The organism is Actinoallomurus sp. NBC_01490 (genome assembly GCF_036227085.1).
Lineage (GTDB): Bacteria > Actinomycetota > Actinomycetes > Streptosporangiales > Streptosporangiaceae > Actinoallomurus > Actinoallomurus oryzae.
The window spans coordinates 3,268,969-3,326,499 of record NZ_CP109433.1; the positions used below are offsets into that span (position 1 = coordinate 3,268,969).

Genomic DNA, 57,531 nt, shown 5'->3' on the forward strand with positions numbered 1-57,531 from the left:
CGCTGACCATGGCCGTGACGTTCGGGGCGCTGGCCTGGCGCTTCGCCGGGCGGGCCGAGCTGCCCGCCTTCCTCTACCTCGCCGCCGTCGGGTCGCTCCTGGCCTTCGTCGACGTCGCGGTCAAACGCCTCCCCGACCCGTACACCCTGCCGTCCTACCTCATCGGACCGGCGCTGCTGTGCGTCGCCGTGCTCACCGGCGGCCGTCCCGTACGCCTCGGGCACGCCGCGATCGGACTGGCGGTGCTGTGGGTCCTGTACGCCGTGCAGCACCTGGTCGCGCCGGGAGCGATCGGCTGGGGCGACGTCAAGCTGTCCGGCGTGCTCGGCCTCTACCTCGGCTGGCTCGGCGCGGCGGCGTGGTGGCTCGGCGTGCTCGCCGGATTCGTGCTCGGCGGCCTGTACGCCGCGGGGCTGCTGATCACGCGCCGGGGATCGCGGAAGACCGAGATCCCGTTCGGGCCGTTCATGCTCGCCGGAGCCCTGGCGGGCATCCTGCTGACCGGATGAGTCCGCCGGTCTCCGCGGGGGAGGCGCTCCGTACGGCACCGGATTCCGCCCTGGCCGGTGCCCTGCGCTATCGTTGCGTCACTCAGAGTCATCACGTGATCGGGGGCGTTCCATGAAAACCGCACCGGCGGCCGAAGACGCCGAGGTCGTGCTGCGCGCCCCGTCGCCGGGCGACCTCGGCTGGGTGGTCCAGCGACACGGAGCCCTGTACGCCGCCGAGTACGGATGGGACGAGACCTTCGAGGCCCTGGTCGCCCGCATCGTCGCCGACTACGTCGAGGGCCGCGGCCCCGGCGACGCCGCCTGGATCGCCGAGGTGAACGGCGAGCCGGTGGGGTGCGTGTTCTGCGTACGCGATACCGACCAGGTCGCCAAGCTGCGCCTGCTGCTGGTCGAGCCCACCGCGCGCGGGCGGGGAGTCGGCGCCGCCCTGGTCGGAGAGTGCGTCGAGTTCGCCCGCCGGACCGGTTACCGCGAGCTGACGCTGTGGACCAACGACGTGCTCACCGCGGCCCGCAGGATCTACGAGCGGGCCGGCTTCGAGCTGGTGAAGGAAGGGCCGCACCACAGCTTCGGCCACGATCTCGTCGAGCAGACCTGGCGCCTGGAGCTCTGAGACCCCAGACGTTGGTGCGCCGCCGGGCCGGGTGTCTCGGTCGGGCGTTTGTACGTTGCCGGGCGGGGAGCCTCTGCCCGGCGCGGATGTCCGGTCGTCAGGCCGGTGGCCATTCGGTGATGCGCTGGATGCGGGTCGTCCGGCCTGCCTCGATCTCCAGCAGGACCGCGCCGAGGACGATCGGGCCGTCGAGCGGCGAGGGCAGCGGAGGCGCGAAGGGATCGCCCACCGTCGTGAGGCCCGCGACGAAGCCGTCGTAGGCGAACCCCTGGACGCCGCCGTCCGGGCCGGTCATTCCGACGTCGGACACCAGCGCGGTGCCGCCGGGAAGGATGTGCAGCGCGCGGGTCGCCTCGTGGGTGTGGGTGCCCAGCACCGCGGCGGCCTGACCGTCGACGGCCCGGGCGAAGATCTGCTTCTCGAGCACATGGTCGCCGTGGTAGTCGACGATGACCGTGCCGCGCCGGTCGGCCTCGCGCCACGCGGAGTAGGCCGGGCGGAACTTGCCGGCGGTCGCTCGTACGCTCTTCATCGCGCACGCGTCGGCCAGGTTCAGCACCGTCACGGTCTCCCCGGCGTGGTCCAGCCAGGCGATGCCGCGCCCGGGAACGCCGTCACAGAGGTTGAGCGGGCGGATCACCTTCGGGTTCGCGAGCGCGTCGACCGAGTCGGGGCTGTCCCAAGAATGGTTTCCCCCGGTGATCAGATCCACTCCCGCGTCGAGCAGTGCCTCGACCTGTTTCGTCGTCATTCCGAGCCCGGTCGGCGCGCAGTTCTCGGCGTTGACGATGACGATGTCGACCCGATGTTGGTCGCGCATTTTCGCCAGATTGAAAATTATCTGGTCGGTTGCCACGCCTCCAACGACGTCGCCGAAGAATAGAACGTTCACGGCCGGCCTCACATTCACTCTCGGCTGAGCGGCGACCGCAATCTTCGCGTGAGCTTCCGGAGAAGGCATCGCCCCAAGCGATGAGTGCGGCTACAACTTTAGGCGCATGCCCGCTACATCATGCGGCGTTATGCGAATTGGCACTTAAACCCGCCTTCTGGATTCGTGGCGCGGTACTTATGATGCGAATCAAGCCCGCACGGAAAAGTGGAGGAAGGCATGCCAGAGAACAATTCCCGACGACCCATCATCGCGTTCATGAGCGACCTCGGGACGACCGACGACTCGGTCGCGCAGTGCAAAGGCCTCATGCTGAGCATCTGCCCCGACGTGACCATCGTGGACGTGTGCCACTCGATGACGCCGTGGGACGTGGTGGAGGGCGCGCGGTACATCGTCGACCTGCCTCGCTTCTTCCCCGAGGGGACCGTGTTCGCCACGACGACGTACCCGGCGACGGGCACCGCGACCCGGTCCGTGGCGATCCGGCTCAAGCACGCCTCACCGGGCGGGGCGCGCGGACAACTCGCCGGGTCCGGCAAGGGCTTCGAGCGGGCGGACGGCTCCTACATCTACATCGCGCCCAACAACGGCCTGCTCACCCGGGTGATCGAGGAGCACGGCTACCTGGAGGCCTACGAGGTCAGCTCGACCGACGTCATCCCCGAGCAGCCCGAGCCGACGTTCTACAGCCGCGAGATGGTGGCCATCCCGTCGGCGCACCTGGCCGCCGGCTACCCGCTGGAGAAGGTCGGCCGCAAGCTGTCGGACGACGAGATCGTGCGGTTCGACACCAAGGTCGCGGTACCCGCCGGCGAGGGAGTCCTCGACGGTGTCGTGTCCGCGATCGACCACCCGTTCGGCAACGTGTGGACCAACGTGCACCGGCGGGACCTGGAGAAACTGGGCGTCGCGTACGGCACCCAGCTGAAGATCACGGTGGACGGCGTGCTGCCGTTCGACCTGCCGCTGTCGCCCACGTTCGCCGACGCCGGTGAGGTGGGCGAGCCGGTGGCCTACCTCAACAGCCGGGGCTTCCTGGCCGTCGCCCGGAACGCCGCGAGCCTGGCCTACCCCTACAACCTCAAGGAAGGGATGTCGGTCCGCGTCGTCAAGGCGTGACCGACGGTCCCGCTCCCGGCTCGCGGCACCATCGGCGCCGCGAGCCGGGCTTGTGATCGGAAGACATCTATGTCCCTCCACCTGGTGGATGTCGCGCACATCCTGATCGCGTTAACGCTCCTCATCCTGCTGGCGCACCTTTTCGGCCACCTCTTCGGAGTCCTGCGGCAGCCGCCCGTGATCGGTGAGATCCTCGGAGGCCTGCTGCTCGGCCCGACCGTCCTCGGCGCGTTCGCTCCGGGCGTCAAGGACTCGCTGTTCCCCGAGTCCGGGCCGACCGCGTCGGTGCTGGGCGGCTTCTACCAGCTCGGCCTCATCTTCTTGATGTTCCTCGCCGGAACCGAGTTGCGGTCGGCCGGTTCGGCGGCGGAGAACCGGACCGTCCTCGGCATCACGGTGTTCGGGCTGGGCCTTCCGTTCGGGGCCGGCCTGCTGATCCAGCGTCTCGTGGATCCGGCGAGCCTGTCCGGCCCCAAGGGATCGGACACGTCGTTCGCGCTGGTCTTCGGCATCGCGATCGCCGTCACGAGCATCCCGGTGATCTCCCGGATCATGCTCGACCTGGGAATCCTGGGGACGCCGTTCGCCCGCGTGGTGCTGTCCGTCGCGGTGCTGGAGGACCTCGCGCTGTACGTCGTGCTGGCCGTCGTCCTCGGACTGGTCCAGGCGCACTCGGGTGACGCGTTCGGGCTCTGGGATCTGACGGGCATCGACTCGGTGTCGCTGACCTCGGTGTACTACGTCACCGTCTCGCTGGTGTTCCTGCTGCTCTTCCTGATCTTCGGCAGGCACCTCTTCCGCCTGCTGACCACGGGCCGCATGGGCGCGCTGGAGCGCCGCAACCCGACCGCGCTGCGGATCGCGTTCCTGTTCGTCGCGGTGTTGTGCTGCATCGCGCTGGGTATCAACGCCGTGTTCGGCGCGCTGATGGCGGGGGTGAGCGTTGCCGGGGCGACCGACGGAGCGGATCCGGTAGGCGACGCCGGCTCCGCGTCCGGCGATGCCTCGCAGACCGTCAAACACTTCTCCCTCGCCCTGTTCGTGCCCGTCTATTTCGCGATCGTGGGCCTTCAGCTTGACCTGCTGCACCACTTCCCGGTCGTTTTCTTCCTGTGGTTCATCGTGGTGGCGTGTGCGGTGAAACTGGTCGGCGTGTGGGTGGGGGCGCGGTTGGCGGGAGAGGACAGCAGGTCGGCGACGAACCTGGCGGTCGCGATGAACGCCCGGGGCGGTCCGGGAATCGTCCTGGCCACGGTCACGTTCACCGCCGGAATCATCAATGAGGAATTCTTCACGGTTCTGGTGCTCCTATCGATCATCACGTCCCAGGCGGCCGGAATCTGGCTCGACTTTAAACTCGTCCGGAATGCGGACGGCGGCAATGAAATGGAAGGCGAGGATGTCTGGTCTGAGGAGTCGGCGGCTGTTCGAAGGCCGTGACCGTGCCCCGACGAGAGCTTTTCTCCGGGCGATCGGCTATTCCGCCGATGATCTGCGTAAGCCGGTGGTCGGAGTAGCCCATTCCTGGGTCGAGACGATGCCCTGTAACTTCACGCATCGCCGTATCGCCGAACTGGTCAAGCAGGGCGTCCGCGAGGCCGGCGGAACACCGATGGAGCTCAACACGATCGCGATCTCCGACGTGGTCACCATGGGCACCGAGGGGATGAAGACGTCGCTGGTCAGCCGGGAGGTGATCGCCGACTCGATCGAGCTGGTGGCGCGCGGTCACATGTTCGACGCGCTGGTCACGATCGTCGGATGCGACAAGACGATCCCCGCCGCGGCCATGGCGCACGTACGGCTCGACATCCCCGGCCTGGTGCTCTACTCCGGGTCGATCATGCCCGGCTCCTTCCAGGGACGGAGCGTCACGATCGCCAGTGTCTTCGAGGCGGTCGGCGCGAACGCCGCCGGGCGGATGAGCGACGACGACCTGTGGGAGCTCGAACGCACCGCCTGTCCGGGGGCGGGCGCCTGCGGCGGGCAGTACACCGCGAACACGATGGCGATGGCACTGGAGTTCCTGGGGCTGTCGCCGCTGGGCTCCGCCGGCCCGCCGGCGGTGAGCCGGGATCGCGAGGAGGTCGCGGTCGAGGCGGGCCGCCAGGCGATGCGGCTGCTGTCGGCCGGCCTTTCGCCCAGCGGATTCCTCACCCGCGCCTCGTTCGAGAACTCCATCGCGGCCGGTGTCGCCACGGGCGGCTCGACCAACCTGGTGCTGCACCTGCTGGCGATCGCGCGTGAGGCGGGAGTCCCGCTGGACCTGGAGACGTTCCACGCCGTCAGCGAGCGGACGCCCACCATCGCCGACATGATGCCGCACGGGCGGTTCACCGCCGTCGACCTCGACCGGGCGGGCGGGAGCAGGCTCGTGGCCCGGCGGCTGCTCGAAGCGGGTCTGCTCGACGGCGGGGCGGTCACCGTGACGGGCCGGTCGATCGGCGAGGAGGCGGCGGAGGCCGCCGAGACCCCCGGGCAGGAGGTCGTCGTGCCCGCCGCCGACCCGCTGTCACCGACCGGCGGCCTGGCCATACTGCGCGGCGATCTCGCTCCGGAGGGCTGTGTCGTGAAGACGGCCGGTTGCGAGCACCTGTTCCACCGCGGTCCCGCCCGCGTGTTCGACACCGAGGAGTCCGCGATGGCCGCGGCGCAGGCCGGCGACATCAAGGCCGGTGACGTCGTGGTGATCCGGTACGAGGGGCCGCGCGGCGGACCGGGAATGCGGGAGATGCTCGGGGTCACCGCGGCGCTCGTCGGGCGCGGGCTCGGCGGCGACGTCGCGCTGCTCACCGACGGCCGTTTCTCCGGGGCGACCCGCGGGCTGATGGTGGGACACGTGGCGCCGGAAGCGGTGCTCGGCGGCCCGATCGCGCTCGTGGAGGACGGTGACGTGATCACGATCGACGTCCCGGCCCGTCGCGTGGACCTGGCGGTCGACCGCGCGACGCTCGACGCGCGGCGGTCCGCGTGGAAGGAACCGCCCGCCCGCTACACGGGTGGAGTGATGGGTAAATACGCCGGGCTCGTGGGGTCGGCGGCGCTCGGCGCGGTCACCACGCCGCCCGGTGAAGGGAGCCGGTCGTGAACTCTCTCGCGGGACTTTCCTGCCTGGTGACCGGGGCGGCCAACGGGATCGGGCGGGCCACCGCCGCGCTGTTCTGCCGTTCGGGCGCGAAGGTGACACTGGCCGACATCGACGAGGCCGGGCTCGAACGGGCGCACGCGGAGCTGACCGAGGCGGGCGGCGTCGCGAACATCGTCGTCGGCGACGTGTCACGGGCCGAGGACGCCCGCCGGATGGTCGAGTCGGCGGTCGACCGGTTCGGCGGGCTCGACGTCCTCGTCGCGAACGCGGGAATGATCCCGCTCCTGGACATCGCCGAGGCCAAACCCGAGGACTGGGACGAGGTCATGGCGGTCGACGGCCGCGGCATGTTCCTCACCTGCAAGTACGCGATCGAGCAGATGGTCGGGGACGGCGGAGGCGCGATCGTCTGCCTCTCATCGATCTCCGGGATGGCCGGGCAGAAGAGCCAGGCGACGTACGGGCCCGCGAAGTTCGTCGCGACGGGCCTGACCATGCACCTGGCCGTCGAGTGGGCCGACAGCGGCATCCGGGTGAACGCGGTGGCGCCGGGGACGATCCGCACCGAACGCGTGCGACGGCTCCCGGACGAACCGGGCGGGACGGAGTACCTGGCCGCGATCGAGCGGATGCATCCCATGGGCCGGCTCGGAGAGCCGGAGGAGGTCGCGGCCGCGATCGCCTTCCTGGCCTCCCCGGAGGCCTCCTTCATCACGGGCGCGATCCTGCCGGTGGACGGCGGTTACCTCGCGCAGTGACGCGGTGAGGCGGTGGGGGTGGCGGGGCCGGGGCGCCGCGTCGCGTCCCGGCCCCACCAGTGGGCGCCGCGCTCAGCAGAGGTCGAAGAACCGGTCCAGGACGCGGGCTCCGAACCGCAGGCTGTCCGCCGGGACGCGCTCGTCCACCCCGTGGAAGACGCCGGGGTAGTCGAAGTCGGGCGGCAGACGAAGCGGCACGAAGCCGAAGCAGGCGATGCCCAGCCGGCTGAAGTGCTTCGCGTCCGTACCCGCGGACAGGAGGTAGGGCACGACCCGCCCGTCGGGGTCCTCCGCCTCCAGGCCGGCCCGCATCGCGTCGGTGATCGGCCCGGTGAAGTCGGTCTCGACCGCGATGTCGTAGTGCAGTTCCTCACGCCGCACATGGGGACCGAGGAGGGTGTCGAGCTCGGCGAGGAAGGTCTCCTCCGAACCCGGCAGGTAGCGACAGTCGATCTCCGCGTGCGCCTGACCCGGGATGACGTTGGTCTTCATCCCGGCCGTGAGCACGGTCGGTGTCGCCATGTCGCGGAAGGTGCTGCCGACGATGCGCTCGACCGGTCCGAGCGCCTTGAGCAGCGGGGCGGGGTTCTCCAGGTCGAGCGGTTCGCCCAGCTCGGCGGCGAGTTCCTCCATGAAGTGCCGCAACGCCGGGCGGATCCGCTGCGGGAACCGGTGTCTGCCGATCCGGGCGACGGCCTCGGCGAGTTCGATCACGCTGTTCTCGTCGTTCAGCATCGAGCCGTGCCCGGCGACCCCGCTGGCCGTCAGGCGGTACCAGGCGATGCCCTTCTGGGCGGTCTCCACCAGGTAGAGGCGGCGTCCGGTCGGCAGCGTCACCGAGTAACCGCCGACCTCGCTGATCGCCTCGGTGCATCCTTCGAACAGGTCGGGCCGGTTCTGGCAGAGCCATCCCGCCCCGTGATGGCCGCCGGTCTCCTCGTCGGCCACGAAGGCCAGGACCACGTCGCGCGCCGGTGGGCGAGACGCGCCCTGCCGCGCCCGTACGACCGCCAGGACCATGGCGAGAAGGTTCTTCATGTCGACCGCGCCGCGGCCCCACACGCATCCGTCGGCGATCTCGCCGGAGAACGGCGGGAACCGCCAGTCCGCGGCGTCGGCGGGGACGACGTCGGTATGGCCGTGCACCAGGAGCCGTGGCCGGTCCCGATCCGCGCCGGGCCAGACGGCGACCACGTTCGTCCGGCCGGGCGTCGGCTCGATGATCTCCGGTTCGAGCCCCGCGTCCGCGAGTACGCCGGCGATGTACTCCGCCGCCGCGCGTTCCCCGGGACCGTTGCCGTCGCCGTAGTTGGTGGTGTCGAAGCGCAGCAGGTCGCGGCAGATCGTGACCGCGTCGTCCATGGCGGTGTCGTCGAGGGGCGCTCCGGAGGCTTGCGAGACCATGCGTCTCCCTTCGTTGTCGGGGTTTCAGCCGGCGGGTTCGGATGAGGGGCGTGGTTCGAGCCTCTCGGCGGCGTCGGGCCGGTCGGCGGCCTCCAGGGCCCGCCCCGTGGTCCGTGGCCCGAGGAGGAGCACGTCGACGATGAGGAGGCCGAGGGCGATGGCGACCACCGTGAAGACCGCGGAACCGCCCGAGTGGTCGAGGACCGGGATCAGGATGTACGGCAGTGCCGCGGTGACGATCCGGCTGACCGAGTACGCCGCTCCGGCCGCGGTGGCGCGTACCGCCGTCGGGTAGATCTCGCCGAGGTAGACGTGGAAGGCGTTGGAGAAGGTGTTACTGATCACCGTGAAGAGGAAGCCCCAGAGCACGATCCAGAACGGCGAGGGCGCGTAGCCGAACAGCAGTCCGGTGATCGCCATGCCCGCGGCACCGGCCGCGATCAGGACCTTGCGCTCCATCCGCTCGATGATCGGCAGTGACAGCGCCGAGCCGATGGGGTAGCCGATGTAGACGAACGCGAGGAAGCTCAGCGAACTGACCACCGAGTACCCCTTGGCCAGGAGCACCAGAGGCGCCAGAGTGCCGAAGCCGTAGTAGCCGAACACCTCCAGGCCGTTGATCGTCCACTGCATGAAGGTGCGGCGGGCGTACTCGCGGGTGAACAGGACGCGTACGGGCAGCCGGTCCTGTGACAGAGGCGCTTCGTCCGGCTGTGGTGGGGGAAGCTGGGCGCCCGAGCGACGCGCGTCCTCCTCCCAGGAGGTGACGATCCGGTCGGCCTCCCGGGACCGGCCCACCGACTCCAGCCAGCGCGGTGACTCGGGGAGCGCACGCCGCAGCACCCAGACGAGGATGGCGCCGAGCGCGCCGATGAAGAACATCCACCGCCAGCCGGAGACGCCGAGCGGCTTGAGCGGAACGAGCCACCGGGCCAGGAAGCCCGCGGCGGGAATGCCGAGGAACGCGGTCGTGTACGCCCACGCGATGTAGCGACCGCGGACCTTGGGCGGCAGCACGTCGGACAGGTAGGCGTCGGCGAGGGCGAGTTCGGCGCCGAGCCCGAGACCCGCGATGAAGCGGGCGAGGACGAGGATCGTCGCGTTCGGCGACAGGCCCCCGATCAGCGAGAACACCGAGTAGATCGCCAGGTTGAGCAGGAACGCCTGCCGGCGGCCGAGCTTGTCGGCGAGCCGCCCGAAGAAGATCGCGCCGAGGAACTGGCCGACGAAGGCGCTGGCCAGCACTGCCTTGAGCGTGTCGGGGGACAGCCCGAACTGCGTCTTCAGGACCGCCGAGAGCGTCCCGGCGAGGAAGACCTCGTAAGTGTCGAAGAAGAGCCCGAGGCCGACGAAGATGACTGCGAGCCGGTGGACACGGCCTATCGGCAGCCGGTTGAGGCGGGCCGCGATGCTGCCGCGCTCCTTCGACTCCTCGTCGGGAATCGCCGGCGGATATTCGTCTGGCATGTGCGAACTCCCGTCCATTCCAACTGGGACCTAATCGTTACGGACCGGGCTCGGTCGCCCGAGCCGATGGGGATTCGGCCGGAAGTGCGTTCCGGCAAGGAACGCATGTCAGTCATAGTGCGGTGCCGGCGTCTTCCCCTTCCCCCGAGAAAAGGACCGATGCCATAATGCTGTAACAACTGCCTGATTCCGCGACATTGCAGTTATCCGACTACGGTGGGGCTATCTGTGCACGAAACCGGCAACGCACTTCGAGAGCTCGATCTCGCCCTGATCAACGCCCTGCAGATCGCGCCGCGCGCACCGTGGCGGCTGATCGGCGAGGTGCTCGAGGTCAACCCGGTCACCGCCGCGCGGCACTGGGAGCGCCTGAGCACGGAGGGGCTCGCCTGGGTCACCGCGTACGGGGCTCCGTCGCTCATGCGGAGCATGTCGTTCGCCCTCGTCGCGGTGCACTGCACCGCCGATCGGGTCCACGACGTGGCGGCGGCGCTCGCCGACGACCCTCAGGCCGTGACCATCGCCCACACCGTGGGGACCTGCGATCTGCTCGTCACCGTCTGGACCCCGGACCTGCCCACGCTCTCGCACTACCTGCTGCGCCGGCTCAACGCGCTGCCCGGCGTGGTGTCCAGCCGCACGTCGGTCGCCAACGAGATGTTCGTCGAAGGCAGCCACTGGCGATTAGGCTCGCTTTCCCCCGCGCAGCGGCACCGTCTCCAGGGCGGGTCGCCGAGCCGGACCCGCGTGGCCGAACTCCGCCCCGAGGACCGCCGGCTTGCGGTGGCGCTCAGCCGCGACGGCCGCGCGTCGTACGAGGAACTGGCCACGGCCACCGGCGCGAGCCCGAGCACCGTGCGCCGCCGGCTGTACCGCCTGCTCGACAGCGGTGCGCTGACGCTGAGGTGCGAGGTCTCCCGCTCGTTCTCCGGCCGCCCGGTGTCGGCGACCCTGTGGATCGACGTGCCGCACCACGCCCTGGCCGACGCCGCGGCGCACCTCGCCGGTCTGCCGCAGACCCGGATGTGCGCGGCGGTCGTGGGCCACAGCGACCTGGCACTGACGGTGTGGCTGCGGTCGGTCGAGGAGCTCCAGCCTCTGGAGATGGAGATCGCGGCGGCCGTGCCGAACCTCGTCGTCGCCGAACGCACCCTGACGTTACGGCACGTGAAGCTGATGGGCCGGGTCCTGCGCGACGACGGACGCGCCGCCCGAGCCGTACCGCTCGACATCTGGCGCCATCCCGTACCGCCGACTCTGGAATCTCGGCTCACGCTCCACCAGCGGTGAGCCGCTCGCCGCTCACCGCCGGGGGACAGGCCCCTTCGGCGAGCCGGAGCAGGCGCTCCCGTACCAGCTGGGCGTCCACGCCGCAGGCGACGAGCTGGATTCCCGCCTCCCACCACGTACGGGCGTGGGCCTCGTCGGGGGCGAACACCGCGGTGGCCATGTTCCGGGCGGCCGCGGCGGCGGCCGCCTCCTCCAGGGCGGCACGGACACTCGGGTGATCGATCTGGCCCGGCACGCCGAGGGAGTGGGACATGTCCACCGGCCCGAGGAAGACGCCGTCGAGGCCGGGGACCTGGAGGATCTCGGGCAACGCCGTGATCCCCGCCGTTCCTTCGATCATCACCATCACCGCGACGTCCCGGTTCGCGGCGGCGAACCAGTCCGCCGTGGCGCCGTAGCGGGCGGCGCGCACATAGGGGTTGGCGCCGCGCGCCCCCTCCGGCGCGAACCTGGCCGCCTCGACCACGGCCCGCGCGGCGTCGGCCGACCCGACCTGCGGCACCAGTACGCCGTCCGCGCCGACGTCCAGCGCCGCACCGACCAGCGCCGCCTCCGCCGTCCTCACCCGGACCACCACCCGCAGGCCGTGCGCCCGCGCGGCCATCAGCCCGGCGCGCACCGTCTCCAGCCCGAACGGCCCGTGCTCCATGTCGATGATCAAGAAGTCCAGGCCGCTCAGCGCGATGATCTCGATGACGTCGGCCGACGGGATGATGCTGAACGTGCCGAGGAGCCGCCGTCCCTCCGCCAGGAGGGACCGCAGCGACCGCGACGCGTTCACCGGACCACACCGGCCTCGCGCACGGCCGCCCGGAGGACCGGCCCGACCGCATCGGCGCTGCCCGCGCCGTACGCCGAGGTCAGCATGGTGGTGAACCGGCCGGGATCGAGCCGGTACCCCTGTGGCCCGGTCACCTCCAGCACCAGCGTGGCGAGGGCGCATCCGATCTCGGCCGCCCGCTCCGGCCCCAGATCCCACGCGACACCGCACACGAAACCGGCCCGGAAGCCGTCCCCGACACCGGTCGGATCCACCTCGTCCTCGGTCAGGACGGCCGGCACGCCGATCCGCGGCCGGCCCATGGCCTCGATCACGACGCCGTCCCGTCCCCGGGTGGTGATCCACTGCCCGACGCGTCCCAGCACGTCCTGCTCGGACCAGCCGGTCTTCTGGCACAGCAGCTCTCGCTCGTACGCGTTGGTGAACAGGTACCGGGCACCGTCGACGAGCCTCCGGATGGCGGGGCCGTCCATCCGCGCCAGCTGCTGGGACGGATCGGCGGCGAAGGGATATCCGTACCTGCGGCACTCGTCGGTGTGCCGCAGCATCGCGTCCGGGTCGTCCGGAGCGATGAGCACCAGATCGACGCCGCCGAGCCGGTCGGCGACCGGCCGCAGGTAGACCTCGCGCGCCTCGCTCATCGCCCCGGGGTAGAAGGTCGCGATCTGGTTTCCGACGGCGTCCGTCGTGCAGACGAAGCGCGCCGTGTACTGCTCCGCCGAGATCCGGACGAACGCGTTGTCCACCCCTTCGCCCTCGAGGTCGGCGCGGTAGTCGGCGAAGTCCGGACCGGCCGCGCCGACGAGGACGGGCCGGTGCCCGAGCCGGGCCAGCCCGAGCGCGATGTTCGCCCCGGTACCGCCGCGGCGGACCGTCAGTCCGTCCGCGAGAAAGGACAACGACACCTCATCCAGGTGGTCGGCGATCAGGTGCTCCGCGAACCGTCCCGGAAAGGTCATCAGATGGTCGAGCGCGATGGAACCTGTGATAACGACTCGCACGAATCTCGCTCCTTGGGTACCGGCGTCCCAGAAAGGATGACCGGGCGTCCGGCGGGCGGACAATCACGCAATGGTGGAACCCGGATTTACGCCTTTGCGGGTACGCGTCATACGTCTTTGTGGGATTCCTGACGTGAGAGGCGCCGAATAGGCTGTGGCTGTTCGTTATTCTCCAAGGAAAGGGCGTTGAACAGCGATGACGGCTGACACTGAGCGGCGCGCCGAAGCCGGCCGCCGAGCGTTCGACCTTTTCGAGGGATATGCGGTGAGCAGCGTGCTGGCCGCATTCGAGATGGCCGACCTGCTCCCCGATCTGGAGAATGGCACGCTGACCCGGGCGGCGATCAAGGGCCGTGGCCGGGACGAGGCCGCGCTGCTCGGCGCCTCGCTTCGCTATCTCACCCAGCGCGGCCTCGTCGAGGAGAGCGGCGACGCGTTCGCCCTCACGGCGTACGGGCGCGACGTCTGCCAGGACAAGGGCTACCTGGTCTGGCTCGTCGGCGGGTACGGCGAGCCGCTGCGGCGGATGGACGCCTTCCTGAGCGGCGACAAACGGTACGGCGCCGACTATCCGCGCGACGGACGCTGGGTGGCGGACGGCGCGGCGATGCTCGGCCGCAAGGACGTCGTCCCGCACGCCCTGCGCCTGCTCGACGGTGTGGAGTTCGGCCACGCGCTGGACCTGGGCTGCGGAAACGCGAAATTCCTGCTGACCGTGTGTTCGCGCTTCGGCGCGAGCGGCACCGGCGTGGACATCAGCCCCGAAGCCTGCGCCGAGGCCGACAAGGCGGTGCGCGAGGCCGGCCTCGCCGACCGCGTGCGGGTCGTCCGCGGTGACGCCGGCGACCTTTCCGCCATCCCGTCGCTGGGCGACACCCAGCTGGTGATCACGTTCTTCCTGCTGCACGAGATCCTGGCCCAGGGGCGGGACGCGCTGGTGGCGTACCTGTCCGACCTGGCCGGCCGGCTGCCGGAGGGGGCCCGGCTGCTCATCGCCGAGGTGCAGCCGCCCGCCGCCGGAGAGGACCGTCCGCGGTTCACCCCGGAGTTCACCCTCGTGCACGCCCTGATGCGCCAGACGCTCCTGGACTCCAAGGGCTGGAGCGAGGCCCTGGCCGACGGCGGTTTCACCGTACGCGAGGTGCTCGAAGACGACATGCCGGGCGGCATCCTCATCCTCGCCGAGAGGACGCGATGATGGCCGGCACCCCGACCGGCGACGTCAAGACCGTCGACGTCGAGGCGATCGTCGCCACCCTCGATCGCGCCTGGGAGGAGCGGCACACCGTCCGGCCGCTCAGCGAGACGACCGGCCTCGACTCGCCGGCCGTCGCCTACCGCATCCAGACCCGCTGGTCGGAGCTGCGGGCCGGGCGCGGTGAGCGCGTTCTGGGCCACAAGATCGGGCTGACCAGCCAGGCGATGCGGGACCAGATCGGGGTGAACGAGCCCGACTACGGGCGGCTCTGGGAGTCACGCTTCTTCGCCGCCCGCGAGGGCCGGTCGAGCGTTCCGGCCGAGGTCTTCCTGCAGCCGCGGGTCGAGGGCGAGCTGGCCTTCCTGATCGGCAAGCCCCTCGACCGCGACGACTGCACGGCCGAAGAGGTGCTGGCCGCGACGGACGCGGTCGCGGCGGCCGTCGAGGTGATCGACAGCCGGATCACCGACTGGCGGATCAAGCTCGTCGACACCATCGCGGACAACGCGTCCTACGGCGCCTTCACCCTCGGTCCCTGGAGCCCGGCGTTGCGCGACGCCGACCTGCGCACGATCGGCATGCTCGTCCAGCAGAACGGCAGGACGGAGGTCGAGGCGCTGGGCAGCGCGGTGCTCGGTCACCCGGCCGAATCGGTCGCCTGGCTGGCCCGCACGCTGAACCGCCTGGGCACCAGCCTGCTCCCCGGCGACGTCGTGCTGTCGGGCGCGCTCGGCCGGTCGCTGCCCGCGGCGCGTGGCGATGAGTTCGTGATCGAGACGCATGGCCTGCCCTCGCTGACCGTCGTGTTCGAGTGACCGGGAGGGACGCGATGGACGACGCACGGCTCCGGGCGATGTTCGCCACCATCGACGCGATGGACTGGGACGCGCTGCCGGAGTTCTTCCACCCGCAGATCGTCTACGAACGGCCGGGATTCCCCTCGCTCGACGGCCTCGACCGTGTCCTGCGCTTCTACCACGACGAGCGGAAGATCCTCTCCAGCGTGCACGACGTCGAGCACACGGTCGTCCAGGACGGGAGGGCCGCCGCCTGGGGACGCGTGAGCTGCGTGCTGCCCGGCGGCACCCGCACCGAGGTGGGGTTCGCCGACATCTATGAGTTCGACGGCGGGCTGATCCGGCTGCGGCGGACGCATTTCTTCGTTCCGAGCGTCTGACGGACCGCCCGGAACCCTCACCGGGAGGGTTCCGGGCGGTCCTTCGTCACACGCCGGACAGCCGCAGGTCCAGGGTGATGTCGCCGTCCGCCAGCGAGACCCGCTCGGCGCCGTCGCCGGCGGGACCTCGCCGGATCTCGTCCGCGAGGACGTTCTGCCCGATGACGGCGGTGTGCGCGGAGAGCATGTCGGCGATCTCCCCGCGCGGGTCGGCGCCGACGTCGACCGTCAGCGTGACGCGGTCGGCGAAGCCGAGGCCACGACGCTTGCGCAGGTCGTTGGTGAGCCGGACCAGCTCACGGGCGAGACCTTCCAGCCGCAGCTCACGGTCGATCGACACGTCGAGCGCGACGCTGTGCCCGCCGTCGCGGCACACCTGCCAGCCGACGACCGGGATCTCGGCGATCTCCACGTGCTCGGCGTCGAGTGTGATCGGCTCGCCGTCCACCTGGACCGTGAACCGCCCCTCCTCGCGGACGGCGGTGGCGACGGCCTCCGGGTCGGCCTCGCGGACGGCGGCGGCGACCACCTGGGTCCGCTTGCCGAACGTCGCGCCGAGCGCGCGGAACACCGGTTTGATCGCGTGCGACACCGGCTCGGCCCGGCCGCCCCCGGTCAGCTCGAGCTCCTTGACGTTGAGCTCGGCCGCGATGACGCCCCGAACGTCGCCGAAGCGGTCGTGCAGCCCGGCCGGCAGCGTGACGACCGCGCGCCGCAGCGGCTGGCGGACGCCGATGCCGGAGTTGCTGCGCGCCTCCCGGCCCAGCGTGACGAGCCGGCGCGCGGTGGCCATGGCCTCCCGCAGCCCGTCGTCCCGCACTGTGGTGTCCGGCTCGGGGAAGTCGGTCAGGTGCACCGACTCCGGAGCGTCCGGATCGACGCCGAGCACCAGGTTCCGGTAGAGGACCTCGGCCAGGAACGGCGTGATCGGGGCGAGCAGCCGGCTGAGCGTGGACAGACACGTGTGCAGCGTCGCGAAGGCCGCGGCGGAGTCCGTGGCCGGCGCCGCCGGGTCGGTGTTCCAGAACCGGTCCCGGCTGCAGCGCACGTACCAGTTCGACAGGTCGGTGACGAAACCGGCGAGCCGCCGGCCGGCGGACGTCACGTCGAACCCGGCCATGGCCGCGTCCACCTCGGCGGTCACGTCGGCCAGCTCGGCGAGGATGTAGCGGTCGAGCACCGGGCGCCGCTCGACCGGCGGCACGTCCTGGCCGGGGCGCCACTGCGCGAGCCGGGCGTAGGTGACGAAGAAGTAGTAGGTGTTCCAGATCGTCAGCAGGACCCGGCGGATCGCCTCCTCCAGGGCACGTTCGCCGACCCTTCGCGACTGCCAGGGGTTCCCCTCGACGAGGAGAACCCAGCGCAGGGCGTCCGCGCCGTAGGTGTCGACCAGCGCGAACGGGTCCAGGACGTTGCCCGCGGACTTGGACATCTTGCGTCCCTCGTCGTCCACGATGTGGCCGAGGCACAGCGACCGCCGGTAGGCGTTCTGGCCGAACAGCAGGGTGCCGACCGCCTGCAGCGAGTAGAACCATCCGCGGGTCTGGTCGATGGCCTCGCAGATGTAGTCGGCGGGGTAGGCCGCCTTGAACCTCTCCTCGCTGCCGGGCACGTGCGGGTACCCGAACTGCGCGAACGGCATGGAGCCCGAGTCGTACCAGGCGTCGATGACCTCCGGGACCCGGGTCATGGTGCCGTCGCAGGACGCGCAGTCGAAGGTGATCTCGTCCACGTACGGGCGGTGCGGGTCGAGCCCGGACAGGTCACGTCCGGCCAGCTCGCCGAGCTCGGCGCGGGATCCGACGGCCACCGTGCGGTCGCACCCCGAGCAGCGCCACAGCGGCAGCGGGGTGCCCCAGTAGCGTTCGCGGGACAGCGCCCAGTCGACGTTGTTGGCCAGCCAGTCGCCGTACCGGCCGTCGCGGATGTGCGGTGGCCGCCAGTCGACCTCGGCGTTGCCGGCCAGCAGGTCGTCCCGGATCCGGGTGGTCGCGATGAACCAGGACGGCTTGGCGTAGTACAGCAGCGGCGAGGAGCACCGCCAGCAGAAGGGGAACGAGTGCCGGTGCGTGCCCTCCTGCACCAGCAGGTCGTTCTCGCGGAGGAAGTCGATGATCGGGGCGTCCGCGTCGCGGATGAACATGCCGGCGTACGGGCCGACCCGGTCGTCGAACCGTCCCTCGGCGTCGACCGGCTTCACCACGGGCATGCCGTTGGCGCGGGCGACGCGCATGTCGTCCTCGCCGAACGCCGCGCCGGTGTGCACGATCCCGGTGCCCTGGTCGATCTCGACGAAGTCGTCGATCACGACGAAGCGCCAGGAGGCCGGGTCGCCGTCGGGGTCGGCCGCCGAGCCGGGGCCGACGAAGTCGAAGGGCGGCCGGTAGCGCGCCCCCGCCAGCTCGTCGATCGCCACGTCGCGGATGATCTCCGCCGACTCGCCCAGGGCGACCTTGACGCGCTCGGCGGCGAGGACCACGTAGTGGTCGCCGGCACGCCCGCCGCGGGCCAGGACGTACCGGATCTTGTCGCTGACGACCGCGGCCGTGGCGGGTACGAGCGTCCACGGCATCGTCGTCCACACCAGGAGCGACACCTCGGCGCCCGGCTCGGGCAGGCCCGCGCCGCCGGGACCCAGCGGGCCGGTCAGCACCGGGAAGCGCACGTAGATGCTCGGGTCGTCGGTCTCCCGGTACCCCTGGGCGACCTCGTGGTCGGACAGCGCGGTGCCGCAGCGCGGGCAGTACGGCACGACCCGCTGGTCCTGGTAGATCAGCCCGCGCTCGTACAGGGTCTTGAGGGACCACCAGACGCTCTCGACGTACGTCTCGCTCAGCGTCCAGTAGGCGTCGTCGGTGTCCACCCAGAAGCCGGTGCGCTCGGTGAGCCGCTCGAACTCGCCGACGTAGCGCATCACCGACTCCCGGCAGCGGGCGTTGAACTCCGCGACGCCGTACTCCTCGATCTGCGTCTTGCGCGTCAGCCCGAGCTCGCGCTCCACCTCCAGCTCGACCGGGATTCCGTGGCAGTCCCAGCCGGCCTTGCGGGGCACGGCCTGGCCCTTCATCGTCCGGTAGCGGGGGAAGACGTCCTTGAACACCCGGGCCTCGACGTGGTGCACGCCGGGCCGCCCGTTGGCGGTCGGCGGACCGTCGTAGAACCGGAACAGCGTGCCCCCGGCGGTCCGGTCCAGGGATTTGCGGAACACTCCTTCGTCATTCCAGCGCCGCAGTACTTCTTCCTCCAGCTTCGGCAGCTCGGGTCGCTGGGGGACCGGGTCGAACGTCACAAGTCTCCTCCGTGTCTGGGATCGGTGCGATGGCCGGTGGATCAGCGGGTGAAGGCCGATCGGCCGGTGATGCTGCGGCCCAGTATGAGCTTCTGGATGTCCTGGGTTCCCTCGTATGTGTAAAGGGCCTCGATGTCGGCGTGGTGGCGGGCCACGTGCCGGTCGATCAGGAGCCCGTCGCCGCCGAGGATGTCGCGCGCGTCCAGGACGATCTGGCGGGCGGCGGCGGCCGTGTGCAGCTTGGCGGCCGACGCCTGCGCGAGGGTCGCCCGGCCCTCCTCTTCCAGGCGGGTCAGCCGCCAGCACATCAGCCGCATGCTCGTGAGGTCGGCGAGCATCCGCGCCAGCTTGGCCTGCACGAGCTGGAAGTCGGCCAGCGGGTGGCCGAACTGCCGCCGGTTCACCGCGTGGGCGGCGGCGACCTCGTACGCCGCGACGGCGTGGCCGAGCGCCTCCCAGCAGACGTCCTGGCGGGCCTTGAGCATCAGCGGCGTGATCGCACGCCACGACGTCGCCTCGGTCAGGCGGTTCTCGGCGGGCACCCGCACGCCGGTCAGCGAGATCTCGGCGTGGACCGCCACGCGGCAGGCGGTCTTGCCGCGCATGGCCGTCGCGGAGTACCCCTCCGCCGGAGTCTCCACGACGAAGCCGCCGACCTCACCGTCGTCGTCGCGGGCCCAGACCACGACGACGTCCGCGAAGGTGCCGTTGCCGATCCAGCGCTTGGCGCCGTCCAGGACGTACGCCGCGCCGTCGCGCCGCGCGCGCGTCTCCAGCGAGGAGACGTCCGACCCGTGCGCCGGCTCGGTCATCGCGAACGCGCCGATCGTCTCCATCGCGGCCAGCTTCGGCAGCCAGCGGGACCGCTGCTCGGCCGAGCCCAGCAGGCCGACGGCCATCATGGCCAGGCCGTGGCCGACGCAGAAGACCCGCAGGCCGCCGTCGGCGCGGGCGAGCTCGGCGGCGACGAGGCCTTCGGCGACCGGGCTCATCCCGGGGCAGCCGTCGCCCCGCAGCGCGCCTCCGGCGATCCGCAGGCCGCCCAGCCCGGGGACGAGCGGGTACGGGAACTCGGCGCGCTCCCAGTAGTCGTTGATGACCGGCAGCACCTCCGCGTCGACGAAGCGCCGGACCCGGTCGCGGATGTCGCGTTCCTCCGGCGTGAGCAGTTCGTCGACGAGGAACAGATCCGTACGCGTGATGTCGTCACCGGCCGCCATGCCCCGACTCCCTCGGTCGTGTTCTGGTCTTTCCCACGGGTGCCGCCGCGCTCAACCCACCCGCCCGGCGCGGTCGGCGCGCTGTGTGTACAAGTAGCCGATGTAGAGCACGACGCCGACGAGGAGCCACGCCGAGCCGATGGTCACTCCGGTGACGCCGCTGGCGATGAGCAGACCAGCGCTGCACGCGAAGGCGAGGGGCACGACGATCCGCGGCGCCGGCGTCGAGAACGCGGGGCGCTCGCCGGCGTTGTCGCGGCGCAGCCGGACCAGGGCCAGCAGGGGAGGGACGAAGTGCAGGACGTACAGGAAACCGCCGGTCGAGGAGGACATCGAGACGGTGCCGACCACCGCCACCCCCTCGATCAGGAGACCGTTGATCACCACGGCGACCCACGGGGACCCGGTACGGGCGCTCACCGCGGCGAACGGCGCGGGAAGCATCCGGTCGCGTGACATCGCGAAGACGGTGCGGGACGTCACCACCACGATGGCGTTCGCCGTCGCCGCCGTGGTCAGCAGGGCGCAGAACACGATGAGGTGCCGTGCGACGTCGCCGCCGAAAACGCCGGCGGCGTCGGCCAGCGGCGAGGTCGAAGACCCGAGATGGGCGGAGGAAACCGTGCCCACCGCGACGAACGCCACGATGAGATAAAGGAAGAGCACGCCGGCAAGCGTCAGCAGAATCGCGCGCGGCAGATTGCGTTCGGGGCGTTTTATCTCTTCTCCGGCGGCGGCCACCATGTCGAATCCGCCGAACGAAAGAAATGCCACGAGCGCGGCCAGGAATATTCCGTTGATTCCGTGCGGCGCGAACGGGGTCAGATGGTCGAGGCTGACATGGGGCAGGCCCCAGAAAGAGAATCCGGCCAGGCCGATGATCGCCGCGGCGATCACCGCGGTCTGGACGCCTCCGGACACCTTGACGCCGAGGAGGTTCACCGCGATGCAGGCGGCCACCAGGATCGCCGCGCCCGCCGTGGTGGGGAACCCGGTGGCGGCGTGGAGGTAGCCGCCGAAGCCGATCGTCACGTATCCGGACAGGAAGACGTAGGCGCCCCAGTAGATCCAGCCCATCAGGAATCCCCAGTGCGGGCCGAGGACCTGCCGGGCGAAGGCGTACCCGCCGCCCGCCATCGGCAGCCGGCAGGCGAGTTCGGCATAGGGGAGCGCGATGAAAAGAGAGGCGACAAAGGCTAATGAGAACGCGATAAGGGCCGCGGGTCCGGCTTTCCCCCCGGCGACGCCCACGAGAACGAAGATGCCCCCACCGACGGTGCCTCCGATCCCGATCGCGACCGCTTCCTTGAGCCCCAGCTCACGCCGCAACTCCGCCGTCGTCCGGCGCTGGGGCCGCCGATCTGCGTCTACTTCGGCCATGAATACTTCCTATCGTGGCCAGAGGGGAGTTTTGTCCGGCTCAGAGTTTTTCTGTCGGTACTTTTCCTGCAAGCTCCTGTTAGAATGCTTAAATGCTTGATGTGCGCCGCCTGTGGATCCTTCGTGAGGTCTCCAGACGGGGCTCGTTCACCGCCGCGGCCCAGGCGCTGGCCTACACCCCGTCCGCGATCTCCCAGCAGATCGCGGCGTTCGAGAGAGAGCTGGGCACCCGCCTGGTGGAGCGCGGCGCACGCGGCGTCTCGCTCACCGAGCCGGGGCGCCTGCTCGTCAGCCAGGCGGAGTCGGTCTTCCATCAGCTCGACTCGATCGAGAAGGAGCTGCGGGCGTTCGCCGGGCTGGAGTCCGGGCTGCTGCGGCTCGGCTGGTTCGCCACCGCGGGATCAACGCTGGTGGCACGGTCGATCGCCGCCTTCCGCGTTCGCTACCCCGGCATCGAGCTCGACCTGTTCCAGGGCGATCCGGACGAGTGCGTGGCCGGCCTGCGCGCGGGCGAGATCAACCTCGCCCTCGTCTACCAGTTCGAGATGGAGCCTCCGCTCCCCGACGACATCGAACAGCTGGACCTGGTGGACGACCCCCTTCACATCGGGCTTCCCCTCGGGCACCCGCTCGCCGACCGGGACAGCATCGGGCTCGCGGACCTGGCCGGCGAGCACTGGATCCAGGGAGTCCGGCACGGTCCGACCCTGGAGGTCCTGCCCGAGGCCTGCCGCGAGGTCGGCTTCGAACCGGTGGTCGCGCTGCGCACCGACGACCGGACCGTGGTCGAGGGGCTCGTCGCCGCGGGTGCGGGGGTGGCCCTGATCCCGCAGCTCACCGTGCCCACGGTCCGGACGGACGTCGTCGTGCGGCCGCTGGACACCAAGGCGCTCTCGCGGAAGATCCGGGTCGCCCTGGCGCCCGCGTCCTACCGCTCGCCGGCCGCGCTGGCGATGCTGAGCGTGCTCAAGAGCGTCTGCGCCGAACTGAAGGACGAGGCGGCCCGCCGGCTCACGAGCGGACGAGGTCGGACGGAGTAAGCCGACGAGAGCCCGCGCGGGCTCCGCGAGCGGTGGCCGTGAGCGTGTCATCCCGCCGGTAGCCAGGCCACGGCCCGGCCGGGCGCGCCGGTGGCGTGTTCGACGTTCAGCGGCAGGAAGCAGAAGAACGCGCCGCGCTCCGGAAGCCGGTCCAGCCCGGTCAGGCACTCCACGTAGACGGCTCCCTCGCTCAGCCCTCGCACGTGTACGGCCTGCCCGCGGTCCCCGTGCGCCGGCCCCATGGTGGGCGCGTCGCTGCCCACGCAGCGGACGCCGCGCTCCAGGAGCAGTCCGATGGTGTCCACCTCGGGAGCCGGCCAGGCGGGGCGCCGCCCGGTCACGACGATGTCGTGCAGGTACGCCGAACCGGCCTCGCCGCGCCGGTAGTGGACGTCCCAGCCGGTGCGGAACAGGCACACGTCGCCGGGCCGGAACCGGCCGTGCTCCTCCTCCCACTCCGTGATGACGCGGGGCTCGATGATCGGGCTGCGGCCCGGCTCATCGACGGTCCCCGTGAGCGCGGACACGTCGACGACTCCGGCCGGCCCCATGGGGCGCTCCAGCGGCACCCGGTCGATCGACACGGCCCCGGCCGGCCCCGCGTACGGCAGTCCCGACCCCTCGGGCGGAATGAAGTGACTGGGGGCGTCGAGGTGGGTCCCCGTGTGCTCGTCGATCGCCATCCACCGGGTCGCGTACGGCCCGGAACGGTTGACGACACAGCCGCTGGGATCGCTCCTGCTCTCGAACCAGTTCCACGTCTTGTGCTGGAACGGCTGGTGGGTCGACCAGTAGCAGGGCAGGTCCTCGGCGATCAGTACGGACAGGTCGACGAGGACCTGATCTCCCGTCAGCATCGGGGGCGCTGCCGCGGTCGAGCTCTCGGTCATCGGTTTCTCCCTCCGGATCGGCGCTGGATCAGTAGTGCTTCGGGTGCCGGAAGCCCCGGGGTTTGATGAGCCCCATCTCGATCGCCTTGTTGATGGCGTTCATCCGGGTCGTCACGTCGAGCTTCACGTACACGTTCGTCAGGTGCCGCTTCACCGTGCCCTCGGTGATGAACAGCCGGGCGGCGATCTGCGCGTTGCTGAGTCCGGCCGAAACCGCCGTCAGCACCTCGAGCTCGCGCGGTGAGAGCGGGGATTCCGGTGGTTCTCTTAATCTGATCACCGTCTCGCGGGACACCGAAACGACCACGTGCTGGTCGTCGTGCCGGGCACCCCGGATCGCGGCCAGCAACGCCTCGCGGGTGGCGCCCTTGATGACGTACGCCCGGGCTCCGGCGGCGAGCATCTTCTCGACCAGTCCCGGGTCGTCGTGCATGGTCAAGATGATCACGCGGGTGTCGGGAAGCTCGCTGACGATCTCCCGTACGGTCGCCTCCGCTCCCGGCCCGGGCATCTCGACGTCGAGCATGATCGCATCGGGATGTATCTTGCGGGCGATCGCCAGTAGTCCGCGGCCCGAATCGGCCTCGCCGACGACCTCCAGATCCTTCTCCCGGGACAGGATCTCCGCGATTCCCTCGCGGAACAGCGTGTGGTCGTCCGCGATGAGCACCCGGATCCGCCTATCCCCCGTGCTCACGCAAGGCTCCCCGTAGCGGCATCCCAATGGTGACGCGAGTGCCACAGCAGGGACAGGAGGCGATGTCGAGCCGGCCGCCGACGCGGACGGTGCGTTCGCGCATCGAGACCAGCCCGACGCTCTTCGCGGGTGGTAGCCGATGGGGTTCGAAGCCGCTTCCGTCATCTTCCACGACCGCGTCGATCCAGTCCCCGTTCGCCCGCACGTCGACCGCGACGCACTTGGCGCGCGCGTGGGTGACCGCGTTGAACACCGCCTCGCGTACCACCAGGAACAGCTCGTCGTGCACCTCGCGCGCGTCGCCCGGCGACGTCCGGGCCGGGCCGGCGGGCTCGGCCGCGACCTTGCAGACGCGGTCGGCCCTGCGGTGTGCATCGTTCCAAGGCTCGGCCCTGCGCGGTGCATCGTTCCAAGGATGGGTGACGCGTTCGGCCATGGCGCGAAGGCGGGCGGAAAGGCTCCGGATCTCCTCAAGCGTCTCCGCGGTGGATCGCTTCGCCTGTGCGAGGCGAGATCGCGCCGCGGGTTCGGTCGCCTCCCGTTCCAGGTCCACCAATTCGAGGCTGTTCAGTACGGTGAGGACTGAATGGGCGATTCGATCATGGACATCCCGGCTTAACTCACGGAGTTCCTCCGTGCGTTCCTCCGTGCCCGCGAGTCGATCATCAACGACTTCAATGGTGGGTTCGGTCGTGCTGCTGGCGTGTGCGTTCATTCGTTCTCCAATGTGCAGAGAATTTCCCGGGCGTTCACGGACGTCGGCAGAATTCGCAACGATGCCGCGTCCGGCTCGGCGGAGTGGACCAGAATAGGCCACGTCCGGTATGGGCGCGGAGCCGCTAACTTGATCTTGCTGCTGTCGGCCTCATTGGCCTGCCGGTACGCTCGGGCGGCGGTGAAGATCGTGCTCGGACCGTGCATGAACGCATCGCCTCATTGACGAATCTGTTGATTTCCGCTGACGGAGACCTGCTACTACGAAATATTCGTCTGACCACGAAGTGGGCAGGGGGGCTTACTCCTTGGTCAGATGGACGGTTCCATATCAACCTTTAGGTGTCAAGTCGATGACGCTGCCGGTAAATTTGTAACCGATGTTGTTGGTGTTAGAGTAGACACATCATGGACCGAGTTTTGACCTCAATTCCCGGTAGGCAGGACCGAAAACACCTTTTCCGCGCCGAGTCGGCGTTCACCGCCGAGCCCGGGAATGGTGACCACGACGGCACACCCGGCGACGGTCGCCCCGCTGCGGCGGACCAGTTCGCCGGCGGCCGCCATCGTGCCGCCGGTCGCCAGCACGTCGTCGACGACGATCACCCGCTCGCCGGGACGCAGGGCGTCCCGCTGGATCTGCAGTTCGGCGCTGCCGTACTCGAGGTCATAGCGCACCGACTCGACCGGGCCGGGCAGCTTGCCGCTCTTGCGGGCCAGGACCAGCGGCCGGCCGGCGTGGCGGGCCACCGCCGTTCCGACCACGAATCCCCGCGCCTCCACCGCCAGCACCCGGTCGAAGGCGCCGGAGAAGGCGTCGCTCATGGCGCCGGCGAGTGCCGCGAGCAGGTCCGGTTGCGAGAAGACGGGACACAGGTCGAGGAAGGCGATGCCGGGCCGGGGGAAGTCGGGCACGGTCCGGATGCTGTCGCGGATCCGTTCGGCGAGCCGCCGCCGGTCGGTCAGGGCGTCGAGGTTCATGTTCAGATCCCCGTCACGTCGCGCAGAGCCGCGACCCGGTCACAGCGTTCCCAGGTCATTCCCGGTTCCTCCCGGCCGAAGTGCCCGTACACCGCGGTCTGGGCGTACTTGGGGCGCCGCAGGTCCAGATCCGCGATGATGGCCGCCGGCCGCAGGTCGAAGACCTCGTTGATGGCGTCCTGGATCTGCTCGGTGGGGATCTTCTCGGTGCCGAAGCACTCGACGAACAGGCCGACCGGCCGCGCCTTGCCGATCGCGTACGCCACCTGCACCTCGCACCGCCCGGCCAGCCCCGCCGCGACGACGTTCTTGGCCACCCAGCGCATGGCGTACGCCGCCGAGCGGTCGACCTTGGAGGGGTCCTTGCCCGAGAACGCGCCTCCGCCGTGCCGGGCCATGCCGCCGTACGTGTCGACGATGATCTTCCGGCCGGTCAGTCCCGCGTCGCCCATGGGACCTCCGACCTCGAACCGTCCCGTCGGATTCACGAGGAGCCGGTAGTCGTCGGTCGCCAGGTCGAGCGAGGCGACCTCCGGAGTGATCACGTGCTCGATGATGTCCGGAATGAGAAGCCCCTCCAGGGACACGTCCGGGGCGTGCTGCGTGGAGACCACGACGGTGTCGAGACGGACCGGAAGGTCGCCCTGGTAGGCGAGGGTGACCTGGGTCTTGCCGTCCGGTCGCAGGTACGGCACCGTGCCGTCGCGCCGCACGGCCGCGAGACGGCGCGCGAGCCGGTGGGCCAGGGTCAGCGGGAACGGCATCAGCTCGGGGGTCTCCGAACACGCGTAGCCGAACATCAGGCCCTGGTCGCCCGCGCCCTGACGGTCGAACTCGTCGGCGCTCTCCGTACGGGCCTCGTAGGAACGCTCGACGCCCTGCGCGATGTCCGCGGACTGCGCGCCGATCGACACCGCGACGCCGCAGGAGGCACCGTCGAACCCCTTGGTCGACGAGTCGTACCCGATGTCCAGGATCTTCTTCCGTACGAGCGCCTCGACGTCGGGGAGCGCCCCGGAGACCTCACCGGTGACATGGACGAAACCGGTGCTGATCAACGTCTCGATCGCGGCGCGGCTGTACGGATCGGCCTGCAGCATCGCGTCGACGACCGTGTCACTGATCTGATCCGCGATCTTGTCGGGATGGCCTTCGGCGACGGATTCCGAGGTGAACAGCCGATAGCTCATGAGAGTCCTCCGTTCCGGATGGTGTGTTCGTGGTCGATCAGCCGGTGAGATATCTGCCGATGAGGAGGTCCAGCCGCTCGCGCACAATGGGGGGTACGGCGGCCCGGTCGGTGATGATCGCGTGGGCCAGTGCCGTCTGACATTCGCACTCGGAGCCGGCCGGAAGTTTCTCGATGAGGCGGACGATCGTCCTCTTCGCTGCGTCGGCGTTACGTGCCATGACCGCGGTGACCAGATCGGCGTCGACGGCCTCCTCGTCCGAACGCCAGCAGTCGTAGTCGGTCACCAGCGCGAGCGCCGAATAACATAGCTCCGCCTCTCGCGCGAGCTTGGCCTCCGGAACGGCGGTCATGCCGATGATGTCGAGCCTCAAAAGCCGGTAGAGCTCCGACTCGGCGCGCGTGGAGAATTGCGGTCCCTCGATGCAGATGTAGGTGCCGCTGTCGTGCACCGTGGCATCGGTCGCGCTGTGCGCCGCCGCCATGAGTTCTTCGCGCAGCCGGCCGCAGTACGGGTCGGCGACCGAGGCGTGCACGACGATCCCGTCACCGAAGAACGATTTCGGCCGGCCGCTCTTCGTCCAGTCCACGATCTGGTCCGGCACCACCAGGCTTCCCGGGCCGTATTCCTCGCGCAGGCTGCCGACGGCGCTGATGCTGATGACCTGGCGGGCGCCCAGTGCCTTCAGCGCGTAGATATTGGCCTGGACCGGGATTTCGGTGGGGGAGAGGCGGTGACCCCTGCCGTGCCGCGGTACGAATGCCACCGGCCGTCCGCAGATCCGGCCGACGACCAGGTCGTCACTGGGCGACCCGAAAGGCGTCTCGACGCGGACCGTCTCGGCGTTCTCCAGCTCTGCCAATTCGTACAGACCGCTGCCGCCGATTATCCCGACTTCTGCGCGTGCTTCGTTCATTTTGATATCGACCGCCTTTGCCTTCCGTCGGCTGTAATGGTTAGGTCCAGATGCACCGCTGCGCCGAAGATAACCCGATGCCTCAGTGGATGAATCCGCTGTAGGGAGAACACGTGTGCGACTTTGGTCGCAGCGTGATTACACCAATGGTGGTTATGCGAAAGATTGCCGCTCTACCTATTCTCGGGCCACAAGGCGCGTAGAGACGTCCCATCGCCCAAGCGAATGGAGAGCGGGTTGAGAAATTACGAGTACAAGGTCGCCGATCTGTCGCTGGCGGCGTTCGGCCGCAGGGAGATCCAGCTCGCCGAGCACGAGATGCCGGGCCTGATGGCCGTCCGCAGGGAGTACGCCGAGTCCAAGCCGCTGCGCGGTGCGAAGATCATGGGCTCGCTGCACATGACGATCCAGACCGCCGTGCTGATCGAGACCCTGGTCGAGCTGGGCGCCGACGTGCGCTGGGTGAGCTGCAACATCTTCTCCACCCAGGACCACGCCGCCGCGGCGGTCGTGGTCGGTCCGGACGGCACCCCCGATGACCTGCGGGGTGTGCCGGTGTTCGCCTGGAAGGGCGAGACGCTGGAGGAGTACTGGTGGTGCACCGACCAGGCGCTGTCCTGGCCCGACGGCACCGGCCCGAACATGATCTTGGATGACGGTGGCGACGCGACGCTGCTGGTCCACAAGGGCGCGGAGTATGAGAAGGCCGGTGCGGTGCCGTCGGCGTCGGAGGAGGACCCGGAGGAGTGGAAGGTCATCCTCGACCTGCTGCGCCGTACGGTCGACGGCTCGGGGCGCTGGACCAGGACCGCCGAGCGGATCAAGGGTGTGACCGAGGAGACCACGACCGGTGTCCACCGGTTGTATGAGATGGCCAAGGCGGGGACGCTGGCGTTCCCGGCGATCAACGTCAACGACTCGGTGACCAAGTCCAAGTTCGACAACAAGTACGGCTGCCGGCACAGCGTGATCGACGGTCTGAACCGCGCCACCGACGTGCTGATCGGCGGCAAGGTCGCGGTCGTGTGCGGCTACGGCGACGTCGGGAAGGGTTGTTCGGACGCGCTGCGCGGCCAGGGCGCCCGGGTCATCGTCACCGAGATCGACCCGATCTGCGCTCTGCAGGCCGCGATGGACGGTTTCCAGGTCACCACGCTGGACGACGTCGTGGAGACCGCCGACATCTTCGTGACGTGCACCGGGAACACCCGGATCATCAGCGCCGACCACATGGCGCGGATGAAGCACCAGGCGATCGTCAGCAACATCGGCCACTTCGACAACGAGATCGACATGGCCGGCCTGGCGAAGATCCCCGGGATCAAGAAGGAAGAGGTCAAGCCGCAGGTCCACACCTGGACCTTCGAGGACGGCCACTCCATCATCGTGCTGGCCGAGGGCCGCCTGATGAACCTGGGCTGTGCCACCGGCCACCCGTCGTTCGTGATGTCGAACTCCTTCACCAACCAGGTGATCGCCCAGATCGAGCTGTTCACCAAGACGGAGAACTACCCGGTCGGCGTCTACACCCTGCCCAAGCACCTGGACGAGAAGGTCGCCCGTCTGCACCTCGACGCGCTCGGCGTCAAGCTGACCACGCTCACCAAGGAGCAGGCCGCCTACATCGGCGTCGACGTCGACGGCCCCTACAAGGCGGATCACTACCGGTACTAGTCAAGCCGGGAATCTCGATGAACGAGCAGAACGAGGTAGCGCGGGGCGGCCCGCCCGAGCCGCCCGAGCGCACCGGCCTGACAACGGGCCACGACGAGACCGACGACGTGCGGGCAAAGGCCGCCGGCGCCCTGCAGATCGCCCTGGACCGGCGAGACAACGGCGGGTCGCGAAACGATCCACCGGAAGGCCCCGGCCGCCCGGAGTGACGGCGATCTACGATGCGCCCGGGCTTCAGAGTGTGCGGGCCGGTCCGCCGGGCGACGGCACGGTCACACGGCGCCCCTGGGACGAGTCGGAGGAGGTTCGTCCCAGCGGCCGCCGGTTCCAGCGGTCACCGGCCGGGTCGTCGCCGCCGGGGTAGGGCCAGAGGTGATGGGCGGACCAGTCGTGTCCGTCGCGGCTGTCCGTCCCGAGCCAGGGGGCGAGCAGAGCAAGAACTGCGAGTGCCGCAAGAAGCATCCATGCCATGTGATTTCACCTCACTGGCATTGCCGGATCGAGACGTTGACTTCCTTCAACTATTGATTATGATGGCTTATCATGCCACCGACATCTACTTAAAGCTCGATTAAGTAGAACTAATGTCTTCGATATTCGTTTTGAATCATCGGTCGCGCGTTATTATCGGGTGACCCGGAAGAGGTGGCCCGCTGGCGCCGCCGATATCGGAGGAAGCGATGATCGCCAGGAGCTGGAGCGCTTCTGCGACCCCCGACGGGGCGGCCGCCTACCAGCGACATTTCGAAAGTCACGTGCTCTCCGAGCTGACCGAGGTGCCGGGATACCTGGACGCTTTTCTCTTATGCCGAGAGGAGTCGGGTCGCGTCGAGCTGACGGTGCTCAGCCTCTGGGATTCCACCGACGCGATTCGCCGCTTCGCCGGCCCGGAGTACGAGACGGCGGTGATCCACGATGACGCCAAGGCCGTCCTCGACCACTACGACACGGTCGTCCGGCACTACTCCGTGGCGGTGGCCGCCTCCCAGGCGGGTGGCACGGAGTGACGCGACGCGATCCGGAGCGGAGGCCGGTGGCGCCGGTTCGGGTCGCGAGACTGATGATCCTTGTGAGCGAACGCGCCCGGCGGAACCGCCGGCCCGTGCACACCGAGATCGTGAGCCGTGCCCGCGAGGCCGGGCTGGCGGACGTCGCCGTGTTACGCGGCCTCGACGGGCACATCGGCACCTCCCGGCGGTCGAGCAGAGGTCTCCTGCGCCGCCCCGACAATGTCCCGGTCGCCGTGCTCATCTTCGACCAGGAAGAACGCCTCCGGAAGTTCCTCGCGAGCCTGACCGGCATCACGGAGGACTGCATCGTGACGCTCGACACCGCCGAGGCCTACCGGTACGGGAACGCCGGCTCGGACATCCGGAGCCGTGACCGCCGCGACACCGGCTGAACGTGCGGATCAGCGGCCGGCGGCGCCCACCGGGCCATCACCGCGCCCGCCGGTGCGCGCCGCGAGCCGGTCCGTGAACCGCGCCACGTCGATGACCGCACGCTGGTGGGTGCCCCGGCAGACCACACCGGCGTCGTCGGACGCCCGTACGGAGAAGGTGAGCCGGCGCCCCTCGACGGAGACCAGCTCCACCTCCACCGTGAGGTCGGCCCCAGGGGGCGTGGGCGCCTCGTGGCTGAGATCGACATGGATGCCAAGAGTGCGTTCGGCGTCATCGAGCCGATCGGTGAGTGCGCGGATGCACGTCCACTCGACGATTCCGACGAGATAACCGGTGGCCAAGACGTCCGGAAGTGCCGCGAATTCGGCCGATTCGGGCAACAGGTGCGGGACTGTCCTCTCGGGCGGGACGGTATACGTCATCGTCGCCGTCAGGCCGGGCCGCAGACCGTCGCGCATTCGCATCGTCCCATCTCGGTCACCGTCATCGCCGAGGGTAGCCCCGCATCGTGACGAGGGCCTACGTTATCCGGTCGAGGCGCTCCGACCGGGCACCCGCACCTCGTGAAGTCAACATCACTAAAACAGAGCTGTCAGCGCGGAGCAAGGGAGAGCGAAAATGCCGACGACTCCGGCCGTCCCGGGCGAACTCCTTCCTCGGCTGCGGGAGCTGGTCGCCCGGGAAATCCGTCCGCGCGCCGACGAGGACGAGGCCCGCAGCCGCTTTCCGCGCGACCTGTGCCGCGACCTCGGGAGTCTCGGCGTGCTCGGCCTGCCCTACCCACAGGAGTTCGGCGGGAGCGGATGGCGCTTCGAGGACTACCTGCGAGCGATCGAACTCCTGGCCGGCGGCTGGCTCACCATCGCCGAGACGGTCGCGGTGCACACTCTGGCATGCTTTCCCGTCGCGACGTACGGCGACAGCGCTCAGCGTAAGGAGCTGTTGCCGGCCATGCTCGGCGGCGAGCTGCTCGGCTCCTACTGCCTGTCCGAACCGGGGGCCGGCTCCGACGCGGCGTCGCTGACCACGAGGGCGGTGCTCGACGGCGAGCACTTCGTCGTCGACGGGACCAAGGCGTGGATCACCCATGCCGGGCACGCGGACTTCTACAACCTGTTCGTCCGGACCGGAGCGGAGGGTCCCGGCGGGATCAGCTGCCTGCTGGCGGACAAGGACACTCCCGGGCTGTCCCCGGACCGCCCCGAGAAGAAGATGGGGCTGACCGGGTCGCCCGTCGCGCAGGTGCACCTGAGCGAGGCGAGAATCCCGCGGGCGCGGCTCGTCGGTGAGCTCGGAAAGGGCTTCTCGATCGCCATGTCCGCCCTCGACCGGGGCCGCCTGGGGATCGCCGCGTGCGCCGTCGGGCTGTCCCAGGCGGCACTGGACGTCGCGACCGACCACGCGATGACCCGGCGCCAGTTCGGCCGCCCCGTGGGCGAGTTCCAGGGGGTCGCCTTCATGCTCGCCGACATGGCCACCGCGATCGAGGCGGGGCGTTCGCTCTACCGCTCCGCCGCGTGCCGGCTCGACGCGGGTGAGGACATCACCAAGGAGGCGGCGATGGCGAAACTCTTCTGCACCGACACCGCGATGCGGGTCACCACCGACGCCGTGCAGATCCTCGGCGCGGTCGGTTACACCGACCGCTACCCGGTCGAGCGCTACATGCGGGAGGCGAAGGTCCTGCAGATCTTCGAGGGGACCAACCAGATCCAGCGCCTGGTGATCAGCCGGCGCCTGGCCGCGCAGCGCCGGGACGCCGCCGCGGACGAGAACCGCTGAGCCGAGGAGCGGCCCCCCGGGGGAGCCGCTCCTCGCTCCGTCACTTCAGGCCGCTGTCCAGGGCGGACATCAGGGTGCCGGTGTCACCGGACATCTCCCAGATCATCGCGCCGCCGAGGTTGTTGGCCTTGATGTAGTCGGTCTTCTTGCCGATGGACCACGGGTCGTCGAAGGTCCACCACTGGCCGTTCGCGCCCGTGTAGCAGTACGTCGCGACGGACTGCTCGTTGTGGTGGACGGTGCAGCCGGGGACGTTCGCGGCGATGTTCTTGTAGCCGCGCGTACCGGCCTTGCCTGGGTTCACGTCGGCGCTGGTGTAGAGCATCCAGGAGCCGTGGAAGTCATACCGTTCTTAAGGGCTGAGCGTGAGTTGTGTGTGCTCAGTCGGACGCCCTGAACGGTGTTGGGTGTCCTGGTTCCCCGTGTTCGCTTCGCGTGTGGGCGGCGCGGATCGTGTCCGTGGTCCGGGTACGCGTGGGCGGGGTTCCTCGCGCCTGAGGGTCTCCGGTGCGGCCTGGACGGTCCGATGCCCCGCACGATCGCTCTGGTCGTGTGGGGGCGGTGCCGTCCGTCGCCGGATCGGGTGCCCCAGGGCGCGTCGTCCGATCGCCACCGCCGCCGCCTCATGGCGGGTGACGGGGCGGTCGGTGGTGGTGAGGGGCTTTCGCCAGTGCTGGGCGCCCCACTTGGAGGTATAGGCCGGGTCGACGGCGACGATGGCGATGCCGAGTTCGGCCGCCATCGCCACCAGCCGAGCCCGCAGCTTGGAGACGGGTATCCCGGAGATCAGATTGCGGAACCTTTTGAGCCGCCCGTGTTTCTCCCGGGTCGCCTCCGCTGCGAAGTCGAGGTTCTCGATCGCGACCGCCAAGTGGTGGCGTTCGGCCCAGTGCAGCAGACCGATGAGGGCATGTCGGATCTGGGCGTCACGATGCCCGGTGCTGCCGGACAGATCGTAGTCGAAGCGGCGTGGCTCTCCGACGGGGTTGCCGTGCTGGTCGAGTCGCCAGGCGGCGAGGTGGTCGGCGTTGGTGTCCACGCCGATCAGGCCACCGGCCCGGGCAGCCTCCAAAGGGAGGGTCTTGACGGGCGGGATGGTCCAGGAGGCGGTGAGGTACCAGCGTCCACGCCGGTCGAGGTCTTGGTGGATGCGGTAGGCCACCGCCCGGTTCGCGCACACCCGATCCCGCCACTGCTCACCCCGATGTCGGAAGGTCACCTTCGCGGTGAGGACGTACCGGCCATGACCGGCGTTGGCCAGGTGCGCCAACGGCGCTGGAAGCCGGATACTGACCTCACCATCGGGGGTGACGCGGATCGTCTCGTTCCCATACCGCTTCCCGCTCTCCCCATCAACGGAGAGGAACCGCCGCCCGGCCTCCCACCGCGCACGCCATTCGGTTTCAGTGAGCTGAGCCGCCTCCAGGTTATGTCGATTGCGCAGCAGGCGCTTACCGCCCCGCACGACACGAACCCGCCCCGCGTCGTAGTCCGCCCGCTGCCGCTCAAGTCGATCCTGGAGCAGGTGCAGCCTCCGGGACTTGGCGAACCACTCCTCGCGAGAGTGGTAGCCGCCCGGGGTTCTGTTCGAGCCTTTCGACCCGACCGGCAATGACAGGCGATGCGCGATCGTGGCGACCGCCGCTTCGAGATTCCGCACGTAGGCGATTTGGGAACGCCGCGCCAGCGCCCACTGATCATGGGTGGCCTTGGTGATCGAACCGGCCCACCGCGAGGACGACTCTACGGTCAACGACCGCTTTCGCTCCGCCCATTGGTCACTGTCGTGTTCCAGCCCGGCAGCGAAACGGGCCTTGAGATCTTTGCCCGCCGACGAGCCTAGGTGGTCACCTACCAGCCGCAATACTTTCTCATCCTGCGGCGTGAGGCCCTTGAGCCGATCCCGGATCGCCACACCCGAAGGGCCGAGAGCGACGAACGGCGGATCAATCCGGCGCAGCGGCCCCTTGCCCGGCTCAACCATGCCCGGCCGCCTCCTCGCTTCGTCCGATCGGCCCAACGACGGAGAGTATGCGGTAGATCGCAGTCTGTGTCCGTCTGTTCGTGAAGATTTACCGGGCGTCGGCGCGTACCCCATCGCCCACAAAGTCGAAGAGCCCTTCGGTCTCAGGGGAGAGAGGCGCGCGACGCCGCCGGACCGTAGCCTGACGGAAGCCGTGCGTCAATGCCCTCGGCCGGGCCGTCCCGCGGACAAGGCCGGCAAGGCCTAAGCTCCAGCCATGGGCGACGGCGACGGCTGGGCGAACTGCGAGGCGGGACACCGGCACTGGGGACGGTACGGAGCGGCGGGAGTGCTGGCGTACTGCATGGACCCCGACCCGTACATCCTGCTGCAGAAGCGGTCGCGGCTGTCGATCGGCGGTGGCACGTGGGGCCTGCTCGGCGGCGCCCGGCACAGTCACGAGAACCCGGTCGAGGCGGCCCTGCGCGAGGCGTCCGAGGAGAGCACGCTGGATCCGGCGACCGTCCACGTGCAGTGGCTGTCCCGCGAGGACCACGGCGGCTGGTCGTACGACACGGTGATCGGCCGGTTGCCCTCCCGGGCCGACGTGCGCCCGCAGTCGTTCGAGAGCGCCGCGGTGGCGTGGGTGCCGGCCGGCGAGGTCGCGAGCCAGAAGCTGTTCCCGGCCTTCGCCGAGGCGTGGACGCGGCTGTGCCGGTCGCTGTACCAGATGGTCCTCGTGGTCGACGTGGCGAACGTCATGGGCTCACGGGCCGACGGCTGGTGGCGCGACCGCCGGGGCGCGGCCGAGCGTCTGCGCGACGAGATCGCCGCCGTGGACGGCTTCGACGGCGTTCCGGGAGCGGTCGCCGACCTCTGCTATCCGCGGATCGTGCTGGTCGTCGAGGGAGCGGCGCGCGGCGTGGACGCGGTGGCGGGCGCCGAGGTCGTGGCCGCCCCGGGCAGCGGCGACGACACGATCGCCGACCTGGCCGCGCCACGGGCACCGGACGAGCAGCGGCTCGTCGTCACCGCCGACCGGGAACTCCGCACCCGCTGCGAGACCGCGGGCGCGTCGGTCGTGGGCCCGCGCTGGCTCCTGGAGGCGATCCGCCGCTCCTGTTCCACCTGAGCGCCGGTCCGGTTCCGGTCGTCAGAACACGTCGCCAAGAAGGGTCGGAAATTGGGATACGCGGTTCGTCCGGCGAGTCTCGTGCGGTATCACGATCACACACTCGCCCCGCACGCCCAGGCGCTGCGGGACCTGGAGAGGAACCACGCCGACCAGGCACTGCCGGCCTTCCCCCGGGGGCTCGCGGCCAACGGCACCGCCGACCTGGTCAAGACGGTCAACGACCGGCTCGGTCGCGTACTCGGCGACGCGGTTCAGCACGCGGCGTCCAGCCAGACCAGGCTGGCCGAGACGGCGCGGCGCTACAGCGGAGCGGAGGCGGTGAACCTCTCCTACTTCACCGGCGGCGCTCCGGACTCGGGGACGGCCGCCACGCCGTCTCCGCCGGCGCTCGACGGCCCTTCGTCACCGTCCTCCACGACCGAGGACCCGCAGGATCTGCTGGCGCTGCTTCGTACCGGAATCGAGAGGCTGACCTCCACGGTCGCACCGCTGGGCGGGCTCTCACTGGTCCGGCCGGTCATCGACCAGCTCTGGGCGAACGCCGTCGACCCGCGGCACTATGACACGGCCGCGAGCGCGCACGCCGCGCACGCGCGGCACATCTCGGCGTTGAAGTCGCGGCTCGACGAGTCGGCCAAGGCGACCGTGTCCTGGAACGGTGCGGCGCGGGACGGATTCGAGACGGACCGGAGACGCCACCTCGCCATCCTGGACGACGCGGAGGCGCACTCTCGTACGCTGTCCGCCGCGTACGGCGAGATGGCCACCACGATGCGCCGGTTCCTCTCGCACGCGGCACTGGCGATCGCCGCCTTCCTGTCCGCGTTCGCTGTGACGTTGTTCATCTCGCACTTCTTCGAGTCGGCCTTGTTCGTCTGCCTGGCGGAGATCGCCGCGTTCGTGCTCTACCTGGCCGGCTGGCTCGTGGTCCGCCTCGTCGACATGGCCCAGACGGTCCGGAGGACACTCGCCGCCTAGGACGACGGTCCGAGACCGGCCCGCCGGCCGGCGCGCGGCGTCAGCGCGAGCCGCGCGCGGAACATCACGGCGACCAGCGCGCTCACCACGCCCTGCACAGCGGATGTAGCGGTGGTCGCGGCGCGAGACGCTAGGGGCGCGACGCGGTCCCCGGCCGGTGTCGTGACGGCAGCGGTACCCGAACGAGATCGCGCGCCGAGACGATGTCACCGGCGTACGCCGCGGCGGCCTCCTCGGCGAACCTCGGCTCGTCCTCCGCGCCGTACCGCTCGGAGAAGTGGGTCAGAACCAGGCGCCGTACGCCGGCGTCGGCGGCGACCCGTCCGGCCTGGCGCGCGGTCAGGTGCCCGTACTCCTCGGCCAGCGCGGCGTCGGCGTCGAGGAACGTCGACTCGATCACGAGCAGGTCGGCCCCGCCGGCGAGCGGCTCGATCGCCTCGCAGCGCCGGGTGTCCATGACGAAGGCGACCTTCTGGCCGGGCCGGGGCACGCTGCACTCCTCGAGCGTGACCGTGCGGCCCCCGGGCGCGGTGACCCGCCCCTCGCGCTGGAGCCGCCCGACGAGCGGACCCGCGACGCCGTACGCGGCGAGCCGATCGGGAAGCATCGTGACGCCGCCGGGCTCCTCGATCCGGTATCCGTAGGACTCGACACTGTGGCAGAGCCGCCGCGCGGTGACCGTGAACGGCGCACCGTCCACCGCGACCTCCTGCACGTCCCCGGCGACGGGCCGCTCGGCGATCACCCGCGTGTCGTTGAAGAGCGTGGCGTGGCGCAGCCGCCGCCAGTACTCGGTGCCGCTGCGGGGAAAGACCGCGCTGACCGCGTGCTCGACGCGGTCCCGCGCGATCCGCTGCACGACCCCGGGCACGCCGAGACAGTGGTCGCCGTGGAAGTGCGTGAGGCAGATCGCGTTGACGTCATGGGCGCTGACCCCGGCGCGGACCATCTGCCGCTGCGTGCCCTCCCCGGGGTCGAACAGGACGCCGAACCCGCCCCAGCGCAGCAGATACCCGTTGTGGTTCCGGCTCCTGGTCGGCACCGCGCTGGAGGTTCCCAGGACCACGAGCTCCCGTGAGGACATGCCCTCATGATGCCGGGCCCATCGGCGCGGAAGTCCGCCTCCGCCCGGCGGCGGCGCCTTATTCGATGTTGGTAGGCTGCCCGCGACTGCCGGTCGGCGTGGGTGGAAGCGCAACGAAGTTGGCTACGAAATCACCGCGACTGAATTCCCGGGTAGGCGGGGCTAATTATTGAACACCATGAGTATATTCGCGGCCGCGGCAAGATTCTTTAAGCCTTCTTTTGTGAAAGGCGCCGATGACACTGCGATCCAGCGTGTGGCCGCAAGCGGCTGGATCACCTGCAAACAGGGTCACCGGCACTGGGGAGAGGATGGAGCCGCAGGACTGCTTCTCCTCAATCGTGGTGAGGACGGTCTCCACGTACTGATGCAACAAAGGGGCGGTCTCGCGGACCACGGGGGTACCTGGTCCGTGCCCGGCGGTGCGCGGGACTACTTCGTCGCCGGAGACGGAGAGCGCCGCCTCGGCGCCGAAAGCGCCGAGGCCGGTGCTCTCCGGGAGACTCGTGAAGAAAGCGACCTCGACGTCGGCGCCATAAGGACCCATGACGTCTACTCCGACGACCACGGCGGCTGGACGTTCGACACGGTGATCGCCTCGATCCCCGACCGGGTCGAGGTGCACAGTGACCCGAGCGAGGTACTACACACTCGATGGGTTCCGCTGGAAAGAGTCGAACAGTTGCCGCTGCACCCGGGATTCGCCCGCACCTGGCCTGCCGTCCGCGCGAGGGCCGAAGAGGCGATGCGGACCGTGGAGTGAACCGGCTGAGGCGAATCCGCCCGAGGTGTCGGCGGCAGAAGCCGCCGAGTATATCGAGCGGAACGCCGGTAAGCGCTCCTGGCTCGTTCCCCACTATCTATGATCAGTCGACGTGGCAGACTTTGACGTGAGTAAGCCGAGCACCGCCCGAGTCTACGACTACTGGCTCAAGGGCAAAGACAATTTCGCGGCCGACCGGGAAGTCGGGGATCGGCTGATGAAGATCGCCCCGGAGCTGCCGGTCATGGTCCGGGAGAATAAGGAATTACTTACCAGGGCCGTCGACTGGTCGGCGAGACAAGGAATCCGCCAGTTCATCGACCTCGGGTGCGGTCTGCCGACCAAGCCGGGCACGCATCAGACCGCGCAACTGGTCGCGCCGGAGGCCATGACCGCTTACGTCGACAACGACCCGGTCGTGATCAGCCATCTGGCCGTGCTGCGGGCCAAAGACCCGATGGTCACCGTGATCGACAACGACGTGGACGACTCGGCGACCGTTCTCGCCGCGGCGGGCGAGCGCATCGACCTGTCCCGGCCCGCCTGCCTTCTGCTGGGTGCCCTGGTGCACTTCTACCAGCCCGACGCGGCGCGTGATCTCATCACCAAGTACGTGCCGGCGCTCGCCCCGGGAAGTCATGTCGTGCTGACCGCGGGCTACATGCCGCCCGGACCGGATGCGGAGCGGTTCGTGACGGTCTACAGCGCGGGCCCGCGCCCGTTGTACGTCCACTCGGCGGAGGATCTCCTCTCGTTCCTCGACGGCCTGGAGGTGCTGGCTCCCGGCGTCGCCGACGCACGGGTGTGGCGCCCGGGCTGTGCAGCGGTACCTGCTCCTGAGCGGCGCGCCATCTGGATGAACGGCGTGATGGCCCGGGTTCCCGCGCGGAACGACTGATCGAGCCGGGCCCGGGACCTGTGTCCCGGGCCCGTTGTCGTCAGGCGGTCAGTGGAAGAAACGAGGCTGACGGGGGAGGACCACGTGGGTCGGGCCGCGCCAGGCCTGCTCCGTCGAGAACGTCCGGTCCGTCGACGGTGTGCCGCCGCTCACCACGACCGGCAGGCTGACCCGGCTGCCGCCCAGGTCCACCTTCACCGTCGCGCCCGTGGCCTGCTCGTCGTACTGCACGTCGCCGTCGACGCCGAACAGGATCAGCGCCAGCCGGTGGCCCGCCTTGAACCGGTAGTCCTGCGGCAGGGTCTGCCAGTGCACCGAGTACGTCCTACCCGGCGTCAGCGGCGACGTCCTGCTCAGCGACGTGCGGTTCTGGGCGTCCAGGAAGCCGCGCGTCACCACGTTCACGTCCGAGGTCACCGTGTCGGTCACCACCTGCCGGTAGCAGGCGTCGTCCGTCGCGGTGCTCTCGCCGTGGCAGTCCTCGGTCGCCAGGGTCTTCACGCCCGAGCCCGTGCCGAGGTAGTTCACCCGCGTGTCGGTGCCGTAGTCGACCAGCAGCGCGCCCAGGTCCGTCGCGGGACGGTCGGTCGTGAACTTCAGCGACACCGTCGGCGTGCCCGACAGCCGTACGTCCTGCTTGAGCGGGGCCGTGGTGTACGCCAGCCGGTACGGCTGCGCCGTCGTCGGGTCGCTCACCAGGGAGCCCTCGTCCTCCTTGGTGTCGGTGAACGTCGCGCTGCCCGAAGAGGCGGACAGGCCCAGCGTGCCGTCGGCCTGAGGGCGCAGGGACAGGTTCCGCGCCTTCGGCGCCGGCCAGTCGGACTCGGTCGCCCACCGGTTCGGGCCGACCTCGATGTCGGCGCGCGGCTGCTTCATCACGCCGTTGTGCACGTGCCAGAGCCAGTAGTCGAACCACTGGTGCAGGGTGTCCACCCACGCGTCGCGGCGGAAGTCGAACGGGTCCACGTGCCCGTACTGCGACAGCCACACCTTGCGCGGCACGCCCCGCGCGGCGAGGCCGGCCCACCACGTGGAGAACTGGCTCGGCTTGACGTTCAGGTCGTTCGTGCCGTGGACGGCGAACACGCTCGCGTGCACCCGGCTCACGTCCGGCACGGGCGCGGACCGGTAGTCGCGGGAGCTCCAGAACGCGTTGTAGTTCCCGGTCGCGTCGTCCTGGCCGGTCGCCATGGCCTGGTTGACGGCGGCGCACTTGGCCGGCGGGTCGGTGTCGACCGTGTCGGCCAGGCCGTCTTCCTCGCCCGTCCACCACAGCGTGCCGTTCATCCGGCTGTAGTCGTACCAGGAGCTGATCGCCGAGATCGGCACGATCGTGTCCAGGCCCTCCACGCCGGTCGCCGCCACGCCGTTGGCGAGTGTGCCGTCGTAGGACTTGCCGATCATCCCCGTACGGCCGTTGGTCCAGGTCGCCTTGACCTTCTTGCCCTGAGCGTCGTACGCGGTCGCGCGGCCGTTCAGCCAGTCGATGACCGCCTTGCCGCCGAGGACGTCGGACAGGCCGCCGGAGGTGGGGCAGCCGTCGGACTTCGTCGTGCCGTCCATGTCGACGTCGAGCACCGCGTAGCCGCGCGGCACGAAGTAGTTGTCGTAGAAGAGCGGGAACTTCACCGGGTTGCCGGCCGCGTCGTAGGTCTTGCGCTCGCCCTCGTTCCCGCGGCCGAGGTTGTCGTAGTACGGGCTCTCATCCATGATCACCGGAACCTTGAAGTCCGGCCCGCTCTCCTTCGGGCGGATGATGTCCACCCGGATGAGGTCCTTCTTGCCGTCGTGGTCGGCGTCGACCGACGACTCGACGTCGACGTACTCCCTTATGGCGTCCTGGTAGGAGAAGACCGGCTGGGTCACTCCGCCGGACACCTTGATCGATGGTCTGCCGGCCGCGTGGGCCGCCGGTGCCCCCGTGGCCGTGAGTGCGGCCACGATGGCGATCGCGGAGCCGAGGATGCCCCGCCGCGATGAGATCGGCACGCGATACCTCCTGTGGTGTGCGCGCATATCTTTCGCGCGGCAAGGTGTCGGTACAAGATCTCTAGCCACATCTGGCCCTGACCATCGGGTCCCGCCTGGCCGGTAGTGGCCGAAGCCGTACGCCGGTCCGCGCGCCGGCCGAGGAGGCGGGCGGCAGGCGGTACGGGTCATCCCGGGGCCGCGTCGCGGGGCGCCCGCGTCCGTGGTGCACGTACTCGTGAAGAAGGACACCGCGTTGACCCTTTCGCGACTTGTGGAGAGAGCTCAGAAGCTGGGCCTTCCCGTGTCGCAGATACGCCTCTACGGCGACCGCGATGACATGCCCCGGCGGTTCCCGTCCGCGCTGATCTTCGCGAGGAAACCTTCGAGATGAAAGGGTGCTGAGCCGAGAGATGTCGAGCGAGTCGGCGTACCTGTTCTCCTACGTGCTGCTGGGCTGCGAGTCCCTGCTGATCGCGGTCGCTCTCGTGCATCACGCGAAAGTGCGGATGCCGCGCCCGGCGATCGGGGTGTACAACCGGGTCGACATTCTGATCGTGTCGCTCTTGGTGGTCGTCATGCCGGTCATCTACGTCGCCATTTCGGGGGCGATCGTCTCGGCGTTCTTCTGCCTGATCTGTTACGCGGCGCTCCAGGTCACGATCGTGCCCCTGGCTCGTGGAAGAGCGAGCTGGCTGATCGCGGCGGGCCTTTGCGCCGTGGGTCTGGTCGGCACCGAGTGGGGAGGTCCTCATCAGGCTTTGTTCGTCAACGATGTCGTCATCGGGATCGCGGTCGTCGGCGCCGCCAACCTGTGGGTCCAGTCCGGCATGCGTTCCGCGCACATAGCGTGGTTCGCCGGCTTCCTGGCCGTCTACGACTTCGTTGCCACCCCCGTGACGTCCTCGACCGACGACTTCATCGAGCGCGTGAGCGGCATTCCGTTCTCACCGGAGTGGGTCTTCACCCTCGGCCCGAACCCGGTCGCGATCGGACTGGGCGATCTGCTGCTCTCCGTCTTTCCCTTGGCCGCCCACCGATCGTTCGGCGCGGTCGCCGGGATCGTCGCCATGGCGACCGGCACGGCGGTGGTGGCCGCGGACACGGTCGCGTACCACTATGGCGTTCTGCACGGCGCCGCGCCCGTTCTCGATGCCGTTCCTCTTCCGGACGGCCCCACGGGGTTCTGGGCCGCCATCGACGGGACACGGATCGTCGGGGTGGCACCGACACCGGGGGCGGCCCGGCGCAAGGCCCGGGAGAACGGCTGCACGGCCGTTCCCCAGGTCCGGGAGATCACAGCGACGTGAGCCCGCGTGGTCACTCGGGGGCGAGCCAGAGCGCACCGAGCGGGGGCACGCGCAGCAGCGCGGACGCGGGCTGGCCGTGGCACGGCTCCGCGCCGGCCTCCACCGCGCCCAGGTTGCCGACGCCGCTGCCGCCGTACTCGAACGCGTCCGTGTTCACCACCTCACGCCAGCGGCCCGTACGCGGCAGGCCCAGGCGGTAGTCCTCGTGCGGGATGCCGGCGAAGTTGACCACGCAGGCAAGCGGTGTGCCGTCCGGGGCGAACCGCAGGAACGAGATCACGTTGCCGGCGACGTCGTCCGCGTCGATCCAGCTGAAGCCCTCCGGCCGGGTGTCCTGGGTCCACAGCGCGTCCGACGAGCCGTAGGCGCGGTTGAGGTCGCGGACCAGCCGTCGCAGACCCGCGTGGAAGTTGTCCTCCGCCTTGTCGAGCAGCCACCAGTCGAGCGGCCGGGACTCGGCCCACTCCGCGCCCTGGCCGAACTCCTGTCCCATGAACAGCAGCTGTTTGCCCGGGTGCGCCCACATGTACGCCAGCAGCGAGCGCAGCCCGGCGAACCGCTGCCACTCGTCGCCCGGCATCTTGCCCAGCAGCGAGCCCTTGCCGTGCACGACCTCGTCGTGGGACAGCGGCAGCACGTAGTTCTCCGAGTAGGCGTACACCATCGAGAAGGTGATCTCGTGGTGGTGGTAGCCGCGGAAGATCGGCTCGTGCTTGAGGTAGCCGAGCGTGTCGTGCATCCAGCCCATGTTCCACTTGAGGCCGAAGCCCAGCCCGCCCAGGTGGGTCGGCCGGGTCACCCCGGGCCACGCGGTGGACTCCTCGGCGATCGTCATGATGCCGGGGGAGCGCTTGTAGCAGGTGGCGTTCATCTCCTTGAGGAAGTCGATCGCCTCCAGGTTCTCGCGCCCGCCGTAGATGTTCGGCGTCCACTCGCCCTCGCCGCGCGAGTAGTCCAGGTAGATCATCGAGGCGACCGCGTCCACCCGCAGGCCGTCGACGTGGAACTCCTCCAGCCAGTAGCAGGCGTTCGCGACGAGGAAGTTGCGCACCTCCGAGCGGCCGAAGTCGAAGACGAACGTGCCCCAGTCCTTCTGCTCGCCCCGGCGCGGGTCGCCGTGCTCGTACAGCGGCGTGCCGTCGAACCGTGCGAGTGCCCACTCGTCCTTGGGGAAGTGGCCCGGCACCCAGTCGACGATCACACCGATGCCGGCCTGGTGCAGCCGGTCCACCAGGTGGCGGAACTCGTCCGGGTCGCCGAACCGGGCGGTCGGCGCGTAGTAGGAGGTCACCTGGTAGCCCCACGAGCCGCCGAACGGGTGCTCGGAGACCGGCAGGAACTCCACGTGCGTGAAGTTCATGTCGGCGACGTAGTCGACCAGTTCGGTGGCGAGCTCGCGGTAGCCCAGCTCCGACCGCCACGAGCCCAGGTGCACCTCGTACACGCTCATCGGCGAGCGCAGCGGGTCGTAGGACTTGCGCCGGGCCATCCACTCGTCGTCCTCCCACGTGTAGCGGGAGGTGAAGATCTTCGAGGCGGTGGCGGGCGGCCGCTCGGCGTACCGTGCCATCGGGTCGGCCTTGCGCCGCCACATATGGTCGGCGCCGAGGATCTCGAACTTGTAGTTCGTGCCGTCGCCGACGCCGGGCACGAACAGCTCCCACACCCCGGAGGCGCCGAGCGAGCGCATCGGGTGCGCGCGGCCGTCCCAGTGGTTGAAGTCGCCGATCACCCGGACGCCGCGGGCGTTCGGCGCCCACACCGCGAACGACGTGCCCTCGACCGGCCCGAACACCGAACGGTACGTGCGGGTGTGCGCGCCGAGGGCCTTCCACAGCTCCTCGTGCCGGCCCTCGCCGATCAGGTGCAGGTCCAACTCGCCGAGCGTCGGCGCGTGCCGGTACGGATCATCCTGGACGATCTCGGGCCCGTCGCCGTACGCGACCGCGAGGCGGTAGTCGGGCACCGCCGTCGGCTCGTCGCCGGACAGCGGACTGCCGGGCGCCAGGGTGGTGGCGAAGACGCCCTCGTGGACGTGGCGCATCGGGCGGCGCTCACCGTCGGGAAGGACGACCTCGACCCTGCTCGCCAGCGGTCGTAGCGCACGGATCGTCACGCCGTCGTGTCCCGGGTGCGCGCCCAGGATCCCGTGGGGGTCGTGATGGTCCCCGCCGATCAGCCGGTCGATCTCGTCGTGGGTGACCCGCGCCATGACGCTCCTCGAACTGTCGCTGCGAACTCGTACCTTCACCCTGCCCGATGAGGGGAGCGTAATCCTTTTCGATCACGTGATCCGCGCCGCCACGACCGGCCCGTACGCGGACCTGCCGCCGCTCGAGTGGATTCATGATCACTGATCTCGGGTTGAACGACTGCGGACTGATGTAAATTTGGCACCATTTCACAGATAGCTCGATTAAGGAGACGGCGTGGCGGAACTCGGCGCAGAGGCCGCTGGACTTCTCAGACCCGTGCTCCGTTTCATGCATGGGCCCGCCACCGCGGGGGAGGCGGCCGCGCTGCGCGACGGCGGCGTGGCACTCACCGAGCGCTCGGGCGGCCGGTCGCTGCGCGACACGCTCGGAGACCTCGATCACCGTTCACGGCCGTACGACCTGCGCACCACGACCAAGGACCCGATCGACGTGGTGTCCGGCGAGGTGGTGCTGCAGCAGGTCGACGTCCGGCTCGCCGGTGCGCTGCCGCTCGTGCTCGAACGAACGCACATCTCCTCGTGCCCCGAGGGCCGCCTGTTCGGCCGGTCGTGGGCGTCGACGCTGGACCAGCGGCTCGAGGTGGACGGCTCCGGAGCCTGCTTCGTGTCCGCCGACGGCACGATCGTGGCCTATCCGCCCGTCACGGCGCCCGGCGTCGAGGTGTTCCCCCTCGAAGGACCGCGCTGGCCGCTGACCCGCGATGAGGACGGCGTCTACACGATCGGTGACCGGCGTAACGGGCGGACGCTGCGCTTCGTGGCATCCCGGGGCGCGGTGCTTCCCCTCGCGGAGATCGCCGACCGCAACGGGCATCGGATCGAGCTGGTCTACGACGGCGACGGGACCCTCACCGAGGTGCGCGACTCCGCGGACCGGCGGGTGGCCGTGGACACGGACGGCGGACGCGTCGTCGGGCTGAGGCTGCTCACCGCCGAGGGAGACGACGGGGCCGGCGGACGACCGTTGATGCGGTACGGCTACGACGACGTGGGCCGGCTGACCGAGGTGATCGACTCGTCCGGCGAACCGCTGCGCTTCGACTACGACGCGCAGGGGCGGCTGCTCCGCTGGACCGACCGCAACGGCTACTGGTACGCCTACGAATACGACGAGTCGGGCCGTGCCGTCCGCGGTTCGGGATCCGGGGGTTTCCTGGACGCCCGGGTGACCTATGGCCCGGGGGTGACGACGGTCACCGACTCGTTCGGACATGAGACCGTCTACCACCTCAACGAGCACGGGCAGGTCGTCGCCGAGATCGACCCGCTGGGCGGCACGACCCGGTCCGAGTGGGACCGTCAGGACCGCCTGCTGGCTCATATCGACCCGCTCGGGCGCGTCACCCGTTACGGCTACAGCGTCGAAGGCGATCTCATCACCGTCACCCGTCCCGACGGCGCCCAGATCACCGCGGAGTACGATTCCGACGGCCTTCCCACCAAGATCACCGAAGCCGACGGCGCGACCTGGCGTTACACCTATGACGCCCGGGGAAACGCCATCCGGATGGTGGACCCCGCCGGCGCGGTCACGACGTACGACTACGACGAACGCGGGCACCTGGCGTCGGTGACGGACGCGAGCGGTACCGTCCGGGTCGAATGCGATCGCACCGGGCTGACGGTCGCGGCCAGCGACGCGACGGGACGCACCACCCGGTACGTCCGCGACGCGTTCGGCCGGGTCGTCGAGTCCGTGGACCCGGCCGGCGGGCGCACCAGGCTCGAGTGGACGCCTGAGGGCAGGCCGGCATCGCGGAGGACACCCGGCGGACAGACCGAGTACTGGAGTTACGACGCGGAGGGGAACCTCGTCGAGCACATCGACGCCCTCGGCGGGACCACCCGGTACGAGACCACGTACTTCGACCGGCGGTCCGCACATATCGGCCCGGACGGGACCCGGTACGAGTTCTCCTACGACACCGAGCTACGCCTGACGGCCGTCAAGAATCCGCAGGGCCTGATCTGGCGCTACATCTACGATGCCGCGGGTCGGCTGGTGCGCGAGGTCGACTTCAACGGCCGCGAGCTCGCCTACGCCCACGACCCGGCCGGGCAGCTGGTCGAGCGGGTCAACGGCGCGGGCCAGGTCACCACCTTCGCGTACGATCCGCTCGGCAACGTCATCGAGGAGCGGTCCGGCGACGCGGTGGTGACGTTCGCCCACGACCCGGCGGGGCGCCTCGTCCACGCCGTCAACGCCGACGCCGACCTGCGATTCCAGCGCGACGCCCTGGGCAGGGTCACCGCGGAGATCTGCAACGGCCGGGTCCTCGCCGTCGAGCATGATCCCGCCGGACGCCGGACGGCTCGCCGCACGCCCTCCGGCGCGATCAGCACGTGGGAGTACGACGCGTCCGGGCGGCCGCTCGCCCTGCACACCGGCGGCCGCACGATCCGCTACGGCTACGACCCGGCCGGCCGGGAGGTCCAGCGGCTGCTCGGCGACGGCGCCCTGCTCGCCCACCAGTGGGACGGCGAGAACCGCCTGACCGAACAGGCCATCTGGGCGCTCGCCGGGCCCGCCGGTGACGCCGCCTCGCCGACGCGGACCGGCGGCCCCCGGCCACTGGAGACGCGCGCCTACGGCTACCAGGCCGACGGCCACGTCAACGCGATCGCCGATCAGACGTTCGGCACCCGCCGGCTCGAACTCGACACGTCCGGGCGGGTCACCGCGGTCCATGCCCATGGCTGGACCGAGCGTTACGCCTACGACGCGAGCGGCAACCTCGCCCACATGGAGTCTCCCGCTCCGCAAGCACCGGACCACACGGCCGGCACCGGTCCTGATCGGGAGTACACCGGCACGCTGATCCGGCGGGCGGGACGCACGCGGTTCGAACACGACGCGCAGGGGCGCGTCGTGATGCGCCAGGAGCAGCGGCTCTCCGGCAAGCCGCTCACCTGGCGTTACACGTGGGATGCCCATGACCGCCTCGTCGGCGTCGTTACCCCGGAGGGGGAACGCTGGGCGTACCGCTACGACCCGCTCGGCCGACGGATCGCCAAGCAGCGGTACGACGGCGACGGCCGTACCGTGGTGGAACAGACCGACTTCGTCTGGGACGGCTTCGTACTGGCCGAGGAGATCCACGCCTCCCGCACACCGGGGCAGGCCGGCGAAGGGCCGCGGGCCCTGGTGTGGGACTACGAGCCGGGCACCTGCCGTCCCGTCGCCCAGACCCAGAGGGCCCCGCTGAAGTCGGCTCCGCAGGAGTGGATCGATCAGCGGTTCGACGCCATCGTCACCGACCTGGTCGGAACCCCCACCGAGTTGGTCGACACGTCCGGTGAGATCGCCTGGCGGTCCCTGACGACGCTGTGGGGCACGCGGCTGTCGGCCTCGTCACCGGCGGACGTCTCGTGTCCGCTGCGCTTCCCGGGGCAGTACCACGACGAGGAGACGGGGCTCAGTTACAACGTCCATCGTTACTACGATCCGGAGACCGGCCGCTATCAGAGCTCCGATCCGCTCGGCCTGAGCCCGCAGCCGAACCCCCACGCCTATGTGCGCAACCCGACCGCGCTCATCGACCCGCTCGGACTCACGCCCTACACACCGGTCGGTGGGGAGCCGTGGGACAGCCTCCGCGTCTACCGCTTCGGTAACCGGAACGACCCGAACGAGCTGCTGCCGAACATCATGAAGCACGGGACGCCCGAGGCGCGGGCGGAGAACGCCCGTTTGATGGGCACCCCCGGCTACCGGGCGCGGCGGGGTGAGTACCACGCGAGAGGCGACACCGAGAACAGCCCGTTCGTCTCGGTGGCGGCCGACACCGACGCCGCCTTCAACACGACGGACCCCTGGCTGGCCAATATCACGAGGAAATGCCCCGACCTGGCCATCTTCGACGTTCCGATGAATCGTCTCTACTTCCCGACGAACGAGCTCTCGCAACGGGAGACCGAGCTCCTCTTCCACGGGAACGACCTCGAGGACTTCCTCGTAAAGTGGATTCCCAACCCGTACAAGACCATGTGACGGAGTGATCGCGATGGACATCGATACCGAGGACGTACTTCTGACCATCGATCACCCGTTCGGCCGGATCGAGACGACGCTGACCGAGTGGATGAGGACGGGACCCGGACCTCGCGAGCAGGTGCGCCCGGTCGAGGCGCGCCGGCGGTCGACCGGTGAGTCCCTGCCGCTCACCGTCATCCCGCTCCGCTACCGCAACGATGACGAATCCCGGCGGCTCATCTCCGAAGGCGCGATCGAGTCGCCCTGGCCGGGCTGACGAGTCCCGCCCGCCGGGTGCCCTGGGCACCCGGCGGAGGGGGACGGAACGCTCAGCGGGTGGGCGACCCCGGGGTGGGTGAGGCGCTCAGCGCGGCGATGGAGCCGAGCGGGATGTGCAGCCACGACGGCCGGTTCCGTGCCTCGTACATGACCTCGTAGACGGCCTTGTCGAACTCGAAGGCGCGGATGATCTCCTCGTGCGCCGCGGGGTCGACGCCGCCCGCCTCGGCGTAGCCGCGGCAGAACGCCATGCGGTTGCGCTCGGCCCACTCGTGCGCGCGGTCCTCCAGCTGGTCGGGGTTGCCCGAGACCGCCTTGCCGTTCACCAGCAGGTGCCGGGCCGCGTAGTCATAGGAACGGAGCATGCCCGCGACGTCGCGCAGCGGGTGCGCCGGCCGCCGGCGCTCCTCCAGCGGCTTGGCCGGCTCGCCCTCGAAGTCGAGCAGCATCCAGCCCGTCTCGGTCCGCATGACCTGGCCGAGGTGGAAGTCGCCGTGGACACGCTGGACCATCAGGGGTTCGTCGATCTTGGCGAAGGCGTCGAAGGCCTCGCTGAGCCCTCCGGCGTACGCGACGAGCTGGGGAACGGTGGCGCAGGCCTCGCTCAGCCGGTCGTGCATCTGCCGGGCCAGCTCCCGGACGTCGCGGGCGGACATCACGCCGGTGCCGAACGCCGTCGCCAGGTCGCGATGGACCTCGGCCGTGGCGGCGCCCAGGCGTTCGGACTCGGCCGCGAAGTCGCCGCCGACCTCGTCGGCGTGCAGGTCGGCCTCGGCGTACAGGTCGCGCACGCTCGTGCCGGCGAGCTGCCAGCCGTCGGTGCCGGTCCGCAGGAACTCCGACAGCATCGCGAGCGTGGAGACGGTGCCGTCCAGCTCGCAGGAGATCCATCCGTGCAGCGCGGGCACGTGCTTGCTGCCCGCGCCCATCAGGCCGCGGCTGAGTTCGAGGTCGGGGTTGATACCGGGGGTCAGCCGCCGGAACAGCTTGCAGATGTAGACGTCGCCGTAGATGAGCGAGGTGTTGCTCTGCTCGGCGGGGCTGGCGAGGCTGTCGAGGTCGGTCTCCAGGCCGGAGATCGACCGGAAGGCCAGCGGCCCCACGTCGGCGCAGTCGGCCATCTTCTCCAGCAGCACGCGGGTCAGGTCGGGGTCGTGTACGGCGTCGTAGACGTGCACGCCGTCGACGCGTCCGATCTCGGCGTACTCCAGCCGGCCGGGCAGCTCGCGGCGCAGGCCGACCGGTACCTGGTAACGGTCGACCTGCTCACCCTGGCGTACGGCGATCACTACGTGGCGTAGCGACGGATCGCCGGAGACCAGCTCCGTTTCGGTCACGACCGAGACGTCGTCGATCCCTCGGTCCTTGCCCGCGAACCACCGCTGGCGCGGGAGCCAGTCCGCGATCAGATCGTCGAGTCGTTCGGTCAGCCGCACTGGCTACGTCACCTCGCCTGTTCCTCCTGCCCGGCCCACATGGCTATTCGCCACCACCTCCGTGGTTCGCCGGTAGGAGGAACCAGTAGAAACCGTGTCCTGGAAGTGTCAGGAGATATGGCAATTCCCCGATTGGGGGGAATTGAACACCACCCATGCACTCGACCGGGTTGACGCCCTCGAAGCGCCGCAGGTCGAGCTCCACGGGTTGGGGGAACCGTGACAGGTTGTTCACACAAAGTACGCGATCCGCGCCGAACTCCCTAACGAAGGCCAGGACGCTCGGGTTGGACGCGGACAGCTCCGTGTAGTCACCGACCCCGAAGACGGGGTGGCGCTTGCGGATCTCGATCATCTTGCGCGTCCAGTGCAGCAGCGAGCCCGGGTTGTTCTGCTGTGACTCGACGTTGATCGCCTGGTACCCGTAGATCGGGTCCATGATCGTCGGGAGGTAGAGGCGGCCCGGGTCGCACTTGGAGAAGCCCGCGTTGCGGTCCGGGGTCCACTGCATCGGGGTACGGACCGCGTCGCGGTCGCCGAGCCAGATGTTGTCGCCCATCCCGATCTCGTCGCCGTAGTACAGCACCGGCGATCCAGGCAGCGACAGCAGGAGCGCGGTGAACAGCTCCAGCTGGTTGCGGTCGTTGTCGAGGAGCGGGGCCAGCCGCCGGCGGATGCCGATGTTGGCCTTCATCCGCGGGTCCTTGGCGTACTCCGAGTACATGTAGTCGCGCTCTTCGTCCGTGACCATCTCGAGCGTCAGCTCGTCGTGGTTGCGGAGGAAGATGCCCCACTGGGCGTTCTCGGGGATCTTCGGCGTCTGGGCCATGATCTCCGAGATCGGGTAGCGCTGCTCCCGTCGCACCGCCATGAAGATCCGCGGCATGACCGGGAAGTGGAACGCCATGTGACATTCGTCACCGCCCGTGGCGGGGTCGCCGAAGTACTCCACGACGTCCGCCGGCCACTGGTTGGCCTCGGCCAGCATCACCCGGTCGGGGTAGAGCCGGTCGATCTCCTTGCGGACCGTCTTGAGGTAGTCGTGCGTCTCCTTGAGGTTCTCGCAGTTGGTGCCCTCACGCTCGAAGAGGTACGGCACCGCGTCGAGGCGGAACCCGTCGATGCCGAGGTCCAGCCAGAACCGCAGGACCTCCAGCATCGCCTCCTGCACGGCCGGGTTGTCGAAGTTGAGGTCCGGCTGGTGGCTGAAGAAGCGGTGCCAGTAGTACTGCTCGCGCACCGGGTCCCAGGTCCAGTTGGAGGTCTCGGTGTCGACGAAGATGATCCGCGCGTCGGCGTACCCGGTGTTGCTGTCGGACCAGACGTAGAAGTCGCCGAACGGCCCGTCCGGGTCCTCCTGGGAGGCCTTGAACCACGGGTGCTGGTCGCTGGTGTGGTTCATCACCAGGTCGGCGATGACGCGGATGCCGCGCTTGTGCGCCTCGTCGACCAGCTCCACGAAGTCACCGAGGTCGCCGAACTCCGGCAGGATCTTCATGAAGTCGCTGATGTCGTAACCACCGTCACGCAGCGGCGACTCATAGATCGGCAGCAGCCAGATGCAGTCGATGCCGAGCCAGACGAGATAGTCGAGCTTCTCGGTGAGGCCCTTGATGTCGCCGGTGCCATCGCCCGTCGAATCGTAGAAGCCGCGGATCAGCACCTCATAGAAGACCGCGTTCTTGTACCAGTGCGGCTCGTTCGGCGTCTCGCGCGTGAACGTGTCCGGAACCGGCTCTACGGCGCCGCCTCCGAGCAGGGGATCGATCTGGGTCAACTCTGGCCTCTCGAAACCGTGAAGATGTGTGCAGACTGGGTGTGCGGGTCAAGGCGCACGTAGTTCGATTGCCGCCAGGTATAGGACGCCCCGGACAACTCGTCTCTGACGACGAACTCGTCCGGCCAGTCCAGACCGAGCGCGGGCATGTCGAGGTGGACGGTCGCCTCGCGAACCTGATGTGGATTGAGGTTGACGACGACCAGCACGACGTCCCCGAGGTCCGCGGCGTTCCCGTCGGTCGGAGGCACGCGTTTGGAGAAACAGATCAGCTCAGGCTGGTCGACGTTATGGAAGCGTAGATTACGCAGCCTGCGCAGGGCGGGGTGTGCTCTTCGCAAAGAGTTGAGGGTCGAGATGAGCGGCGCGAGGCTCCGGCCCTCGCGTTCGGCCGCCTCCCAGTCGCGCGGCCGGAATTGGTATTTCTCCGAATCGCGATACTCCTCGCTGCCCGGTCGCACCGGGGTGTTCTCGAACAGCTCGTAGCCGGAGTAGACGCCCCACGTCGGCGACAGCGTCGAGGCCAGTACGGCCCGCACCGCGAACGCGGGCGGTCCGCCGTGCTGGAGGTACTCGTGCAGGATGTCGGGCGTGTTGACGAAGAAGTTCGGCCGCATGTACGCGGCCGCGGGGCCGGACAGCTCGCGGAGGTACTCCTCGAGCTCCTGTCTGCTGTTGCGCCAGGTGAAGTACGTGTAGGACTGGTGGAAGCCGATCTTGCCGAGGGTATGCATCATCGCCGGCCGGGTGAACGCCTCGGCCAGGAAGAGCACGTCGGGGTCGGTCTCGGCGATGCTCGCGAGGAGCCGTTCCCAGAACGCCACCGGCTTGGTGTGCGGGTTGTCCACCCGGAAGATCCGCACGCCGTGGTCCATCCACAGCCGTACGACCCGCTCGACCTCGGCGTAGATGCCCTCGGGGTCGTTGTCGAAGTTGAGCGGATAGATGTCCTGGTACTTCTTCGGGGGGTTCTCGGCGTAGGCGATCGAGCCGTCGGCGCGCGTGGTGAACCACTCGGGGTGCTCCTTGACCCACGGGTGGTCCGGCGAGCACTGCAGCGCCAGGTCGAGCGCGACCTCCATGCCGAGGTTCTTGGCGTAGTCGACGAACGCGTCGAAGTCGGCGAACCCGCCCAGCTGCGGGTGGATCGCGTCGTGCCCGCCGTCCGCGGACCCGATCGCCCACGGCGACCCGGGGTCGTGCGCCTCGGCGTGCAGCGTGTTGTTCGGGCCCTTGCGGAACTGCGAGCCGATCGGATGGATCGGCGGCAGGTAGACCACGTCGAAGCCCATCTCGGCGATCGCCGGGAGCCGCTTCATCGCGCTTCGGAACGTTCCCGACTGCGGTGCGCGCCGACCCATCGGGTCGTACGAGGCCCCCTCCGAGCGGGGGAACATCTCGTACCAGGAGCCGTACAGGGCGCGCTCGCGCTGGACGAGCAACGGGTGCCAGTCGGTCACCGTCACGTGCTCGCGCAGCGGGTGCCGCTCCACCAGCGCGTGGATCTCCGGCGCGTCGGCCGCCTCGAAGCGCATGAGCGGCGGGATCGCCGTCTCGCGCAGCGCGCGGACCACGCCCGCGACCGCCGCGCGCTCGGACCTGGGCACCTCCTCGGCGAGACGCTCGAACAGGCGGGCGCCCTCCTCGAGCATCAGCTCGGTGTCCTGGCCGCGGGGGATCTTGATGCCCGCGTCGTGCCACCAGTGCGCGATCGGATCGCCCCACGCCTCGACCCGGAAGTGCCACATCCCGGTCGAGGAGGGCGTGACCTCCGCGGCGTACCGGTCGGTGCCCGGGGTGACCTCGTGCATGCGGGCCGGCGGGCCGGCGTGGCCCTCGGGATCGCGCAGCACGACACCCGCGCCCAGCATCTCGTGCCCCTCGCGGAACACCGTGGCGCCGACCGTGAAGGTCTCGTGGGGGACGGCCTTGGCCGGCCAGCGACCGCAGTCGACCACGGGCTGGACGTCGAGAATGGGAATTCGTCCGATCATCGCAGGCGAGCGTACCGACGTGGAGGCGGGATCAACCGCGTCTTCCGAAATAAATGATCTTTCTTGACCACCGGTGGCGCCGCGCGCTTGGGGGGTGCTCGGCGAGGGCTCGCGCATATGGACTCCGTTGCCAATCTCCCGCATGCGAAACGGGAGAATTGTCGGTTTTCATGATCGGGAGGATCTCGGCACGTCGGCGGTACCGGGAGGGGGATCCCGGGGGAGGTCCTGCGCGGCCAGATCCGGTGTTCGTGCCTGTATCGATGGTACGGCGAGAGCGTGACCGGCCCGTACGCGACGGCGTCGTTCGGCGCGTACGGCGCGGGCGTGACGACCGGGGTGTGCCGCGCACGCGTCGGCCCGCCGGGGATCGGCCCGGTGGTCCTCGGCCAATGGTGTCATCACCTGGCGAGCTTCGCACTTCGCCGGTCTTCGCCGTACGGAGGCGGCAAACATAGATCCAAGGATGTGGGCGGCTGTGCGGGTTTGGGTCGCGAGCATGGCCCGCTACCGATTAGTGTCGCGCCACGTGAAGGCCATCCGGAGATTCACCGTACGCACGGTCCTGCCCGAGCCGCTCCAGCCGCTCGAGGAGCTCGTCCTCAATCTGCGCTGGTCGTGGCATCCAGAGACGCTCGAGCTCTTTCAGTCGGTCGATCCGGAGCTCTGGGAGAAGACCCGCCATGATCCGATGCGGTTGCTGGGGGAGGTCTCGGCCGAGCGCCTGGACGCTCTCACCGGTGACCGGCGTTTCCTGCGCGCCCTCGGCGACGCCGTCGAGGACCTGCGCGAATACGTCACCGCCCCGCGTTGGTACCAGGGGCTGTCCGACGTTCCGGCGGCCATCGCGTACTTCTCTCCGGAGTACGGCATCGCCTCGGCGCTGCCGCAGTACTCCGGTGGTCTCGGCATCCTCGCCGGCGACCATCTGAAGACCGCGAGCGACCTCGGCGTGCCGATCATCGGGGTCGGCCTGCTGTACCGCCACGGGTACTTCTCCCAGTCGCTGTCCGCCGAGGGCTGGCAGCAGGAGCACTACCCGCCGATCGACCCCGACGGCCTGCCGCTGACGCTGCTGCGCGAGCAGGACGGCACGACCGTGCGCGTCTCCGTCGGCCTGCCGGACGGCGATCGGCTGAACGCCCAGGTCTGGGTCGCCAGTGTCGGCCGGGTCCCGCTGCTCCTGCTCGACTCCAACGTCGAGGAGAACTCCCCCGCGTCCCGCGACGTCACCGACCGGCTGTACGGCGGTGGAACGGACCATCGCCTGTTGCAGGAGATGCTCCTGGGCATCGGCGGCGTCCGCGCGATCCGCCAGTTCTGCCGCGTCACCGGGCACGCCGCCCCCGAGGTGTTCCACACCAACGAGGGGCACGCCGGCTTCCTCGGCCTCGAGCGCATCCGGGAGTACATCGACGAGCAGGGCCTCACCTTCGACGAGGCCCTGGAGGCCGCCCGCGGCGGCACGGTGTTCACCACCCACACGCCCGTCCCGGCCGGCATCGACCGGTTCCCGCGCGAGCTGATCAAGAAGTACTTCGGCACCGACAACGAGGCGTCCTCCGTCTCCAGCGAGCGCATCCTCGCCCTGGGCGCGGAGACCTACGATGAGGGCGACCCCGACGTCTTCAACATGGCGGTCATGGGCATGCGCCTCGCGCAGCGCGTGAACGGCGTCTCGGTGCTGCACGGCGCCGTCAGCCGGGAGATGTTCGGCGGCCTGTGGCCGGGCTTCGACACCGACGAGGTGCCGATCGGCTCCATCACCAACGGCGTGCACGCCGAGACCTGGGTCGCGCCGGAGATGGTCGACCTCGCCCGGCGGCAACTGACCGGCGCCGTCGAGGAGGGCGAGGGCTGGGACGCCGTCGCCCGCGTGCCCGAGCCGGAGATCTGGCGCATCCGCCGGACGCTCCGGGAGCGCCTCGTGCTCGACGCCCGGCGGCGGCTGCGCGAGTCGTGGCGTCAGCGCGGCGCGAGCGACGCCGAGCTCACCTGGATCGACGACGTCCTCGACCCCGACGTGCTGACCTTCGGGTTCGCCCGCCGCGTCCCCTCCTACAAGCGGCTGACCCTGATGCTGCGCGACCCGGAGCGGCTCAAGTCGATCCTGCTCGACCCCGAGCGCCCGGTGCAGATCATCATCGCGGGCAAGGCGCACCCCGCCGACGAGGGCGGCAAGCGGCTCATCCAGGACATCGTCCGGTTCACCGACGACCCGGCCGTGCGCCACCGCATCGTGTTCCTGCCCGACTACGACATGGCGCTCGGCCAGTCCCTGGTCCAGGGCTGCGACGTGTGGATGAACAACCCGCTGCGGCCCCTGGAGGCCTGCGGCACGTCCGGCATGAAGGCGGCGCTGAACGGCGGGCTCAACCTGTCGATCCGCGACGGCTGGTGGGACGAGTGGTTCGACGGCAACAACGGCTGGGCCATCCCCTCGGCCGACCGTGCCGCCGACCCCGACCGCCGCGACGACGTCGAGGCGAACGCCCTGTACGAGCTGATCGAGGATCACGTCAGGGCGCTGTTCTACGACCGGGCCACCGACGGCCTGCCGCGCCGCTGGCTGGAGATGGTCAAGCACACGCTGACCACGCTCGGCCCGAAGGTCCTCGCCGGGCGCATGCTCCGCGACTACGTCCGGGACCTGTACGCTCCGGCCGCCGCCTCGGGCCGGCTGCTTGCCTCCGACGAGCACGTGGCGGCCAAGGCCCTGGCCGCCTGGAAGCTGCGAGTGGCCAAGCTCTGGCCGGGCGTCACGGTCGAGCACGTGGAGTCCAGCGGCGCCGCGCAGAGCCCGCAGCTGGGCGGCACGCTCACCGTACGCGCGACGGTTGAGCTCGGCGGCCTGGAGCCGTCGGACGTCGCGGTGGAGGTCGTGTACGGTCGCGTCGGCGAGACCGACACGCTCGTGGACCCGTCGTACGTGGAGCTGACCCAGGTGGAGAACATCGAGGGCGGCCGGCTCCGCTACGCCGGAGAGGTCACCCTCGACCGGGCCGGCGCGTTCGGCTACAGCGTGCGGGTGGTGCCCAAGCACGAGCTGTTCGCGTCCCGCGCCGAGATGGGCGTGGTGGCCCTGCCGCCGGCCCCGACCGGAATGACCAACGGCGACCTGCGCTGACGGTACGCCCGGAACCCTCGCCCGGCATCCCCGGGCGAGGGTTCTCTGCTGTTGCGACCCGGGTCAGCGGCCGCGGAAGGCGCCGCCGTTGACGTGGATCACCTGGGCGGTGATGTTGCCGGCCTCGGGGGAGGCCAGGAACGCCACCGTGT

At 69.7% G+C, this 57,531-nt stretch carries 50 protein-coding genes (2 of these 50 cut by a window edge); 25 read left to right on the top strand and 25 right to left on the bottom strand.

All coding sequences use genetic code 11. The features are described from left to right. Positions 1-509, top strand: partial view of a prepilin peptidase gene (locus OG417_RS15740; protein ID WP_329256068.1) — the 3' portion only. It extends 118 nt beyond the left edge of the window; the window shows 509 of its 627 coding nt (coding positions 119-627); its start codon lies beyond the left edge, outside the window; its stop codon occupies positions 507-509. 112 nt (positions 510-621) lie between these two features. Continuing rightward, positions 622-1,125 (top strand): GNAT family N-acetyltransferase, encoded by a 504-nt coding sequence (locus OG417_RS15745; protein ID WP_329256070.1) that lies wholly within the window; start codon positions 622-624, stop codon positions 1,123-1,125. Between the two features lie 97 nt (positions 1,126-1,222). Here OG417_RS15745 and OG417_RS15750 read toward each other — a convergent pair whose 3' ends face one another. After that, positions 1,223-2,086, bottom strand: coding sequence for a YmdB family metallophosphoesterase (locus OG417_RS15750; RefSeq protein WP_329256072.1), 864 nt, complete (start codon positions 2,084-2,086; stop codon positions 1,223-1,225). Between the two features lie 189 nt (positions 2,087-2,275). Between OG417_RS15750 and OG417_RS15755 the strand changes: the two genes are divergently transcribed. The 4 genes from OG417_RS15755 to OG417_RS15770 all read left to right on the top strand — a co-directional run bounded on the left by OG417_RS15755 (position 2,276) and on the right by OG417_RS15770 (position 6,985). Then, complete coding sequence (locus OG417_RS15755; RefSeq protein ID WP_329256074.1) at positions 2,276-3,139, top strand: adenosyl-fluoride synthase; 864 nt, start codon at positions 2,276-2,278, stop codon at positions 3,137-3,139. Positions 3,140-3,208: 69 nt separating this feature from the next. After that, positions 3,209-4,579, top strand: a complete 1,371-nt coding sequence (locus OG417_RS15760; RefSeq protein WP_329256075.1) for a cation:proton antiporter — start codon at positions 3,209-3,211, stop codon at positions 4,577-4,579. Beyond that, complete coding sequence (ilvD, locus tag OG417_RS15765; protein WP_329256077.1) at positions 4,539-6,227, top strand: dihydroxy-acid dehydratase; 1,689 nt, start codon at positions 4,539-4,541, stop codon at positions 6,225-6,227. Before OG417_RS15760 ends, ilvD begins: the two co-directional genes overlap by 41 nt. Next, positions 6,224-6,985, top strand: a complete 762-nt coding sequence (locus OG417_RS15770) for an SDR family NAD(P)-dependent oxidoreductase (RefSeq protein WP_329256080.1) — start codon at positions 6,224-6,226, stop codon at positions 6,983-6,985. Before ilvD ends, OG417_RS15770 begins: the two co-directional genes overlap by 4 nt. A gap of 72 nt (positions 6,986-7,057) precedes the next feature. Here OG417_RS15770 and OG417_RS15775 read toward each other — a convergent pair whose 3' ends face one another. Both OG417_RS15775 and OG417_RS15780 read right to left on the bottom strand, forming a co-directional pair. Next, entirely contained in the window at positions 7,058-8,389 is a 1,332-nt protein-coding gene (locus OG417_RS15775) for a M20/M25/M40 family metallo-hydrolase (RefSeq protein WP_329256082.1), read from the bottom strand. A 24-nt stretch (positions 8,390-8,413) separates the two neighbouring features. Further along, complete coding sequence (locus tag OG417_RS15780; RefSeq protein WP_329256084.1) at positions 8,414-9,856, bottom strand: MFS transporter; 1,443 nt, start codon at positions 9,854-9,856, stop codon at positions 8,414-8,416. A gap of 228 nt (positions 9,857-10,084) precedes the next feature. Between OG417_RS15780 and OG417_RS15785 the strand changes: the two genes are divergently transcribed. After that, entirely contained in the window at positions 10,085-11,146 is a 1,062-nt protein-coding gene (locus OG417_RS15785) for an Lrp/AsnC family transcriptional regulator (RefSeq protein ID WP_329256086.1), read from the top strand. On the opposite strand, the gene OG417_RS15790 is transcribed toward OG417_RS15785, so the two are convergent. Next, positions 11,127-11,927: an HpcH/HpaI aldolase family protein gene (locus tag OG417_RS15790; protein WP_329256088.1), complete on the bottom strand. Its 801-nt coding sequence runs from the start codon at positions 11,925-11,927 to the stop codon at positions 11,127-11,129. The two genes, OG417_RS15785 and OG417_RS15790, sit on opposite strands and share 20 nt — an antisense overlap. After that, a complete protein-coding gene (locus tag OG417_RS15795; RefSeq protein ID WP_329256090.1) occupies positions 11,924-12,928 on the bottom strand; it encodes a carbohydrate kinase family protein in 1,005 nt (334 codons plus the stop codon). The genes OG417_RS15790 and OG417_RS15795 overlap by 4 nt, the downstream gene beginning before the upstream one ends. A gap of 265 nt (positions 12,929-13,193) precedes the next feature. Here OG417_RS15795 and OG417_RS15800 point away from each other — a divergent pair, with 265 nt between their 5' ends. Genes OG417_RS15800 through OG417_RS15810 form a run of 3 tightly spaced genes read left to right on the top strand, consistent with a single transcriptional unit; the run spans position 13,194 to position 15,303 of the window. Next, the gene (locus OG417_RS15800) at positions 13,194-14,126 is read left to right on the top strand and encodes a methyltransferase domain-containing protein (protein ID WP_329256092.1); all 933 of its coding nucleotides are present in this window, start codon (positions 13,194-13,196) and stop codon (positions 14,124-14,126) included. Beyond that, positions 14,126-14,941 carry a 2-keto-4-pentenoate hydratase gene (locus tag OG417_RS15805; RefSeq protein WP_329256094.1) on the top strand — a complete coding sequence of 272 codons (816 nt, stop codon included), beginning with the start codon at positions 14,126-14,128 and terminating at the stop codon, positions 14,939-14,941. Before OG417_RS15800 ends, OG417_RS15805 begins: the two co-directional genes overlap by 1 nt. 14 nt (positions 14,942-14,955) lie before the next feature. Next, positions 14,956-15,303, top strand: coding sequence for a nuclear transport factor 2 family protein (locus tag OG417_RS15810; RefSeq protein WP_329256096.1), 348 nt, complete (start codon positions 14,956-14,958; stop codon positions 15,301-15,303). A gap of 46 nt (positions 15,304-15,349) precedes the next feature. On the opposite strand, the gene ileS is transcribed toward OG417_RS15810, so the two are convergent. Genes ileS through OG417_RS15825 form a run of 3 tightly spaced genes read right to left on the bottom strand, consistent with a single transcriptional unit; the run spans position 15,350 to position 21,192 of the window. After that, complete coding sequence (gene ileS, locus OG417_RS15815) at positions 15,350-18,592, bottom strand: isoleucine--tRNA ligase (RefSeq protein WP_329256098.1); 3,243 nt, start codon at positions 18,590-18,592, stop codon at positions 15,350-15,352. Between the two features lie 41 nt (positions 18,593-18,633). Further along, positions 18,634-19,812: an acyl-CoA dehydrogenase family protein gene (locus tag OG417_RS15820; protein WP_329256100.1), complete on the bottom strand. Its 1,179-nt coding sequence runs from the start codon at positions 19,810-19,812 to the stop codon at positions 18,634-18,636. Positions 19,813-19,863: 51 nt separating this feature from the next. Further along, on the bottom strand, positions 19,864-21,192 hold the full coding sequence (locus OG417_RS15825) for an APC family permease (RefSeq protein WP_329256102.1): 1,329 nt from the start codon (positions 21,190-21,192) through the stop codon (positions 19,864-19,866). Between the two features lie 92 nt (positions 21,193-21,284). Between OG417_RS15825 and OG417_RS15830 the strand changes: the two genes are divergently transcribed. After that, positions 21,285-22,232, top strand: coding sequence for a LysR family transcriptional regulator (locus OG417_RS15830; protein ID WP_329256104.1), 948 nt, complete (start codon positions 21,285-21,287; stop codon positions 22,230-22,232). Between the two features lie 47 nt (positions 22,233-22,279). Here the strand turns inward: OG417_RS15830 and OG417_RS15835 are convergent, their stop codons facing one another. From OG417_RS15835 to mtnP, 6 genes are all read right to left on the bottom strand, one after another. After that, positions 22,280-23,122 (bottom strand): cyclase family protein, encoded by an 843-nt coding sequence (locus tag OG417_RS15835; protein WP_329256106.1) that lies wholly within the window; start codon positions 23,120-23,122, stop codon positions 22,280-22,282. A 28-nt stretch (positions 23,123-23,150) separates the two neighbouring features. Next, complete coding sequence (locus OG417_RS15840; RefSeq protein ID WP_329256108.1) at positions 23,151-23,819, bottom strand: response regulator transcription factor; 669 nt, start codon at positions 23,817-23,819, stop codon at positions 23,151-23,153. Continuing rightward, the gene (locus tag OG417_RS15845) at positions 23,803-24,534 is read right to left on the bottom strand and encodes a sensor histidine kinase (RefSeq protein ID WP_329256110.1); all 732 of its coding nucleotides are present in this window, start codon (positions 24,532-24,534) and stop codon (positions 23,803-23,805) included. The genes OG417_RS15840 and OG417_RS15845 overlap by 17 nt, the downstream gene beginning before the upstream one ends. A gap of 425 nt (positions 24,535-24,959) precedes the next feature. Then, the gene (locus OG417_RS15850) at positions 24,960-25,514 is read right to left on the bottom strand and encodes an adenine phosphoribosyltransferase (RefSeq protein ID WP_329256112.1); all 555 of its coding nucleotides are present in this window, start codon (positions 25,512-25,514) and stop codon (positions 24,960-24,962) included. A gap of 2 nt (positions 25,515-25,516) precedes the next feature. Continuing rightward, entirely contained in the window at positions 25,517-26,704 is a 1,188-nt protein-coding gene (gene metK / locus OG417_RS15855) for a methionine adenosyltransferase (protein ID WP_329256115.1), read from the bottom strand. A gap of 37 nt (positions 26,705-26,741) precedes the next feature. Continuing rightward, positions 26,742-27,620, bottom strand: coding sequence for an S-methyl-5'-thioadenosine phosphorylase (gene mtnP, locus OG417_RS15860; RefSeq protein ID WP_329256117.1), 879 nt, complete (start codon positions 27,618-27,620; stop codon positions 26,742-26,744). A gap of 237 nt (positions 27,621-27,857) precedes the next feature. Here mtnP and ahcY point away from each other — a divergent pair, with 237 nt between their 5' ends. Both ahcY and OG417_RS15870 read left to right on the top strand, forming a co-directional pair. Continuing rightward, on the top strand, positions 27,858-29,294 hold the full coding sequence (gene ahcY, locus OG417_RS15865; RefSeq protein ID WP_329256119.1) for an adenosylhomocysteinase: 1,437 nt from the start codon (positions 27,858-27,860) through the stop codon (positions 29,292-29,294). 17 nt (positions 29,295-29,311) lie between these two features. Beyond that, positions 29,312-29,503 (top strand): hypothetical protein, encoded by a 192-nt coding sequence (locus OG417_RS15870; RefSeq protein WP_329256121.1) that lies wholly within the window; start codon positions 29,312-29,314, stop codon positions 29,501-29,503. A gap of 25 nt (positions 29,504-29,528) precedes the next feature. On the opposite strand, the gene OG417_RS15875 is transcribed toward OG417_RS15870, so the two are convergent. Beyond that, complete coding sequence (locus OG417_RS15875; protein WP_329256123.1) at positions 29,529-29,765, bottom strand: hypothetical protein; 237 nt, start codon at positions 29,763-29,765, stop codon at positions 29,529-29,531. Between the two features lie 209 nt (positions 29,766-29,974). On the opposite strand from OG417_RS15875, the gene OG417_RS15880 reads away from it, so the two are divergent. Together OG417_RS15880 and OG417_RS15885 are read left to right on the top strand one after the other, a co-directional pair. Then, positions 29,975-30,301 (top strand): antibiotic biosynthesis monooxygenase, encoded by a 327-nt coding sequence (locus OG417_RS15880; RefSeq protein ID WP_329256125.1) that lies wholly within the window; start codon positions 29,975-29,977, stop codon positions 30,299-30,301. Positions 30,302-30,354: 53 nt separating this feature from the next. Then, positions 30,355-30,696: a DUF190 domain-containing protein gene (locus OG417_RS15885; protein WP_329256127.1), complete on the top strand. Its 342-nt coding sequence runs from the start codon at positions 30,355-30,357 to the stop codon at positions 30,694-30,696. Positions 30,697-30,705: 9 nt separating this feature from the next. Here OG417_RS15885 and OG417_RS15890 read toward each other — a convergent pair whose 3' ends face one another. Beyond that, positions 30,706-31,161: a thioesterase family protein gene (locus OG417_RS15890; protein ID WP_329256130.1), complete on the bottom strand. Its 456-nt coding sequence runs from the start codon at positions 31,159-31,161 to the stop codon at positions 30,706-30,708. A 154-nt stretch (positions 31,162-31,315) separates the two neighbouring features. Here OG417_RS15890 and OG417_RS15895 point away from each other — a divergent pair, with 154 nt between their 5' ends. Beyond that, positions 31,316-32,479, top strand: a complete 1,164-nt coding sequence (locus tag OG417_RS15895) for an acyl-CoA dehydrogenase family protein (protein ID WP_329256131.1) — start codon at positions 31,316-31,318, stop codon at positions 32,477-32,479. A 40-nt stretch (positions 32,480-32,519) separates the two neighbouring features. On the opposite strand, the gene OG417_RS15900 is transcribed toward OG417_RS15895, so the two are convergent. Both OG417_RS15900 and OG417_RS15905 read right to left on the bottom strand, forming a co-directional pair. After that, on the bottom strand, positions 32,520-32,804 hold the full coding sequence (locus tag OG417_RS15900; RefSeq protein WP_329256132.1) for a glycosyl hydrolase family 18 protein: 285 nt from the start codon (positions 32,802-32,804) through the stop codon (positions 32,520-32,522). Between the two features lie 27 nt (positions 32,805-32,831). Then, positions 32,832-34,463: a transposase gene (locus OG417_RS15905; protein WP_329256134.1), complete on the bottom strand. Its 1,632-nt coding sequence runs from the start codon at positions 34,461-34,463 to the stop codon at positions 32,832-32,834. A 256-nt stretch (positions 34,464-34,719) separates the two neighbouring features. On the opposite strand from OG417_RS15905, the gene OG417_RS15910 reads away from it, so the two are divergent. Continuing rightward, positions 34,720-35,574: an NUDIX domain-containing protein gene (locus OG417_RS15910; protein ID WP_329256136.1), complete on the top strand. Its 855-nt coding sequence runs from the start codon at positions 34,720-34,722 to the stop codon at positions 35,572-35,574. A gap of 81 nt (positions 35,575-35,655) precedes the next feature. Next, complete coding sequence (locus OG417_RS15915) at positions 35,656-36,555, top strand: hypothetical protein (protein ID WP_329256138.1); 900 nt, start codon at positions 35,656-35,658, stop codon at positions 36,553-36,555. Positions 36,556-36,685: 130 nt separating this feature from the next. Here the strand turns inward: OG417_RS15915 and OG417_RS15920 are convergent, their stop codons facing one another. Then, entirely contained in the window at positions 36,686-37,639 is a 954-nt protein-coding gene (locus OG417_RS15920; RefSeq protein WP_329256140.1) for a ribonuclease Z, read from the bottom strand. Between the two features lie 178 nt (positions 37,640-37,817). On the opposite strand from OG417_RS15920, the gene OG417_RS15925 reads away from it, so the two are divergent. Both OG417_RS15925 and OG417_RS15930 read left to right on the top strand, forming a co-directional pair. Beyond that, entirely contained in the window at positions 37,818-38,402 is a 585-nt protein-coding gene (locus OG417_RS15925) for an NUDIX hydrolase (RefSeq protein WP_329262317.1), read from the top strand. A gap of 112 nt (positions 38,403-38,514) precedes the next feature. Then, entirely contained in the window at positions 38,515-39,300 is a 786-nt protein-coding gene (locus OG417_RS15930) for an SAM-dependent methyltransferase (protein WP_329256142.1), read from the top strand. A gap of 48 nt (positions 39,301-39,348) precedes the next feature. On the opposite strand, the gene OG417_RS15935 is transcribed toward OG417_RS15930, so the two are convergent. Then, positions 39,349-41,289 (bottom strand): Xaa-Pro dipeptidyl-peptidase, encoded by a 1,941-nt coding sequence (locus OG417_RS15935; RefSeq protein ID WP_329256144.1) that lies wholly within the window; start codon positions 41,287-41,289, stop codon positions 39,349-39,351. 377 nt (positions 41,290-41,666) lie between these two features. Here OG417_RS15935 and OG417_RS15940 point away from each other — a divergent pair, with 377 nt between their 5' ends. Then, a complete protein-coding gene (locus OG417_RS15940) occupies positions 41,667-42,578 on the top strand; it encodes a hypothetical protein (protein ID WP_329256146.1) in 912 nt (303 codons plus the stop codon). A 10-nt stretch (positions 42,579-42,588) separates the two neighbouring features. On the opposite strand, the gene glgB is transcribed toward OG417_RS15940, so the two are convergent. Next, on the bottom strand, positions 42,589-44,790 hold the full coding sequence (gene glgB, locus OG417_RS15945) for a 1,4-alpha-glucan branching protein GlgB (protein WP_329256148.1): 2,202 nt from the start codon (positions 44,788-44,790) through the stop codon (positions 42,589-42,591). On the opposite strand from glgB, the gene OG417_RS15950 reads away from it, so the two are divergent. The 3 genes from OG417_RS15950 to OG417_RS15960 all read left to right on the top strand — a co-directional run bounded on the left by OG417_RS15950 (position 44,789) and on the right by OG417_RS15960 (position 49,043). Continuing rightward, a complete protein-coding gene (locus OG417_RS15950; protein ID WP_329256150.1) occupies positions 44,789-44,935 on the top strand; it encodes a hypothetical protein in 147 nt (48 codons plus the stop codon). The two genes, glgB and OG417_RS15950, sit on opposite strands and share 2 nt — an antisense overlap. Positions 44,936-45,061: 126 nt before the next feature. Then, a complete protein-coding gene (locus tag OG417_RS15955; protein ID WP_329256152.1) occupies positions 45,062-48,784 on the top strand; it encodes an RHS repeat-associated core domain-containing protein in 3,723 nt (1,240 codons plus the stop codon). Between the two features lie 13 nt (positions 48,785-48,797). Further along, positions 48,798-49,043 carry a hypothetical protein gene (locus tag OG417_RS15960; protein WP_329256154.1) on the top strand — a complete coding sequence of 82 codons (246 nt, stop codon included), beginning with the start codon at positions 48,798-48,800 and terminating at the stop codon, positions 49,041-49,043. 52 nt (positions 49,044-49,095) lie between these two features. Here the strand turns inward: OG417_RS15960 and OG417_RS15965 are convergent, their stop codons facing one another. From OG417_RS15965 to OG417_RS15975, 3 genes are read right to left on the bottom strand one after another with little or no spacing between them, the layout of a single operon-like run. Beyond that, positions 49,096-50,481 (bottom strand): maltokinase N-terminal cap-like domain-containing protein, encoded by a 1,386-nt coding sequence (locus OG417_RS15965; RefSeq protein ID WP_329256156.1) that lies wholly within the window; start codon positions 50,479-50,481, stop codon positions 49,096-49,098. A gap of 43 nt (positions 50,482-50,524) precedes the next feature. After that, positions 50,525-52,240 carry a maltose alpha-D-glucosyltransferase gene (treS, locus tag OG417_RS15970; protein ID WP_329262320.1) on the bottom strand — a complete coding sequence of 572 codons (1,716 nt, stop codon included), beginning with the start codon at positions 52,238-52,240 and terminating at the stop codon, positions 50,525-50,527. Between the two features lie 14 nt (positions 52,241-52,254). After that, a complete protein-coding gene (locus tag OG417_RS15975) occupies positions 52,255-54,252 on the bottom strand; it encodes an alpha-1,4-glucan--maltose-1-phosphate maltosyltransferase (protein WP_329256158.1) in 1,998 nt (665 codons plus the stop codon). A gap of 529 nt (positions 54,253-54,781) precedes the next feature. On the opposite strand from OG417_RS15975, the gene glgP reads away from it, so the two are divergent. After that, the gene (gene glgP, locus OG417_RS15980) at positions 54,782-57,379 is read left to right on the top strand and encodes an alpha-glucan family phosphorylase (protein WP_329256160.1); all 2,598 of its coding nucleotides are present in this window, start codon (positions 54,782-54,784) and stop codon (positions 57,377-57,379) included. Positions 57,380-57,442: 63 nt separating this feature from the next. On the opposite strand, the gene OG417_RS15985 is transcribed toward glgP, so the two are convergent. Then, positions 57,443-57,531, bottom strand: partial view of an SDR family NAD(P)-dependent oxidoreductase gene (locus OG417_RS15985; protein ID WP_329256162.1) — the end only. Its footprint extends 649 nt past the window's final position; only the last 89 of its 738 coding nucleotides appear in the window; the start codon falls outside the window, past its right edge; its stop codon occupies positions 57,443-57,445.

Bases quoted from the DNA above. Each gene is read 5' to 3' on its own strand.
- OG417_RS15850 (WP_329256112.1), bottom strand. From the start codon at position 25,514: ATGAACCTCGACGCCCTGACCGACCGGCGGCGGCTCGCCGAACGGATC.
- OG417_RS15775 (WP_329256082.1), bottom strand. From the start codon at position 8,389: ATGGTCTCGCAAGCCTCCGGAGCGCCCCTCGACGACACCGCCATGGAC.
- OG417_RS15870 (WP_329256121.1), top strand. From the start codon at position 29,312: ATGAACGAGCAGAACGAGGTAGCGCGGGGCGGCCCGCCCGAGCCGCCC.
- OG417_RS15835 (WP_329256106.1), bottom strand. From the start codon at position 23,122: ATGACCGAGAGCTCGACCGCGGCAGCGCCCCCGATGCTGACGGGAGAT.
- OG417_RS15910 (WP_329256136.1), top strand. From the start codon at position 34,720: ATGGGCGACGGCGACGGCTGGGCGAACTGCGAGGCGGGACACCGGCAC.
- OG417_RS15920 (WP_329256140.1), bottom strand. From the start codon at position 37,639: ATGTCCTCACGGGAGCTCGTGGTCCTGGGAACCTCCAGCGCGGTGCCG.
- OG417_RS15885 (WP_329256127.1), top strand. From the start codon at position 30,355: ATGATCCTTGTGAGCGAACGCGCCCGGCGGAACCGCCGGCCCGTGCAC.
- OG417_RS15780 (WP_329256084.1), bottom strand. From the start codon at position 9,856: ATGCCAGACGAATATCCGCCGGCGATTCCCGACGAGGAGTCGAAGGAG.
- OG417_RS15950 (WP_329256150.1), top strand. From the start codon at position 44,789: ATGACGCTCCTCGAACTGTCGCTGCGAACTCGTACCTTCACCCTGCCC.
- mtnP (WP_329256117.1), bottom strand. From the start codon at position 27,620: ATGAACGAAGCACGCGCAGAAGTCGGGATAATCGGCGGCAGCGGTCTG.
- OG417_RS15975 (WP_329256158.1), bottom strand. From the start codon at position 54,252: ATGATCGGACGAATTCCCATTCTCGACGTCCAGCCCGTGGTCGACTGC.
- OG417_RS15745 (WP_329256070.1), top strand. From the start codon at position 622: ATGAAAACCGCACCGGCGGCCGAAGACGCCGAGGTCGTGCTGCGCGCC.
- OG417_RS15895 (WP_329256131.1), top strand. From the start codon at position 31,316: ATGCCGACGACTCCGGCCGTCCCGGGCGAACTCCTTCCTCGGCTGCGG.
- OG417_RS15825 (WP_329256102.1), bottom strand. From the start codon at position 21,192: ATGGCCGAAGTAGACGCAGATCGGCGGCCCCAGCGCCGGACGACGGCG.
- OG417_RS15820 (WP_329256100.1), bottom strand. From the start codon at position 19,812: ATGGCGGCCGGTGACGACATCACGCGTACGGATCTGTTCCTCGTCGAC.
- OG417_RS15805 (WP_329256094.1), top strand. From the start codon at position 14,126: ATGGCCGGCACCCCGACCGGCGACGTCAAGACCGTCGACGTCGAGGCG.
- OG417_RS15955 (WP_329256152.1), top strand. From the start codon at position 45,062: ATGCATGGGCCCGCCACCGCGGGGGAGGCGGCCGCGCTGCGCGACGGC.
- OG417_RS15905 (WP_329256134.1), bottom strand. From the start codon at position 34,463: ATGGTTGAGCCGGGCAAGGGGCCGCTGCGCCGGATTGATCCGCCGTTC.
- glgB (WP_329256148.1), bottom strand. From the start codon at position 44,790: ATGGCGCGGGTCACCCACGACGAGATCGACCGGCTGATCGGCGGGGAC.
- OG417_RS15875 (WP_329256123.1), bottom strand. From the start codon at position 29,765: ATGGCATGGATGCTTCTTGCGGCACTCGCAGTTCTTGCTCTGCTCGCC.
- OG417_RS15925 (WP_329262317.1), top strand. From the start codon at position 37,818: ATGAGTATATTCGCGGCCGCGGCAAGATTCTTTAAGCCTTCTTTTGTG.
- OG417_RS15845 (WP_329256110.1), bottom strand. From the start codon at position 24,534: ATGAACGCACACGCCAGCAGCACGACCGAACCCACCATTGAAGTCGTT.
- OG417_RS15900 (WP_329256132.1), bottom strand. From the start codon at position 32,804: ATGCTCTACACCAGCGCCGACGTGAACCCAGGCAAGGCCGGTACGCGC.
- OG417_RS15760 (WP_329256075.1), top strand. From the start codon at position 3,209: ATGTCCCTCCACCTGGTGGATGTCGCGCACATCCTGATCGCGTTAACG.
- OG417_RS15880 (WP_329256125.1), top strand. From the start codon at position 29,975: ATGATCGCCAGGAGCTGGAGCGCTTCTGCGACCCCCGACGGGGCGGCC.
- OG417_RS15810 (WP_329256096.1), top strand. From the start codon at position 14,956: ATGGACGACGCACGGCTCCGGGCGATGTTCGCCACCATCGACGCGATG.
- metK (WP_329256115.1), bottom strand. From the start codon at position 26,704: ATGAGCTATCGGCTGTTCACCTCGGAATCCGTCGCCGAAGGCCATCCC.
- OG417_RS15830 (WP_329256104.1), top strand. From the start codon at position 21,285: ATGCTTGATGTGCGCCGCCTGTGGATCCTTCGTGAGGTCTCCAGACGG.
- OG417_RS15755 (WP_329256074.1), top strand. From the start codon at position 2,276: ATGAGCGACCTCGGGACGACCGACGACTCGGTCGCGCAGTGCAAAGGC.
- OG417_RS15890 (WP_329256130.1), bottom strand. From the start codon at position 31,161: ATGCGAATGCGCGACGGTCTGCGGCCCGGCCTGACGGCGACGATGACG.
- OG417_RS15960 (WP_329256154.1), top strand. From the start codon at position 48,798: ATGGACATCGATACCGAGGACGTACTTCTGACCATCGATCACCCGTTC.
- ilvD (WP_329256077.1), top strand. From the start codon at position 4,539: ATGTCTGGTCTGAGGAGTCGGCGGCTGTTCGAAGGCCGTGACCGTGCC.
- OG417_RS15750 (WP_329256072.1), bottom strand. From the start codon at position 2,086: ATGCCTTCTCCGGAAGCTCACGCGAAGATTGCGGTCGCCGCTCAGCCG.